Annotated in this window: 48 protein-coding genes and 1 riboswitch (2 of these 49 running past the window's edge); of the genes, 24 read left to right on the plus strand and 24 right to left on the minus strand. The window is 73.0% G+C overall.

The genetic code is table 11. The annotated features are described in order from the left end of the window. From ACIPXM_RS00560 to ACIPXM_RS00570, 3 genes are all read right to left on the minus strand, one after another. A protein-coding gene (locus ACIPXM_RS00560) for an FAD-dependent monooxygenase (protein WP_401650093.1) crosses the window boundary here: on the minus strand, positions 1-1,176 show its 5' portion. It extends 72 nt beyond the left edge of the window; only the first 1,176 of its 1,248 coding nucleotides appear in the window; it begins with the start codon at positions 1,174-1,176; its stop codon lies off the left edge, out of view. Positions 1,177-1,395: 219 nt separating this feature from the next. Further along, on the minus strand, positions 1,396-2,055 hold the full coding sequence (locus ACIPXM_RS00565; protein ID WP_401650096.1) for a response regulator: 660 nt from the start codon (positions 2,053-2,055) through the stop codon (positions 1,396-1,398). Beyond that, entirely contained in the window at positions 2,055-3,242 is a 1,188-nt protein-coding gene (locus ACIPXM_RS00570; protein ID WP_401650099.1) for a sensor histidine kinase, read from the minus strand. Before ACIPXM_RS00570 ends, ACIPXM_RS00565 begins: the two co-directional genes overlap by 1 nt. Positions 3,243-3,524: 282 nt before the next feature. Between ACIPXM_RS00570 and ACIPXM_RS00575 the strand changes: the two genes are divergently transcribed. After that, complete coding sequence (locus ACIPXM_RS00575) at positions 3,525-4,073, plus strand: heme-binding protein (RefSeq protein ID WP_401650102.1); 549 nt, start codon at positions 3,525-3,527, stop codon at positions 4,071-4,073. Between the two features lie 151 nt (positions 4,074-4,224). Beyond that, positions 4,225-5,631 carry a M1 family metallopeptidase gene (locus tag ACIPXM_RS00580; protein ID WP_401650105.1) on the plus strand — a complete coding sequence of 469 codons (1,407 nt, stop codon included), beginning with the start codon at positions 4,225-4,227 and terminating at the stop codon, positions 5,629-5,631. On the opposite strand, the gene ACIPXM_RS00585 is transcribed toward ACIPXM_RS00580, so the two are convergent. Then, positions 5,628-6,200, minus strand: coding sequence for a GNAT family N-acetyltransferase (locus ACIPXM_RS00585; RefSeq protein ID WP_401650108.1), 573 nt, complete (start codon positions 6,198-6,200; stop codon positions 5,628-5,630). The two genes, ACIPXM_RS00580 and ACIPXM_RS00585, sit on opposite strands and share 4 nt — an antisense overlap. A gap of 91 nt (positions 6,201-6,291) precedes the next feature. Then, entirely contained in the window at positions 6,292-6,867 is a 576-nt protein-coding gene (locus ACIPXM_RS00590; protein ID WP_401650111.1) for a TerD family protein, read from the minus strand. Between the two features lie 100 nt (positions 6,868-6,967). Between ACIPXM_RS00590 and arfB the strand changes: the two genes are divergently transcribed. Then, the gene (gene arfB / locus ACIPXM_RS00595; RefSeq protein WP_401650114.1) at positions 6,968-7,411 is read left to right on the plus strand and encodes an alternative ribosome rescue aminoacyl-tRNA hydrolase ArfB; all 444 of its coding nucleotides are present in this window, start codon (positions 6,968-6,970) and stop codon (positions 7,409-7,411) included. Between the two features lie 28 nt (positions 7,412-7,439). On the opposite strand, the gene ACIPXM_RS00600 is transcribed toward arfB, so the two are convergent. Continuing rightward, positions 7,440-8,009 (minus strand): flavin reductase family protein, encoded by a 570-nt coding sequence (locus tag ACIPXM_RS00600; RefSeq protein WP_401650117.1) that lies wholly within the window; start codon positions 8,007-8,009, stop codon positions 7,440-7,442. A gap of 281 nt (positions 8,010-8,290) precedes the next feature. Between ACIPXM_RS00600 and cdgB the strand changes: the two genes are divergently transcribed. Then, positions 8,291-9,970 carry a diguanylate cyclase CdgB gene (cdgB, locus tag ACIPXM_RS00605; protein WP_401650120.1) on the plus strand — a complete coding sequence of 560 codons (1,680 nt, stop codon included), beginning with the start codon at positions 8,291-8,293 and terminating at the stop codon, positions 9,968-9,970. A 143-nt stretch (positions 9,971-10,113) separates the two neighbouring features. Further along, positions 10,114-11,112 (plus strand): carbohydrate-binding protein, encoded by a 999-nt coding sequence (locus tag ACIPXM_RS00610; RefSeq protein ID WP_401650123.1) that lies wholly within the window; start codon positions 10,114-10,116, stop codon positions 11,110-11,112. A gap of 112 nt (positions 11,113-11,224) precedes the next feature. Here the strand turns inward: ACIPXM_RS00610 and ACIPXM_RS00615 are convergent, their stop codons facing one another. The 6 genes from ACIPXM_RS00615 to ACIPXM_RS00640 all read right to left on the minus strand — a co-directional run bounded on the left by ACIPXM_RS00615 (position 11,225) and on the right by ACIPXM_RS00640 (position 17,313). After that, entirely contained in the window at positions 11,225-11,644 is a 420-nt protein-coding gene (locus ACIPXM_RS00615; RefSeq protein WP_401650125.1) for a hypothetical protein, read from the minus strand. A 110-nt stretch (positions 11,645-11,754) separates the two neighbouring features. After that, complete coding sequence (locus ACIPXM_RS00620) at positions 11,755-12,597, minus strand: ketose-bisphosphate aldolase (protein WP_401650128.1); 843 nt, start codon at positions 12,595-12,597, stop codon at positions 11,755-11,757. A gap of 101 nt (positions 12,598-12,698) precedes the next feature. After that, positions 12,699-13,637 (minus strand): 1-phosphofructokinase family hexose kinase, encoded by a 939-nt coding sequence (locus tag ACIPXM_RS00625; protein ID WP_401650131.1) that lies wholly within the window; start codon positions 13,635-13,637, stop codon positions 12,699-12,701. Between the two features lie 163 nt (positions 13,638-13,800). Continuing rightward, a complete protein-coding gene (nagA, locus tag ACIPXM_RS00630; protein WP_401650134.1) occupies positions 13,801-14,946 on the minus strand; it encodes an N-acetylglucosamine-6-phosphate deacetylase in 1,146 nt (381 codons plus the stop codon). Continuing rightward, positions 14,946-16,010: an ROK family protein gene (locus tag ACIPXM_RS00635; RefSeq protein ID WP_401650137.1), complete on the minus strand. Its 1,065-nt coding sequence runs from the start codon at positions 16,008-16,010 to the stop codon at positions 14,946-14,948. The genes nagA and ACIPXM_RS00635 overlap by 1 nt, the downstream gene beginning before the upstream one ends. Positions 16,011-16,371: 361 nt before the next feature. Beyond that, positions 16,372-17,313: an SIS domain-containing protein gene (locus ACIPXM_RS00640; RefSeq protein ID WP_401650140.1), complete on the minus strand. Its 942-nt coding sequence runs from the start codon at positions 17,311-17,313 to the stop codon at positions 16,372-16,374. Between the two features lie 289 nt (positions 17,314-17,602). On the opposite strand from ACIPXM_RS00640, the gene ACIPXM_RS00645 reads away from it, so the two are divergent. From ACIPXM_RS00645 to otsB, 3 genes are all read left to right on the plus strand, one after another. Next, a complete protein-coding gene (locus ACIPXM_RS00645; RefSeq protein ID WP_401650142.1) occupies positions 17,603-18,826 on the plus strand; it encodes an ABC transporter substrate-binding protein in 1,224 nt (407 codons plus the stop codon). An 86-nt stretch (positions 18,827-18,912) separates the two neighbouring features. Then, complete coding sequence (locus tag ACIPXM_RS00650) at positions 18,913-19,161, plus strand: DUF3263 domain-containing protein (protein WP_401650145.1); 249 nt, start codon at positions 18,913-18,915, stop codon at positions 19,159-19,161. Positions 19,162-19,193: 32 nt separating this feature from the next. Further along, positions 19,194-20,084, plus strand: coding sequence for a trehalose-phosphatase (gene otsB, locus ACIPXM_RS00655; protein ID WP_401650147.1), 891 nt, complete (start codon positions 19,194-19,196; stop codon positions 20,082-20,084). On the opposite strand, the gene ACIPXM_RS00660 is transcribed toward otsB, so the two are convergent. The 4 genes from ACIPXM_RS00660 to ACIPXM_RS00675 form a co-directional block, all read right to left on the minus strand. After that, positions 20,072-23,530, minus strand: coding sequence for a FlgD immunoglobulin-like domain containing protein (locus ACIPXM_RS00660; protein ID WP_401650150.1), 3,459 nt, complete (start codon positions 23,528-23,530; stop codon positions 20,072-20,074). The genes otsB and ACIPXM_RS00660 overlap by 13 nt on opposite strands. Positions 23,531-23,645: 115 nt before the next feature. After that, on the minus strand, positions 23,646-25,058 hold the full coding sequence (locus tag ACIPXM_RS00665) for a trehalose-6-phosphate synthase (protein ID WP_401652409.1): 1,413 nt from the start codon (positions 25,056-25,058) through the stop codon (positions 23,646-23,648). A gap of 91 nt (positions 25,059-25,149) precedes the next feature. Beyond that, positions 25,150-26,994: an isopeptide-forming domain-containing fimbrial protein gene (locus tag ACIPXM_RS00670; RefSeq protein ID WP_401650153.1), complete on the minus strand. Its 1,845-nt coding sequence runs from the start codon at positions 26,992-26,994 to the stop codon at positions 25,150-25,152. A 130-nt stretch (positions 26,995-27,124) separates the two neighbouring features. Then, on the minus strand, positions 27,125-28,069 hold the full coding sequence (locus tag ACIPXM_RS00675; RefSeq protein WP_401652411.1) for a glucosyl-3-phosphoglycerate synthase: 945 nt from the start codon (positions 28,067-28,069) through the stop codon (positions 27,125-27,127). Positions 28,070-28,190: 121 nt separating this feature from the next. Next, a riboswitch (SAM riboswitch) is annotated at positions 28,191-28,340 on the plus strand. Here ACIPXM_RS00675 and thrC point away from each other — a divergent pair. The 4 genes from thrC (at position 28,334) to groL (ending at position 32,717) form a co-directional block, all read left to right on the plus strand. After that, positions 28,334-29,671: a threonine synthase gene (gene thrC / locus ACIPXM_RS00680; protein ID WP_401650156.1), complete on the plus strand. Its 1,338-nt coding sequence runs from the start codon at positions 28,334-28,336 to the stop codon at positions 29,669-29,671. Its footprint overlaps the riboswitch before it by 7 nt. A gap of 38 nt (positions 29,672-29,709) precedes the next feature. Further along, positions 29,710-29,988 carry a MoaD/ThiS family protein gene (locus ACIPXM_RS00685; protein WP_401650158.1) on the plus strand — a complete coding sequence of 93 codons (279 nt, stop codon included), beginning with the start codon at positions 29,710-29,712 and terminating at the stop codon, positions 29,986-29,988. 532 nt (positions 29,989-30,520) lie between these two features. Beyond that, positions 30,521-30,724: a cold-shock protein gene (locus tag ACIPXM_RS00690; protein WP_401650162.1), complete on the plus strand. Its 204-nt coding sequence runs from the start codon at positions 30,521-30,523 to the stop codon at positions 30,722-30,724. Between the two features lie 373 nt (positions 30,725-31,097). Then, entirely contained in the window at positions 31,098-32,717 is a 1,620-nt protein-coding gene (gene groL / locus ACIPXM_RS00695; protein WP_401650165.1) for a chaperonin GroEL, read from the plus strand. Between the two features lie 140 nt (positions 32,718-32,857). Here groL and ACIPXM_RS00700 read toward each other — a convergent pair whose 3' ends face one another. Beyond that, positions 32,858-34,519, minus strand: coding sequence for a hypothetical protein (locus ACIPXM_RS00700; protein WP_401650168.1), 1,662 nt, complete (start codon positions 34,517-34,519; stop codon positions 32,858-32,860). Further along, a complete protein-coding gene (locus ACIPXM_RS00705) occupies positions 34,509-36,134 on the minus strand; it encodes a hypothetical protein (RefSeq protein WP_401650170.1) in 1,626 nt (541 codons plus the stop codon). Before ACIPXM_RS00705 ends, ACIPXM_RS00700 begins: the two co-directional genes overlap by 11 nt. Positions 36,135-36,401: 267 nt before the next feature. On the opposite strand from ACIPXM_RS00705, the gene ACIPXM_RS00710 reads away from it, so the two are divergent. Continuing rightward, a complete protein-coding gene (locus tag ACIPXM_RS00710) occupies positions 36,402-36,884 on the plus strand; it encodes an SRPBCC domain-containing protein (protein WP_401650175.1) in 483 nt (160 codons plus the stop codon). A 44-nt stretch (positions 36,885-36,928) separates the two neighbouring features. Here ACIPXM_RS00710 and ACIPXM_RS00715 read toward each other — a convergent pair whose 3' ends face one another. Together ACIPXM_RS00715 and ACIPXM_RS00720 are read right to left on the minus strand one after the other, a co-directional pair. Continuing rightward, positions 36,929-37,696 (minus strand): class I SAM-dependent methyltransferase, encoded by a 768-nt coding sequence (locus tag ACIPXM_RS00715; protein ID WP_401652413.1) that lies wholly within the window; start codon positions 37,694-37,696, stop codon positions 36,929-36,931. A 309-nt stretch (positions 37,697-38,005) separates the two neighbouring features. After that, positions 38,006-38,752: a transporter substrate-binding domain-containing protein gene (locus ACIPXM_RS00720; protein ID WP_401650178.1), complete on the minus strand. Its 747-nt coding sequence runs from the start codon at positions 38,750-38,752 to the stop codon at positions 38,006-38,008. 98 nt (positions 38,753-38,850) lie between these two features. On the opposite strand from ACIPXM_RS00720, the gene ACIPXM_RS00725 reads away from it, so the two are divergent. The 3 genes from ACIPXM_RS00725 (at position 38,851) to ACIPXM_RS00735 (ending at position 44,822) form a co-directional block, all read left to right on the plus strand. Further along, positions 38,851-39,489: a hypothetical protein gene (locus ACIPXM_RS00725; RefSeq protein ID WP_401650181.1), complete on the plus strand. Its 639-nt coding sequence runs from the start codon at positions 38,851-38,853 to the stop codon at positions 39,487-39,489. Between the two features lie 131 nt (positions 39,490-39,620). Next, positions 39,621-41,123: an alpha/beta hydrolase gene (locus ACIPXM_RS00730; protein ID WP_401650184.1), complete on the plus strand. Its 1,503-nt coding sequence runs from the start codon at positions 39,621-39,623 to the stop codon at positions 41,121-41,123. Positions 41,124-41,282: 159 nt separating this feature from the next. Continuing rightward, positions 41,283-44,822 carry a FlgD immunoglobulin-like domain containing protein gene (locus ACIPXM_RS00735; protein WP_401650187.1) on the plus strand — a complete coding sequence of 1,180 codons (3,540 nt, stop codon included), beginning with the start codon at positions 41,283-41,285 and terminating at the stop codon, positions 44,820-44,822. A 119-nt stretch (positions 44,823-44,941) separates the two neighbouring features. Here ACIPXM_RS00735 and ACIPXM_RS00740 read toward each other — a convergent pair whose 3' ends face one another. From ACIPXM_RS00740 to ACIPXM_RS00755, 4 genes are all read right to left on the minus strand, one after another. Then, complete coding sequence (locus ACIPXM_RS00740; protein WP_401650190.1) at positions 44,942-46,576, minus strand: PTS transporter subunit EIIC; 1,635 nt, start codon at positions 46,574-46,576, stop codon at positions 44,942-44,944. Between the two features lie 46 nt (positions 46,577-46,622). Then, positions 46,623-47,603 carry an N-acetylmuramic acid 6-phosphate etherase gene (gene murQ / locus ACIPXM_RS00745; protein ID WP_401650193.1) on the minus strand — a complete coding sequence of 327 codons (981 nt, stop codon included), beginning with the start codon at positions 47,601-47,603 and terminating at the stop codon, positions 46,623-46,625. Positions 47,604-47,626: 23 nt separating this feature from the next. After that, complete coding sequence (locus ACIPXM_RS00750; RefSeq protein WP_401650196.1) at positions 47,627-48,556, minus strand: MurR/RpiR family transcriptional regulator; 930 nt, start codon at positions 48,554-48,556, stop codon at positions 47,627-47,629. Between the two features lie 144 nt (positions 48,557-48,700). Then, on the minus strand, positions 48,701-49,762 hold the full coding sequence (locus ACIPXM_RS00755) for a hypothetical protein (RefSeq protein WP_401650199.1): 1,062 nt from the start codon (positions 49,760-49,762) through the stop codon (positions 48,701-48,703). Positions 49,763-50,035: 273 nt separating this feature from the next. Here ACIPXM_RS00755 and ACIPXM_RS00760 point away from each other — a divergent pair, with 273 nt between their 5' ends. The 8 genes from ACIPXM_RS00760 to ACIPXM_RS00795 all read left to right on the plus strand — a co-directional run. Then, positions 50,036-50,284, plus strand: a complete 249-nt coding sequence (locus tag ACIPXM_RS00760; protein WP_401650202.1) for a hypothetical protein — start codon at positions 50,036-50,038, stop codon at positions 50,282-50,284. A 98-nt stretch (positions 50,285-50,382) separates the two neighbouring features. Continuing rightward, entirely contained in the window at positions 50,383-51,264 is an 882-nt protein-coding gene (locus ACIPXM_RS00765; protein WP_401650205.1) for a hypothetical protein, read from the plus strand. 274 nt (positions 51,265-51,538) lie between these two features. Then, positions 51,539-51,958 (plus strand): cobalamin B12-binding domain-containing protein, encoded by a 420-nt coding sequence (locus ACIPXM_RS00770; RefSeq protein WP_401650208.1) that lies wholly within the window; start codon positions 51,539-51,541, stop codon positions 51,956-51,958. Then, entirely contained in the window at positions 51,955-53,370 is a 1,416-nt protein-coding gene (locus ACIPXM_RS00775; RefSeq protein WP_401650210.1) for a methylaspartate mutase, read from the plus strand. Before ACIPXM_RS00770 ends, ACIPXM_RS00775 begins: the two co-directional genes overlap by 4 nt. Then, on the plus strand, positions 53,367-54,293 hold the full coding sequence (locus ACIPXM_RS00780; protein WP_401650211.1) for an amino acid ABC transporter substrate-binding protein: 927 nt from the start codon (positions 53,367-53,369) through the stop codon (positions 54,291-54,293). Before ACIPXM_RS00775 ends, ACIPXM_RS00780 begins: the two co-directional genes overlap by 4 nt. Before the next feature lie 99 nt (positions 54,294-54,392). Beyond that, positions 54,393-55,460: a DMT family transporter gene (locus ACIPXM_RS00785; protein ID WP_401650214.1), complete on the plus strand. Its 1,068-nt coding sequence runs from the start codon at positions 54,393-54,395 to the stop codon at positions 55,458-55,460. Then, positions 55,457-56,482 (plus strand): aspartate-semialdehyde dehydrogenase, encoded by a 1,026-nt coding sequence (locus tag ACIPXM_RS00790; RefSeq protein WP_401650217.1) that lies wholly within the window; start codon positions 55,457-55,459, stop codon positions 56,480-56,482. The genes ACIPXM_RS00785 and ACIPXM_RS00790 overlap by 4 nt, the downstream gene beginning before the upstream one ends. Then, positions 56,479-57,094, plus strand: partial view of an aspartate kinase gene (locus tag ACIPXM_RS00795; protein WP_401650220.1) — the 5' portion only. The gene runs 557 nt beyond the window's last position; only the first 616 of its 1,173 coding nucleotides appear in the window; it begins with the start codon at positions 56,479-56,481; its stop codon lies off the right edge, out of view. Before ACIPXM_RS00790 ends, ACIPXM_RS00795 begins: the two co-directional genes overlap by 4 nt.

The raw sequence follows: 57,094 nt of genomic DNA on the forward strand, positions 1-57,094 counted from the left end.
CTCGGCGGCCCGGTCCAGGCGGTAGTACAACTGCGGCGGGATGTGCGGCAGGAGCGGCGAGTGGCGCTGGCCGAGCAGCGCGAACATCTGGGCCGGGGCGAGCCGCATGTAGCGGGGCAGGTTCTCGTACCACTGGGCGCTGTAGCGGGCCGCGCTCTGCGCCGAGACCAGTTCGGCGCGGCGGCGCCGGCCGTACGCGGTGAGCGCCGCGTCCAGGTCCACGGCGGCCGAGGCAGGGGCTGAGGCAGGGGCCGGAGCGGCGGGCGCCCGGAGGGCCGCCGCCAGGGCGAGTGCGTCCTCCAGGGCGAGGGTCGTGCCCGCGCCGATCGAGTAGTGCGTGGTGTGCGCCGCGTCGCCGAGCAGCGCCACCTTGCCGTGGTGCCAGTTCCGGCAGCTCAGGGTGCGGAAGGTGAGCCACTGCGCCGGGGACGTGGTGTCGGCGTGCGCGCGGCCGATCAGCGGCTCGCCGTCGAGGAGGTCCGCGAACAGCTTCTCCAGGAGCCGCAGGCTGTCCGCCTCGCTGCTCCGGTCGAGCCCGAGGCCCGTCCACGTCTCCGGGCCGCACTCCACCACGCACGTCGACCGCTCGCCGCTGAACCCGTACGCGTAACACCAGATCCAGCCGTGCTCGGTCTCCTTGAACGCGAAGCTGAAGGAGTCGAAGACCTTCGTCGTGCCCAGCCACACATAGTGGTTGCGGCCGCTGGTGAACTCAGCGCCGAAGTGCTCCGGCGTCGCCTCGCGCAGCTGGCTGTGCACCCCGTCCGCGGCCACCACCAGATCCGCGTCGGCCAGCTCGGCGGCGTCCGGGCCGTCGACCGGATGCTCGTGCTCGACCCGTACGCCCAGCTCACGGGCCCGGTCGGCGAGCAGGTTCAGCATCCGGCGGCGGCCGATGCCGAAGCCCGCGTCGCCCCGGTGCACGGTCCGCTGGTCCCGCACGATCGCCACCCCGTCGGTCCACGTCACCGACGCCGCCGCGATCGCGTCCGCCGACTCCGGGTCGCCCGCCCGCAGCTTGTCGAGCAGCCCGGCCCAGTAGGTGACGCCCCAGCCGTACGTCGAACCCGCCTGGTTCCGCTCGTACACGGTGATCTCGTGGGCGGGGTCCTGGCGCTTCATCAGGATCGAGAAGTAGAGGCCGCCGGGCCCGCCGCCGACGATGGTGATCTTCACACGCGCTCCCAGGAGGACACGAAGCCGGAGTCCCATGACGCTGAGCGCCCGGACGGCAACGCACGGTAGCAGTGGGGAGGGTGGTGGGGGCGGGAACGCGAGGAGGGTCCGCCCGGGCGGGTGACGGCCGCTCGGGGGTGGAGGGGGGAGGGGCAGGGGGCCGGTGCGCGGCGCGGGCCGGTTCGGGCCGGTGCGGGCCGCGCACCGGCCCCCTCGCCGCTACGGCAGCAGGCGCTGCTCCTTTGCCACCGCCACCGCGCCCGCGCGCGTGTCCACGCCGAGCTTCGCGTAGATCCGGCCCAGATGCGTCTTCACCGTCGCCTCGCTGATGAACAGCGCCCTGGCGATCTCCCGGTTGCCCAGGCCGTGCGCCAGCTGCCCCAGGATGTCCCGCTCCCGGTCCGTCAGGGACGGGCCCGCCGCGCCCCGCATCCGGTCCATCACCCGGCTGGCGACCGGCGGCGACAGCGTCGTACGGCCCTGCGCCGCCGAGTGGATCGCCGCGAACAGCTCCTCCGGGCGCTCCGCCTTCAGCAGATAGCCCGTCGCACCCGCCTCGATCGCCCGCGTGATGTCCGCGTCCGTGTCGTACGTGGTGAGCACCAGGACGTGCACCCCGGTCGGCGCGATCCGGCGGGTCGCCTCCACGCCGTCGATGCCCGCGCCGAGCTGGAGGTCCATCAGGACCACGTCGGGCCGCAGATGCGCGGCCATCGCCACGGCCTCCTCGCCGCTGCCCGCCTCCCCGACCACCTCGATGTCCGGGGTGCTGCCGAGCAGCGCGAGCAGCCCGGCCCGGACCACGGCGTGGTCGTCGCAGAGCAGGATGCGCACCGGCGGCCGCCGGCCGCCCGGCGTCGACGGCATCTCGGCCGACATCACGGCTGTACCTCCAAGGGGATCGCGGCCGAGAGCACCGTGCCCTCGCCCGGAACGGACTCGATCGTCAGCGTGCCGCCCAGCTGCTCGGCGCGCACCCGCATCGCGGGCAGCCCGTGGCCCCGCACGCCCGTGTCGCCCCGGCCCGCCGCCGGGTCGAAGCCGCTGCCGTCGTCGGCGACGTCCAGGACCACCTGGTCGTCCAGATAGGTCAGGGTGAGGGCGGCCGAGGTGGCGCCCGCGTGCTCCCGGATGTTCGCGAGGGCGCCCTGCGCGATCCGCAGCAGCGCCGACTGCACCCGGTCCGGCAGCGGCACCGGCGCGCCGTCGACCAGGAACGCCGCCGACTCGCGGGCCGCGAGCCCGCGCAGCGCCTGTTCCAGGCCGCCGCCCTCGGCGAGGTCGGCGGGTGCCAGGTCGTGCACGAAGCGGCGGGCCTCCGCCAGGTTGCGTTCGGCGATCGACTCGGCCGTACGGACGTGCCTGCGGGCGGTCTCCGGGTCGCCGTCCCAGGTGCGGTCGGCGGCCTGGAGCAGCATCTGCTGGCTCGACAGGCCCTGCGCCAGGGTGTCGTGGATCTCCATCGAGAGCCGCTGCCGCTCGGCGAGCGTGCCCTCGCGGCGCTCGGTCGCGGCCAGCTCCCTGCGGGTCCTGATCAGGTCCTCGATGAGCGCCCGCTGCCGCTCCGCCTGCCGCTCGGAGTGCACGAACACGGCGGTCGCGATCGCCGCGACGGCGGGCGGCGCGATCACCAGATTCGGGTCGAAGCCGCCGTGCGACAGCTGCACCTGCGCCGTCACCACGAACACCGTGAGCAGCCCCACCAGGCCGATCGCCGCCCGCGGCGGCAGGGTGCGCAGCCCGGTGTAGAAGAGCGGCACCGCGCACCACGCGAAGCTCGGCGCCAGCACCACCAGGACCATCCAGACCGCCACCACCGTGCCGAGCCAGGCGATCCGGCGGGGCGTGGCGCGGGTGCCGAGCACCGGGCCGAGGAGGTAGAGCGCGGCGAGGGCGCCGGACAGGGCCACGATCCAGGGGCTGCGGGCCTCCCAGGGGTGGCGCAGCAGGAAACGGGCGAGGGACGCGCCGAGGAGGAGGAAGAAGGCGACGTGCATGACGGGGGCGAGCCAGCGGGTGTCGGGATCGCGGTCGCGGTCCGTGGGCCTGGGCCTGGGCCGGTCCATCGTCCGTGTCCACCTCTTCGTCGTACTCGCCCTGCCCCCACGGTCCGCTTCTGACCTGGGGATACGTATCCATCCTGACCCGAGGGGACCAGGCCGGCGTCAACCGATCGGCTGACCCCTCCGTCACCCATCATGCGCGCCGAGGACAGCCGGAACGCGGACCGAAAGACCCCGATTCCCGGCGGAGGATCGATACCAGAGCAAGAGAGCGAACGAGACCTCCTCCCTCCTTCCTCCTCGGTAAGCCCTCGGCATTCCCTTCTCGATCCTTTGGAGCCCGTCATGAAGAAGAAGTTCCTCCTCGGCACCACCGCCGCCGTCGTCCTCGCCGCCGGTACCTTCGGCGCCGTCTCCGCCAACGCCGACACCGCCCCGCAGGCCGCCCCGGCCGCCGCCGTCGCCAAGGCCGACGCGAAGAACAAGAACACCATGACCTCCACCCACCTCACGATCGCCGCCGCGACCAAGGCCGCCGAGGCGACCCTGAAGGCCGCCGAGCAGGAGAACCAGCGGGTCTCCGTCGCGGTCGTCGACCGCAACGGCAACACCATCGTGACCCTGCGCGGCGACGGCGCCGGCCCGCAGTCCTACGAGTCCGCCGTGAAGAAGGCGTTCACCTCCGTCTCCTGGAACGCCCCGACCTCGGAGCTCGCCAAGCGCCTCGCCACCGCCCCGAACCTGAAGGACATCCCCGGCACCCTCTTCCTCGCCGGTGGCGCCCCCGTCACCGCCAAGGGCGCCCCCATCGCGGGCATCGGTGTCGCCGGTGCGCCGTCCGGCGACCTCGACGAGAAGTTCGCCCAGGCGGGCGTCGCCGCCCTCAACAACTGACGCTCCGCGGCCGACACCGCCTGCGCGACGCCGATGGCGCCCGGACCCCCGCCGGGCGCCATCGGCGTACCCGTACGACCACGGGTACCGAACCCGCGTACCGAACCCGCGTACGGAACCCGCGTACCGAACGTCTGTTTAGGATCGGTTCGTGAACACTCGCAGCCGGGTCAGGACCGGTGCCCTGGCCGTCGCCCTCGCCCTGCTCGCCGCCGCCTGCACCAGCGGCGGCGTCGCCGGTGGCGTACGGGGCAAGCCCGGCGCGGCCGGGCTGCGCGACCCGTACTTCCCCAAGCTCGGCAACGGCGGCTACGACGTCACCCACTACGCGCTCACCCTGTCGTACGACCCCGCCGACGGCCGTCTCGACGGCCGTGCCGAGATCACCGCCAAGGCCACCCAGGACCTCAGCGCCTTCAACCTCGACCTCGCCGGGCTCACCGTGCGCCGCGCCACCGTCGACGGCGACACCGCCGCCGTCAACCGGGCCGGGAACGAGCTGACCCTGCGCCCGCGCGCGGAGATCGCCGACGGCCACGAGTTCCGTGCCGTCATCACGTACGACGGCGAACCGCAGACCATCACCGACGCCGACGGCTCCGAGGAGGGCTGGCTCAAGACCGCCGACGGCGCGCTCGCGCTCGGCGAGCCCACCGGCTCCATGGCCTGGTTCCCCGGCAACCACCACCCCTCCGACAAAGCCTCCTACGACATCACCGTCACCGTCCCCGCCGGACTCAAGGCGCTCTCCAACGGCGTGCTCACCGCCGAGAAGAAGGAGAAGGACGGCCGGGTCACCGCCACCTGGCACACCCCCGAACCCATGGCCAGCTACCTCGCCATGCTCGCCATCGGGAAGTACGACACCAGCACCGCCACCGTCTTCGGCAAGGTGCCCGTGCTCACCGCCGCCGACCCGAGGATCGCCACCGAGACCGCCGCGCTGCGCGCCAGGATCCCGGAGATCCTCGACTGGGAGAAGGAGAACTTCGGGCCCTACCCGTTCTCCGCCGCGGGCGCGATCGTCGAACCCGACGACGACGTCGGCTACGCCCTGGAGACCCAGACCCGGCCGGTCTTCCCGCTCGGCTCGTTCGACACCGGCACCGTCGTCCACGAACTCGCCCACCAGTGGTACGGCGACTCCGTCTCGCCCGCGTCCTGGAAGGACATGTGGCTCAACGAGAGCTTCGCGACGTACGCGGAATGGCTGTACGAAGAGGACTTCGAGCACACCCCCGCGCAGCGCAGCTTCGAGAAGGCGTTCGCCAACCAGGGCGCCTGGGCCTTCCCGCCCGCCGAACCGCCCACCCCGCAGGACCTCTTCGGCACGCCCGTCTACCAGCGCGGCGCGATGGTCCTGCACCGGATCCGGCAGACCGTCGGCGACGAAAAGTTCTTCGAGATCCTGGCCGGCTGGCCGGAGAAGTACCGTCACTCCACCGCCGACACCGAGGACTTCACCCGGTACGTGGAATCCGTCGCCGGGCGGGATCTGAGCGGGTTGTGGGACGTGTGGCTGTACGGGGACGGGAAGCCGGAGAAGATCACCGACTAGTACGGGTCGGTGGTGGGCGCCGGTGGGTGGGGCGTGGCCCCGGGGGCCCCGAGGGCCTTGCGGAGGACCACGCACGGGCGGCCCCGCGCCAGGTCCGGGCGGCGGTCCAGCTCCTCGTAGCCGAGGGACGTCCAGAAGGCCAGCGCCCTCGGGTTGTTCTCCAGGACCGCCAGTCGCAGTCCGGTACGGCCCCGGGCGCGGAAGCCCTCCGCCACGTACTCGGCGAGACGGCGGCCGTGGCCCGCGCGGTGCGCGTCGGCGTGCACCATCAGCAGGCCCAGCCACGGATCCGGGTCCGCCGGGTCCGGGTGCTGTCCGAGCGTGACCGCCACCGCCACCAGACGGCCCTCCGAACGGGCGAGCAGCACCTCCGCCGACGGCTCCGCCAGATCGTCGGCCAGCGCCGCCGCCACCTGCTCGGGCAGGACCCGGTCCGGGTCCGGGAAGTCACCGCTGAGCTGATGGAACGCGCGGTTCGACGCGTACAGCTCGGTGAGTTCGGTGAGCAGCGGGCCGGGCAGGTCCCGCGGGCCCGCCGGGTCCCGCGCGGGCAGGGATTCGACGATCACCCGGCCAGGGTAGAGCGGTGGGGGCGTGGTGCCGCACCCACCGCTCCGGTGCCTGTCCGGACCTTGTCGGGCCTTGCGGGCCTTGTCGGACCTAGAGGTTGACGCCGAAGTCGCGGGCGATGCCCTCAAGGCCCGACGCGTAACCCTGGCCCACCGCGCGGAACTTCCACTCCGCGCCGTTGCGGTACAGCTCGCCGAAGACCATCGCCGTCTCCACGGCCGCGTCCTCCGACAGGTCGTAACGCGCGATCTCGGCGCCGCCCGCCTGGTTCACGATCCGGATGTACGCGTTGCGGACCTGGCCGAAGTTCTGCGAGCGGTTCACCGCGTCGTAGATGGAGACCGGGAAGACGATCTTGTCGACCGTCGGGGCGAGGCCCGCCAGGTTGACGTTGATCTGCTCGTCGTCGCCGCCGCCCTCACCGGTGCGGTTGTCACCCGTGTGGACGATGGTCTGGTCCGGCGTCGCCTTGTTGTTGAAGAACACGAAGTACGTGTCGCCGACGACCCGGCCGCTCACGTCCACGCCGATCGCCGACGCGTCGAGGTCGAAGTCGGTGCCCGTCGTCGTACGGACGTCCCAGCCGAGGCCCACGGTGACGGCGGTGAGGCCGGGGGCCTCCTTGGTCAGGGAGACGTTGCCGCCCTTGGAGAGGCTTACAGCCATGGGAAGTCCCTTTCTGCACGGATGTAGTCGCTTCCTGTAACGCGTAGCGAACCGTGCTGGTTCCAAAAGCGGATGACGAGTGGGTGGCCGTGCGGGGACCATGGGAGACATGTCCGGTCCCTATGTCATCCGCGGCTCCGTCTCCCTGCCCGAGGCCGAGCTCGTCTGGCGTTTCTCCCGGTCCTCGGGACCGGGCGGCCAGCACGTCAACACCAGCGACTCCCAGGTCGAACTGCGCTTCGACCTCGCCGCGACCGAGGCCCTGCCCGAGGTCTGGAAGACCCGCGCCCTCGAACGGCTCGCGGAGCGCGGCCGGCTCGTCGGCGGCGTCGTGTCCGTACGCGCCTCCGAGCACCGCTCGCAGTGGCGCAACCGGGAGACGGCGGCGGTGCGGCTGGCGGCGCTGCTCGCGGAGGCGACGGCGCCGCCGCCGAAGCCGCGGCGGGCGACGAGGATTCCGCGCGGGATCAATGAGAGGCGGCTGCGGGTGAAGAAGCAGCGGTCGGAGACGAAGAAGGGGCGGCAGGGGCGCGACTGGGGGTAGGCGCGGGGCGCTGCGCGGGCGGTGCGGGTCAGGACAGGGCGCGGTATTTGCCGCGGAAGTAGGTCAGGGGGCCCGGGTCCGTCGTCGGGGGCAGGGTGGTGGCCAGGACCCGGGCGATGACCAGGGTGTGGTCGCCCGCGACGACACGGCTCTCCGTACGGCATTCGAGGGTCGCGAGCGCGCCGCCGATCAGCGGGGCGTCGCTGTGCTCGCCCCGTGTGTACGGCAGGTCCGCGAACAGCAGACGGTCGCTCACCCGGCCCTTCATCGCGAAGCGGCCCGCGATGTGCCGCTGGTTCTCCGCGAGCAGCGAGACCGCCCAGACCGGGACCTCGTCCAGGAGGTCGTCCATCCGGGAGCCGTTGCGCAGGCTGACCATCACCAGGGGCGGGTCGAGCGAGACCGACAGGAAGGCCGTGGCGGTCATGCCGACGTCCTCGCCGTGCGGGCCGTCGTCCGGGTCGTGGGCCGTCACCAGCACCACACCCGCCGCCAGGCGGGACATGGCGGCCTTGAACTCGTCGTCGCTCACCCCCTCAGCATGAGGGATGGCCAGGTCGACGGTGGTGGATCCCGTGGCGGGCGTCTTCTGCAGCACCCTCGCACGCTAGTCCGGGCCCGGCCCCCGCCACATCGGGCCCCGGGACCAGGCGGCCTTCCCCCGCCGGTCCTAGGACCCGGTCGGCCCGTACCCCGTGGCTGGTATACCGACGCACCCGAAATCGCCCTGAACGTCTGTGACTTGAGTCACAGAGAGCGGTATTTGTTGACCCTGTGTACCGGGTGCACAGCTCGCTGTGATTCAGTGGCAGGGACAGTGCAACACGAAGCCGATGAGAATCCTGGAGTCAGCTGTCGAGGTCTCGGGGAGAGCGAGCGATGGAGACCGAGTCGGAGCCGTACGTCCGTCTTGCGACCCTGCGGCAGCTGCATACGGTCGTGGCGGACCTCAACACCGCCCGTAGCCTTGCGGACACCCTGCAGGCAGTCGCCGACGGCATCGTCGCGGGGCTCAACTACGAGCTGGCCTGCGTCAATCTCGTGCGCCCCGACGGAGACCTGGTCGTCGCCGCCTTCGCCGGCAGCCCCGCCGCCGAGGCCCTGATCACCGGCCGGGTCGGCTCCCGCGCCTCCTGGGACCGGCGCCTCTCCATGGGCCAGACCTGGGGCGACGACCTGCGGTTCATCCCGCACACCGAGGGCTGGGTGCTGATCGAGGACGACGTCCCGCAGTGGCACACCGAGGGCCCCGCGCCGCGCTTCGAGGACGAGTGGCACCCGCACGACCGGCTCTACGCCCCCATGTACTCCCCGAGCGCCCGCGCCGCCCACCCCGGTGCCCCGCCGAACCCCGGCCGTGAGCTGCTCGGGGTCATCTCCGTCGACCGGCCGCGCAACGGCCGCCACCCCGGGCCCTGGGGCCGCGAGGCGCTCCAGATGTACGCCTCCCAGTCCGCGATCGCGATCAGCAACGCCCGGCTGCGCTCCAACATGCAGCGCGCCCTGGTGCGTCTTGAGCGGGAGCAGCAGGCGCTGCGGGCCAGCGAGGAGTCGTTCCGGCAGGCGTTCGAGTACGCGCCGTCCGGCATGGCCATCGCCGAGATGGGCGGTGACCAGCACGGCAGGCTGCTGCGCACGAACGACGCGCTGTGCCGGCTGCTCGGCCGTCCCGCGTCGGTGATGCGCCGCTACTCCTTCGCGGACCTGGTGCACCCGGAGGACATAGGCACCCTGTTGCGCACCTCGGCCGAGGGCGGCCGGGCCGAGCTGCGGCTCGGGCGCCGGGACGGCACGTACGTCTGGGTGTCGCTGCGCAACTCCGTCGTCGCGGACACCGCCGACGGGCCTCGGTTCCTGCTCACCCACGTCGAGGACATAGAGGAGCGGAAGCGGCACGAGCTGCAGCTCGCCCACCGCGCCTCGCACGACGCCCTCACCGGCCTCCCGAACAGCGCGGAGCTGCGGTCGAGGCTCTCCGCCCGGCTCTGCGAGCGCCCGTTCGCCGCGACGGCGGCGCCCGGTGCCGAGACCTACGAGCCGCCGTACGAGTACGACTACGAGCACGAGCACGGTTTCGGTTTCTCCCCGGCGGCCGGGGCGGCGGGCCCGTTCGACCACCATGTGCACACCGTCGCGCCGCGCACCGACGTCGACGACGGCGCCAAGGGGCTCGCGGTGCTCTTCTGCGACCTGGACGGCTTCAAGTCGATCAACGACCGGTTCGGGCACCACACGGGTGACGCGGTGCTGATCGAGGTGGCCCGGCGGCTGACGACGGGCGTGCGGGACGGGGACACGGTCGCGCGGCTCGGCGGTGACGAGTTCGTCGTCCTCGCCGACGGCCTGGGCGCGGCCGACGCCGCCGACCTCGCGGTGCGGCTGCGGAACGCGATCATCCCGCCCATCCGGGTGGACGGGCGGGCGGTCCGGGTCGGGGCGAGTTTCGGCATCGGCTGGGCCGAGTGCGGGATGACCGTGGAAGAGGTGCTGAACAGCGCCGACCAGCGGATGTACATCGAGAAGCGGTCCCGGTCGAAGGTGCATCGCCGGGCGGGCTAGGCCGTGCCAGGACCGCAGGTGGGGGCGGGGATCGTGGGCGCGTTCACCGGACGTACACGAAGCGCCGGATCGGTGGCAGGGCCGTTCGAGGTAGGCTCGCCCGGTCGGCGACGGCTGGCGCGCAGTGGATAGGAGTGACCCGGATGGCTGCCGGTAACGACGGCACGAACAAGCCCGAGGACGACGATCCGTTCGGCTATCTGTACGCCGACGGGCAGGCGGCGGGCGCCCAGCCACCGCAGGGCGGCGGCTACGGCTACCCGGGTCCGGCGGCCCAGCCGGGCGTGCCCCGTACCTCGTACAACCAGGTCCGCACGGTCGGTGAGCGTCAGTACGGCGGTCCGGGACCCGGCCACGGGCAGGTTCCGCAGCAGCAGCCGTACGGGCAGCAGCAGGGTTACGGGCACGGCCCGGGGCCCGGGCAGCCGAGCCCGCAGTACGCGGCGCCGGAGACCTACCCCGGCGGTGCCCAGCACCGGCCGGGCCCGCCGCAGCCCGCGCCGCGCGGCGGCGGTGGCCGTGGGCCGAACACGCGGGGTCTGCTGATCGGTGCCGTGGCGGTCGTCGTGGTGGTCGTGGCGGGCATCACGGCCGCGGTGATCAGCAACAGCGGTGACAAGAAGGACAAGGCGGGCACGAACGGCGGGACCACGTCGGGCCCGGCGGGCGAGGTGTCGCAGACGCCGTCGACGGCCCCGAGCCAGTCGTCGCAGCCGCCGGCGGCGCTGCCGCAGCAGGACGCGGCGACGCTGAAGCTGGGCGGGGCGGCGGCGCTCGCCACCGACGTCAAGGGCGCCAAGGGCGCCGACGGCGCCTATGTGAACTTCAACGGGGTCGGCGGCTCGGCGAGCTGGAGCGTGAACGTCCCCGAGAGCGGCGAGTACACGCTGTACATCACGTACAGCGTGCCGGGCAAGGACGCGAAGACGTCCCTGACGGTGAACTCGGACAAGGCCCGGTCGCTGAACATGTCCAACTTCGCCAAGGCGGCGGAGGGGGACTGGGCGAAGGGGTGGACCAACACCTACGCCTATGTGCAGCTCAACAAGGGCGACAACGACCTCAAGATCTCCTGCGAGCAGGGCGATCAGTGCGAGGCGATACTCGACCAGGTGTCGTTGAAGGCGGGCCACGCGCGCTGAGCGTGCTGAGCGACAGCGTGCTGAGCGACGGCGCGTTGAGCGACGGCGCGTTGAGAGGCCGTACCTGCGGACCGCCGCGATGCTCGCGGCGGTCCGCAGGTTCCGGAATCGGTCAGACCCACCGCGTGCAGAAGTTCCGAATGCTGCCGTCCTTGTTGGCGCGGGCCACTTCGATGCCGATGTCGAAGAGACCTCCCCGGTTCGAGGCGGTGGTCTGCCATTCGCTGGTGGAGAGGTAACCGCCGGAGTTGACGCGCCACGGGTAGGAGGTGACCGCTCCGTGGGTGTCCATCGAGATCATGCGGACGCGCACGCTGTTTCCGTCCGCTGCCGTGTCGGTCAGGGTGAAGTTGATGGTGACCGTGGCGTCAGGGCCGTGGTAGTTCGAGTACCGGTATTCGCCGTGCGCCCCCGACGTGTTGCAGCCCACGGTGCCGCTGGTCGTTTCTGCGTTGGCGGGTGTCGCCGTGGTGAGCGCGAGAGAGACGGCTCCCAGTGCGGCTGCGGTCGTGAGGGTGAGTTTTGTGCGCATGTCGCTTCCTTGTGCCGGCTGCCTGGACCCTGCTGATCGTTTCTCTCTCCAGAATCCGGAACCAGTAGACTTTCGGTCTACTGTTCGAATAGTCTGCCCAGGTTTATCCGCTACAGCAGGTTCAGGAACTCCGTCACCGTGGTCGTCATCGCCTCGCGCGCCCGCGTCAGGTACTTCCGCGGGTCGACCGTGTGCGGGTCGGTCGTGAGGAAGTCGCGGACGGCGCCGGTGAAGGCGGTGTTCAGGGCCGTGCCGACGTTGATCTTGGTCATGCCCGCGGTGACGGCCGCGCGTATCTCGGTGTCCGGGACGCCGGAGGAGCCGTGCAGGACCAGGGGGACCGGGACGGCGTCGCGGAGGGCGGCGATCAGGGTGTGGTCGAGGCTCGCGGTGCGTTCGGTCATCGCGTGCGAGGAGCCGACGGCGACCGCGAGGGCGTCGACAGACGTGTCGGCGACGTAGGCGGCGGCCTCGGCCGGGTCGGTGCGGACGCCCGGCGCGTGGGCGTCGAGCGGGGGTTCGCCGTCCTTGCCGCCGACCTTGCCCAGTTCCGCCTCGATCCAGATGCCGCGCTGCCGTCCCCAGCGGACCGCCTCGGCCGTGGCCTTCACGTTCTCGCCGTACTCCAGCTTGCTGGCGTCGAACATGACGCTGCCGAAGCCCTCGGTGTGCGCCAGGCGCAGCAGTTCGGCCGATTCGACGTGGTCGAGATGGAGGGCGAGCGGGGCTCGGGAGGCGCGGGCGACGGCGGCGGTGGCGGCGGCGATGGCGGTGAGGCCGCCGTGGAACTTCACCGCGTTCTCGGAGATCTGGAGCACCGCGGGACGGCCGGCGCGTTCGGCGCCCGCCGCGATGGCCTCGGCGTGTTCGAGGGTGATGACGTTGAAGGCGGCGAGTCCGGTGCCCTGGGCGCGGGCTTCGGTGACGAGGTCGCCGGTGCGGACGAGTGGCATGTGCGTTCCCCAATTCCCTGGCCCTAAGGGCCCGTTCGTACTGCGGTACGCGCCGGGCCCGGGGGCCCGGCAGGTCTGGGGCGGCGCCGGGGGGCCGTCGGCTAGGCCGCGGCGGCGTGCTCGCGCACGGTGACCCGGGGCAGCAGCGACGCGTAGGCGGCGGCGTCGAACTCGCCCGCCACCGGGGAGAGCACGGTCGCGGCCGAGAGGGCGACGGCGTGCGCGAGCCGGGTGGGCCAGTCGGTGCCGTCGACGAGGCCCGCGAGGAGGGCGGCGACGACGGAGTCGCCCGCGCCGGTGGGGTTGCCCTGGACGGGGGCGGGCGGGGTGGCCTGCCAGGCGCCGTCCGGGGTGGTGGCGAGCAGGCCGTCCCGGCCGAGCGAGGCGACGACGGCGTGCGCGCCGCGGCGGCGGGCGTCGCGGGTGGCGTCGTGCGGTTCGCGGGAGCCGGTGAGCTGGGCGAGTTCGGCGGCGTTGGGCTTGATCAGGTCGGGGCGGGCGGCGATGCCGCGGCGCAGGGGTTCACCGCTGGTGTCGAGCAGCACCGGGACGGCGGCGGCGCGGGCGAGCCGGACGAGTTCGGCGTACGCGCCGACGTGGATGCCCGGCGGCAGGCTGCCGCACAGCGCCACCGCCCGGGCCTCGCCGAGGAGTTCGGTGAAGCGGCGGGTGAACGCGGCCCATTCGCCGGGGCTGATGACCGGGCCCGGTTCGTTGAGCTGGGTGGTGTCGCCGGTGGCGGCGTCGACGACGGCGACGGTGCGGCGGGTGGCGCCGGAGACCGGGACCAGGGCGTCGGACACCGGGTGGCCGGCGGTGCTGCGGGCGAGCAGGTCGCGCACGGTGGCGCCGGTCGGGCCGCCCGCGAAGCCGGTGACGACGGTCCGGTGGCCGAGGGCGCCGAGCACCCGGGCGACGTTCAGGCCCTTGCCGCCGGGGCGTTCGATGACCTGGGTGACGCGGTGACTGGCGTGCGGGTGGAGGGCGGGGACGCGGTAGGTGAGGTCCAGGGCGGTGTTCAGGGTGACTGTGAGGATCATCAGGTCCCGCCCCCTTGCCCGTCCGTTCGCGTCGTGTCCCTGTTCGGCGCCCTGATCATGCCAAACGGAAGGCGGTTGGCCCAGACCCTGGGACCGACCGCCTTCCGTTCGTGCGGGGATTCGCGCCGGATTCGGCCGAGTTCGGGATCGGCCGAGTTCGGGATCAGCCGAGTTCGGGCTCCACGATCCAGGCGCCCTTGCGCATGACGCCCTTGAGCTCGAAGTCCGCGTCGAGGACGACGAGGTCGGCGTCCTTGCCCGGCTCCAGGGAGCCGACCTTGTCGTACACGCCGAGCAGCTTCGCCGGGTTGGCGGAGATGGCCTGGACGACGGATTCGACGGGCAGCTTGTCGATGGTCGCGGCGCGCTTGAAGGCGCGGTCGAGGGTGAGGGTGGAGCCGGCGATGGAGCCGCCCTCGACGAGCCGGGCCACGCTGTCCTTCACCTCGACGGCGAGCGGGCCGAGCATGTAGTTGCCGTCGCCGAAGCCGGCGGCGTCCATGGCGTCGGTGATGAAGGCGACGCGGTGCGGGCCCGCGTGGTGGAAGGCGAGTTCCAGGGCGGCCGGGTGGAGGTGGGTGCCGTCGTTGATGAGCTCGACGGTGATCCGCTCGTCCTCCAGGAGCGCGGCGATGGGTCCTGGCGCGCGGTGTCCGAGTGCGGGCATCGCGTTGTAGAGGTGGGTGGCGACGGTGGCGCCCGCGTCGATGGCGGCCTGGGTCTGCTCGTAGCTGGCGTCGGTGTGGCCGATGGCGGCGATCACGCCGTGCTCGGCGAGCAGCCGTACGGAGTCGATGCCGCCGGGCAGCTCGGTGGCGAGGGTGACCATCCGGGCGTGGCCGCGGCCCGCGTCGATGAGCTTGCGGACCTCGGCGGGGTCGGGGTCGCGCAGCAGGGTCTCGTCGTGGGCGCCCTTGCGGCAGGGGGAGATGAACGGGCCCTCGAAGTGGAGGCCCGCGAGGTCGCCCTGTTCGGCGAGCTCGGAGAGGAGCCCGGCGCGCTGGACGAGGAAGTCCATCTCGCCGGTCACGAAGGACGCGACGACGGTGGTGGTGCCGTGCAGCCGGTGGGTGTGGATGCCGGTGAGGACGTCGTCGACGGTGCCGGAGGTGAAGGACGCGCCGCCGCCGCCGTGGTTGTGCATGTCGACGAAGCCGGGCACCAGCCAGTGGCCGGAGAGGTCGAGGGCGGGGGTGTCGGCGGGTGCGCTGCCGGCGATCTTCCCGTTCTCGACGATCACCCGTCCGTTCTCGACGATCCCGGTCGGCAGCACCACACGGGCCCCGGCGAGAACTGTGGAAACGGCCATCAGGCGGATACCTCCGAGTCGGTGGGGCGGTCGGTGGGGGCGGTGGGGTGGTCGGTGTCGCTGTGGGTTTCGCTCTGGGTGTCGCTGGGGGTGCTGCTGTCGGTGCCGCCGTCGGTGGTCCGGGCCGTGGGGGGCTCGGGGGTGCCGGTGGCGAGCAGGTCCCAGGCGAGCAGGCCCGCGCCCAGGCACCCGGCGGTGTCCCCGAGGGCCGCCGGGACGATGGCGGGCAGTTTCTGGAACGTGACGCGCTCCTCCACCGCGGCCCGCAGGGGTGTGAACAAGGTTTCCCCGGCCTCGGCCAGTCCGCCACCGATGATGAGGGTGCGGGGGTCCAGCAGGGTGAGCGCGGTGACCAGGCCGTCGGCGAGGGCGTCGACGGCGGTCTGCCAGACGGCGACGGCGGCCGGGTCGCCGGATTCGACGGCCTTGGCGCAGTCGGCGGCGTCGGCCTCGGGGTCGCCGGAGGCGTCGGCCCATGCCTGGGAGACGGCGGAGGCGGAGGCGTAGCGCTCCAGGCAGCCGCGCTGGCCGCAGGCGCAGTCGACGCCGCCGGGGCGGACCACGATGTGGCCGATCTCGCCCGCGTAGCCGTGGGCGCCGGGTTCGATCGTGGAGCCGATGCCGATGGCTCCGGCGATGCCGGTGCCGAGCGGGACGAAGAGGAAGCGGTCGGCGCCGTGGCCCGCGCCGATCCGGCCTTCGGCGAGGCCGCCGGTGCGGACGTCGTGGCCGAGGGCGACGGGGAGGCCGCCGAGGCGTTCGCTGAGCAGGGCGCGCAGCGGGACGTCGCGCCAGCCGAGGTTGGCGGCGTAGACGGCGATGCCGTGTGCGGCGTCGATGATGCCGGGGACGGCGACTCCGGCGGCCGTGGCGGGCTCGCCGTACCGCTCCTGTCCGAGGGCGTGCAGCTCGGCGGCGAAGTCGAGGATGGTCCCGACGACCGCTTCGGCGCCGCGCTCGCGTCCGGTGGCCCGCCGCGCCTCGTGCAGCAGGGTGCCGTCCGCCCCGACGAGGGCGGCCTTCATGCCGGTGCCGCCCACATCGAGGGCGATGACGTGTCTCACGGGCACAGTCTCGCGCGAGATGACCCGAAAGGTCTAGTCCACTGCGGGGGATTGTTGCGCGCGGATACAAATTCGGGGAGGGGTGGGGCGGGGGAGAGGTGCGAGCGGTACGGCCGTACGGCGGACGCGCGGGGCCGGTACGGGGCCGGTACGGCGGCGGAATCCCGGTGCCGGGGCGGTCGTACGGGTTCTCGGGCGGTGGCGGTACGGGGCCGGGCCCGGGTGGGCCGGGCGCCGTGAGGGCGCCCGGCCGGGTGGCGAGGCTCACGCCCGCGGGCCCGCGCCCGAGGGCGTGGCCCGCGGGCTCAGGGCCTGCGGGAGCGTGCGGGACCCGCGCGGCACCCCGCCCCGCCCCCCTCGCTCACGCCTCCGGCGTCAGGATCACGCTCCGGTTCAGGTTGCGCGGGCGGTCCGGGTTCAGGCCGCGGGACTCGGCGACCGTGACCGCGAGGCGCTGGGCGCGGACCAGGGCGGCCAGCGGGTCGGAGTCCGGGTGGGTGACCAGGGCGCCGCCGACCCCGGCGACCTCGGCCGCCAGGCCCTCCGGCAGCTCGCCGAAGACCCAGGCGACCCGGCCGGGCGCGGTGATCGCGATCGGGCCGTGGCGGTACTCCATCACCGGGTACGCCTCGGTCCAGGCCCCGGCCGCCTCGCGCATCTTCAGGGCGGCCTCCTGGGCGAGCCCGTACGTCCAGCCGCGGCCGAGGAAGGTCCACTGCTCGGCGCCGAGCACGGCCTCCGGCAGCGGCTCGGTGAGCGCGAGCTCGGCGTCGTCGGCCGCCTCGGCGACCGGCTTCAGGCCGGGCAGCTCGCCGAGTCCGGCCCGCAGGAAGGCGAGCGCGGTGGTGGCGAAGCGGGTCTGGACGACCGACTCCTCGTCGGCCCAGTCGAGCACCGCGACGGTGTCGGCGAGCTCCATCACCGGCGTCTTCGGGTCGGCGGTGACCGCCACCGTCGGTATCCGGCCGCGCAGCGCGCGGAGCAGGTCGAGCACCTCGGTGGTGGTGCCGGAGCGGGTGATCGCGACGACCCGGTCGTACGGGCGGCCGACCGGGAACTCCGAGGAGGCGAAGGCGTCGGTCTCGCCGAGCCCGGCGGCCTCGCGCAGCGCCGCGTAGGCGATCGCCATGAACCAGGAGGTGCCGCAGCCGGTGACGGCGACGCGCTCACCGGGCCGGGGCAGCCCGTCGAAGTCGGCGGCGGCCTCGGCGGCGCGCCGCCAGAGGGCCGGCTGGGTGGCGATCTCGGCGGCGGTGAGGGATGCGGAAGCGAAGGGCTGCGCGGAGCTGGAGGTGCGGGACATGCTCGGCGACTCCTATGGGGTCGGATTGGTTCAGACCAACGGGGAATCCTGGCAGGGGTTTTCGGTCTCTCGCCAGGTGGCTGCCGGTCCCTGGCAGCTCGTGCATAGCAGGGCGGGGAGTCCCGGGTGCGAGGCGTTGCGGAAGCGATACGCAACTGGTGTAGACCTCCAGTGATCAACCGGGAGAAACTTACGGCCGAACGATGCCTCGACGACGAGCAAAGGGTGGGTTACGGCTGTGCAGCGGCGACGATTCATAGGACTGGCCGCGGCGGCCACCGCAGTCGGAATGACCGCCGGCCTCTCCGGCTGCGGCACCCTCGGCGGTGACAGCGGCGATGTCACCCTCAAGCTGGTGGCCGCCGACTACGACCTCACCGGCGGGGATTCGACCAAGAAGTACTGGGACGGCCTCGTCGCCGCCTTCACGGCGAAGAACCCCGGCATCAAGGTCCAGGTCCAGATCGAGTCCTGGAACGACGTCGACCGCAAGGTCGCCGAGCTGGTGAAGGCCGGTCAGGCCCCCGACATCGCCCAGATCGGCGCCTACGCCGACTACGCGGCGGCCGACCAGCTGTACTCCGCCGACGAACTGCTCTCCATCCCGGTGCAGGCCAACTTCCTGGCCCCGCTGGTCGACGCGGGCGAGTACAAGCGGACCCAGTACGGCCTGCCGTTCGTCGCCTCCACCCGGCTGCTCTTCTTCAACCAGGACCTGTTCGACAAGGCGGGCGTCGACGAAGCGCCCACCACCTGGGACGAACTGGCCGCCGCCGCCCAGAAGCTGGAGAAGAAGGGCGTCACCTACCCCTTCGCGCTGCCGCTCGGGCCCGAGGAGGCGCAGGCCGAGACGCTGATGTGGCTGCTCAGCGGTGGCGGCGGCTACCTCGACGGCACCGGCCACTACGACCTCGACTCCGAGGCCAACATCCGCACCTTCGACTGGCTGCGCAAGAACCTGGTCGCCAAGGGCCTCACCGGCCCGACCGCCCCCGGCAAGCTCAACCGCAAGGACGCGTTCGCCGCGTTCGCGCGCGGCGAGGTCGGCATGCTCAACGGCCACCCCTCGCTGATGCAGGAGGCCGCCAAGAAGGGCGTCAAGGTCGGCAAGATCGCGCTGCCCGGCACCGACGGCAAGGCGAAGGCCACCATGGGCGTCGCCGACTGGATCATGGGCTTCAAGCAGAACGGCCACCGCAAGGAGGTCGGCGCGTTCCTCGACTTCGTCTTCAGCGACGAGAACGTGCTCAAGTTCGCCGGCGACAACCAGCTGCTCCCCGCCACCATCTCGGCCTCCGCCACCATGCAGTCCGACCCCAAGTCGGCCGACCTGCGCGAGTTCCTGGAGGCGCTGCCGGACTCCCAGCTGCCGCCGGTCGGCAAGACCTCCTGGGCGCAGGTCAGCAGCAAGGTGAAGCAGGACATCGGCAAGGCGGTCGACCCGGCGGGCAAGCCGTCGGACGTGCTGACCAAGCTGGCCCGGCAGGCCGCGGCGGCCGAGAGCGCCGAGTAGCGCCGAGCAGCGCGGTACGGGCCCCGGGTGCGGGGCCGCGGCGGCCGGAGCGCCGACCGTCAGCGGCGCCGCATAAATTGGTCTGTATGACGACTGAACCCGGCGAGCCGGAGCCGCTCGGGGAACGGGAGCGGGCCGTTCTCGCCATGGAAGGGCGCTCCTGGCCCGGTCCCGGCGCCAAGGAGCGGGCCGTGCGCGAGCGCCTCGGCCTCTCCGCGACCCGCTACTACCAGCTGCTCAACGCGCTGCTCGACGATCCGCGGGCGCTGCGCCACGACCCGGTCACGGTGAACCGGCTGCGCCGGGTCCGCGCCGAGCGGCGTCGGCGCCGCTGACGCCGGGGGCGTACCTCGGTAGGGTCGTGAACATGGTCAGCAGCCTGCCGCACCCGACCACGGCCGCCGGTCGCGACGGTCTCGCCGCGCTCCTCGCGCGGCCGGAGAAGGCCGTCGTCGCCCTCGACTTCGACGGGACGCTCGCCGAGATCGTCCCCGACCCCGAGCGGGCCAGGGCGCATCCCGGCGCCGTGCCCGCGCTCGCCGCCCTCGCCCCCGAGGTGGCCTCCGTGGTGGTGGTCACCGGCCGCCCTGCCGGAGTGGCCGTACGGTACGGGGGCCTCGCCGGGGTCCCCGGCCTTGAGCACCTGGTGGTCCTCGGGCATTACGGCGCCGAGCGCTGGGACGCCGTCACCGGCACCGTGCGGGCCGCCGCCCCGCACCCCGGGGTCGCCTCGGTCCGCGCCGAGCTGCCCGGGTTCCTGGACCGGATCGGGGCCTGGCCCGGCACCTGGATCGAGGAGAAGGGCCGCGCGGTCGCCGTCCACACCCGGCGCGCCGCCGACCCGCAGGGCGCGTTCGAGGCCCTGAAGGGCCCGCTCGGCGACCTCGCCGCCCACCACGGCCTGGTCCTTGAGCCGGGCCGGATGGTCCTGGAGCTGCGCCCGCCGGGCATGGACAAGGGCGTCGCCCTGATCGACCACGTCCGGTCGGTCGGCGCGGGCGCGGTCCTCTACGCGGGCGACGACCTGGGCGACCTGCCCGCCTTCGCGGCCGTGGACCGGCTGCGCGCCGACGGCGTCCCCGGGCTGCTCGTCTGCTCGGCCTCCAGCACCGAGTCCGTCCCCGACCTCGCGGCCCGCGCCGACCTCACGGTGCCGGGCCCGGCGGGCGTGGTGGAGCTGCTCGCCGGGCTCGCGGCGGCGGTCGGTCGGGGTGCGGGCGGTCAGGGGGCGGGTCAGGGGGCCGGTCAGGGGGCGTAGAAGCCCTGGATGTCGGCGATGACGTCGACGCCGCCCGCGTGGTTGTAGAGGGTGACCTTGCCGTCCTTCACCGGCACGACGACGAGGTTGGACACGGTCTGTCCGGCCCGCACGTTGACGTTCGACGTCGTCGGCCGTGGTGTCCCGTACGGGTAGGCGCTGATGTATGTGCCGGTGCTCGCGCCGGTCGCTGTCACGTTCATGACGACGGCCGTCGCCCCGGTCGCGGGGACGCCGCCCCGCCCGGCGACGGTCAGCGTGACGGTCCGTCCGGCGCCGAGCTTGCCCTTGGGGGCGCCGGTGCCGGTGCGGGTGTCGAGGGAGCGGCTGGGCGCGAGGGGCTTGAAGAGCGCGCCGACCGGCTCGGAGGTGTAGTACCCGGCGAGGTCGACGATGACGTCGGCGGCGCCGGTGTGGTTCACGACGTTGACGACGTCGTCGTAGACGCCGGGCTTCACCACGGCGAGGTTGGACACGGTCTGCCCGGGGAGCAGGGTGAGCGTGCTGCCGTCCGCGCGGTCCCCGAACGCGGTCACGTACGTCGGCTTGGTCGCGCCGGTCGCCGTGACGTGCACGAGCACGGCCGTCACCCCGGTCTTCGGCAGGCCGCCGGTGCCCGAGGCCACGAACTCCGGCCAGTGGTAGTCGTCAGCCTTGTGTTTGGGGGCGCCCAGGCCGGTGCGGGTGTCGATGACACGGGTCGGCTTCAGCGGCTGGAAGCGGTCGCGCCCGGTGTCCGCGGTGAAGTATCCGGAGACGTCGGCGACCAGGTCGGCGGAGCCCGCGTGGTTGGCGAAGGTGACCTTGCCGTCCTTGACGGGGACGGTCACCAGGTTGGACACGGCCCGCCCGGCGGGCACGTTGACGTTGGACGCGTTGGGGCGGGCGGTGCCCGCCGGGTAGGCGGTGACGAAGGTGTTCGCGGTGGCGTTGACGACGGTCAGGTTCAGGGTCACGGCCGTCGCGTCGGACGGGACGGCCCCGCGTCCGGCGACCTGGAGGGTGACCGTGCCGTTGGCGCCGACCTTCCCCCGGCGCACGCCCGTCCCGTAGCGCGTGTCCAGGAAGCGGGTGGGCTCCATCACCTGGTACGTGTCCGAGGCCGCCGAGGCTCCGCCGATGAGGGCGACGTCACCGGACTGCCGGAGTTCCGGGCCGACGCCGTCGGCGGGGGTGGCGGTCAGGGTCCAGGTGTACCGGCCGTTCGGCATCAGCCGCCCGGACGCGTCGGTGCCGGGCCACGGGACCCGCACCGTGCCCCGGGCGTCCTTGCCCGTGCGCAGCTCGTGCACGGCGCCGGTGGCGAGGTGACGGACCGTCATGACCCAGCTGCCGACCGGCTTGCTGACGGCGACCGCCGTCAGATCGGCGTAGAAGTTCCTGGCGTCCACGACGGAGGGCCGTTCGGCGGTTCCCAGCGTGGTGAGCGGCTGGGAGGCGATGCCGGTCGGCACGACGTGGGTCCGTTCGGTGGCGTCGACGTAGGCCAGGTTGGCGCCGTTCCGGTCGACGGTCCAGCGGACGTGGCGCTGGTCGGCGCCCGTCGCCGGCAGCTCGCCCACCACCCGGTCGACCGGGTGTGCCGGGTCCGCGCCGGTGAGGACCAGCGTGCCCGCCGCCTTGTCGTGCGTGACGACGAAACCGTCCCCGAGCAGGCTCTCGCCCGCCGGTACCGGCCGCGAGACCTTCGCCGTACGGTCGTAGACCCCGGCCGGTCCCGCCGCGCCGCAGCTCCAGTAGAGCCAGCGGCCCGCCGCCTGGGTCTCCTTGACGACGCAGGGCGCCCCGGTGGCCACGGTCTCCACGGTCCTGCCGGTCGTGAGGTCCTTGGCGGTCAGGACTCCGTTCGTGGTGCCCGCCGTCCACAGGCGGCCGTTCCACAGCGCGGCCGCCCCCGGCACCCGTTCGTCCACGATCTGCCCGGCGGAGTAGGTGATCTGCCGGGCGGGCGAGCCCGCGGCGCCCGGCACGTACTGGACGGTTTCGTCGCCGTTGACGTCGACGATCCGGCTGCCCGTGGCGAGGTTCAGCGGCCGGCTCGACCGGTGGAGACCGGTTCCGAAGTACCCCTGGCGTTCGCTGGTCGAGTCGACCTCGGCGCGCCGCAGGTAGCGTCCGTCGCCGGTCGCCCGCAGCTGGGCGCACGCGAGGTCGGCGTCGCCCGAACAGACGGGGAGGCTCTCGGTGAGCCACTCGGAGGGTCCGTACGTCGGCGTTCCCGTGGCGCTGAGCTTCCGCTCCCTGAGGGAGGGCCGCACCGGGTCGCGGTCGTCGACGGTCGCCAGCTTGCCGTGGGTGAGGGTGATGCCCTGGACGTGCGCCGGCCGGTAGAACCGGGTCAGGGTGGTCACCACCGGCTTGCCCGACGCGTCAGCGGTGATCCGCTGCACTCCCCAGTCGACGTGCTCGTCCCCGCCGGCACCCGTGGTGCCGGTGGCGACGGCGGTGCCGCCGGGGCCGGAAGCCAGCCCTTCGGTGGCCTTGGTGAGCAGGGTGACGGCGGGGCCGCCCGCGATCGGGACCCCTTCGACGCCGCCGCGCGAGCGGTAGACCAGCCAGTCGCCGACCACGGCGAGGTGATGCAGCAGCCCGCGGGCCGTGGTGGTCACGGGTACCTCGGCCCAGGGGGCGGAGGGGGCGGTGCGCGAGCCGACGAGCACGGTGCGGACGGCCTCGTCGGAGCTGTACACGGCGATGTGCTCGGGCGAGAGCTTCACCCGCCCGTAGCCCATGGGCAGCGCCGGGGTGACGCCTTCGACCCGGCCGGTCCGCTGGGAGACGAGGACCAGGTGGCGGGTGCCGTCCTCGGCCGTCGATTCGAACATCAGGGAGGTGTCGTCGCCCCCCACGACCACGCCCAGCTTCGTGCCGCCGGGCAGGCCGGTGACGGTGAGCTCGCGGACCGTGCCGTCGGCGAGGAGCGACAGCGGGTGCGGCTCGTACGTGGTCGTCCCGTCCGGACGGGTGAGGACCCGGTACGCGAACACGGTGGAGCCGAAGATCTTCGGGGTCATGGCGGAGGCCGTGTAGCCGTCCGGGAGGGGGTAGACGCGCACGCCGCCGTACGGGTCGCGCAGCTCGATCTCGTTGTCGCGAGGGAAGGCCAGGGTGTCGGTGGCGGTGCCCTGCGTCAGGTACCGGGGATCGGCGGGCATCGGCACGGTCAGGGTCGTGCCGTCGGAGTACCGGGTCCACTGGACCAAGCCCTTGCCGCGCTCGTCGTAGCGGAAGACTCCTTCGCGGCCGACGCTGTCGGCCTGAGAAAGACGGGAGTACTCCGCCCTGACCGGCCAGCCGAACTTCGGCGCGTTGAAGTACGGCGGCGGCACCACTACTTCCTGCGGTGCCGGTGCCGGCTCCGCCGCCGCCGTTCCGGCGAGCGGCGTGAGGCCGCCCCCCACCGCCAGGGCGAACGCCGTCGCGGCGACCGCCGCGCTCCGCGTCAAGGTACGACGAAACACCAGGAATCCCTCCCCCGAGCCCTGCCGTGCCCCCCACCGCAGGTGGACGGGAGGCTAACAGCCGTCGCGGGGCGGTCCGGTGGGCGGGGTGACCGCTCGGCTAGCCGAGGGCGCGCAGGGCCGCGAGCTGGTCGAGGAACCAGCGGCGCGGGGGGTGGGCGGTCGCGGCGGCGGCCAGTCGTTTGGTGCGGTCGGCCCGGTCGGCCGGGGTCATCGTCAGGGCGCGGTGCAGGGCCTCGGCGGTCTCGGTGACGTCGAACGGGTTGACCGTGAGGGCGTCGGCGCGCAGCTCGTCGTACGCGCCGGCCTCCCGGGACAGGACGAGCGCGCAGCCCTGTTCGGAGACGACGGGGATCTCCTTGGCGACCAGGTTCATGCCGTCGCGGACCGGGTTGACCAGGGCCACGTCGGCGAGCCGGTAGGCGGCGAGGGAGCGGACGAAGTCGTCCTGGACGGAGACCAGGACGGGCTGCCAGTCGGGGGTGCCGAACTCGGCGTTGATCCGCTCGGCGAGGTCGCGGACGTCGGCGGTGTAGGCGCGGTAGACCGCCAGGTCCTGCCGGGAGGGGTAGGCGGAGGCGAGGTGGACGACCCGGCCGTGCCATTCGGGGCGGGTGGTGAGGAGTTCCCGGTAGGCGAGCAGGCCGCGCGGGATGTTCTTGGAGAGTTCGGTGCGGTCGACCCGGACGATGGTGCGGCGGCCGGGGCCGATCTCGGCGCGCAGCGCGGCGAGCCGGTCGTCGACGGCGGGCCGGTGGGCGAGGGCGAGCAGGTCGTCGGCGTCGACGCCGAGCGGGTGGACGGCGACCCGGGCGGCGGCGTCGGCGCGCCGCACAGAGGGGTCGGCGGTGAAGGCGTCGGCCCAGGCCCGGGTGTGGAAGCCGATGTGGTCGGCGCCGAGCATGCCGTCGGCCAGTTCCTGGTGGATGTCGTCGGGGAGCATCGCCAGATAGCCGGGGGAGGCCCACGGGGTGTGGGTGAAGTGCGCGATCCTGAGGTCGGGGCGGCGCGCCCGGAGCTGTCCGGGGACCAGGGCCAGGTGGTAGTCCTGCACGAGGACGGCGGCGCCGTGGGCGGCCGCGTCGGCGAGGGCGTCGGCGAACGCCTGGTTGTAGGCGCGGTAGGAGTCCCAGCGGCGGCGGAAGGCGGCGTCGAAGACGGGCTCGCGCGGGATGTCGTACAGGTGGTGGTGGAGGAACCACAGCACCGAGTTGGCGATGCCGTTGTAGGCGTCGGCGTACACCTCGGGCGGGATGTCGAGCATCCGGACGCCGGGTTCGGCGACGCCCCGGCGGACGGCCTCGCGGTCGCCGTCGCCGAGCGCGGCGCACACCCACAGGGTGTCGTCGGATCCGCCGGTCCCGCCGCCGGTCCCGTCGCCCGTGCCTTCGGCGGTGACGGCGGACAGGCCGGAGACGAGCCCGCCGCCACCGCGCCGGGTGTCGAGCGAGCCGTCGTCGCGGACGGTGTACGAGACCGGGCCGCGGTTGGACGCGACGAGGACGGTAGCCATACGAGCCATACGGCGTACCTAGCCCGGACCGTAAACGCTCAAACGTACGGAATCGGACACCCGGCGGGGTGCCCGATTCCGTACGCGGGGCTCAGTACTCCTGGCGGCGGCGGGACCGTACGGCCGCCCTGGCCACCAGGCCGGTCGCGACCAGGGCCGCGGCGAGCGCGCCGAGCAGCCAGAGCCGTTCGCCGTTCGAGCCGGTCTCGGCCATCTCGCCGCCGTCGCCGCCGTCCCCGCCGGGGTGGGAGCCGTCGCCGGGGCCGCCCGGGTGCGGTCCGGTGGACGGTGTGGGGTCGGACGGCGGGTCGGACGGCGTGCCGGGGTGCGAGGCGGACGGGCCGGGCGAGGACGGCGACGGGTCCGGCGAGGTCGGCGGGCTGGGGTGGGTCGGCGGGCTGAGCACCGGGGCGACGCCGCAGGCCGGGTCCTCGCTGGTGGGTCCGCAGTTGGAGCGCGGTGACTGGACCTCGACGCTGTTGGGCAGCTTGCCGTCGCCCTTCACCGGGTCGTCGATCTTCACCGAGTAGGTGATGGTGGCCTTCTTCCCGGCCGGGATGTCACCCGCGTAGGTGATCTTCGGGGAGGTCCAGGTGACCTTGCCGAGGTCGGTCTTGGCGTCGGCGAGGTACTTGCCGTCGTCGAGGTTGCCGGTCAGGTCGTCGCTGAAGCGCGCGCCCGGGTAGTCGAGGCCGCTGATGTTCTCGGCGGTGACGGTGTACGTGACGGTGTCGCCCGGCTTCACCTTCTGCGGGCTGGCCTTCTTGGTGACCACCAGGTCGGGCACGGGCACGGACAGCGCGAGCGCCGAGGGCACGTAGGTGTCGCCCTTGGTGGAGAAGGTCAGTTCGGCGGAGGTGGCGCCGACCGGGATCGCGGCGTCCGGGAGGTCGAACTCCTCGGCGTCGATCGACAGGTTGTTGACCAGGTCCGGGTCGACGGCGCCGTCGCTGGCGCTGATGAAGAAGTTCCTGGTGTTGCCGGTGTGCGGCTGGACGACGTTCTGGCCGTCGACGAGGAAGCGGTCGCCGGGGGTGTTCCAGTCGCCCTCGTACGCGGTGACACCGGCCCGCGGGATGCCCTGGGTGCGGTAGAAGCCGTCGACGGTGACGGTGGTCGCGGGCGAGGTGGAGCGCTGCAGCACGTGGCCGCCGTACACGTACACGTTGCGGCGCTCGGGCGCGTACGTGGCGTTCGGGCCGGGGAACCTGTAGACGACGGTCAGCGACCAGCCGGCCACGCAGCCCCGCCCGCTCGGCGCCCAGACGCCGCCGACGGCGACCGGGGTGTCGCCGCTCGCGGCGGCGAAGGCGGCGGTGACGTCGGACTCGCCGGTGTAGTAGTGCGGGCCGCCGGTGGTGGCCGGGTCGGTGACCATGTGGTCGATCGACACCGGGGTCACGGCGCCCGCGCCGACCTTGATCTTCGGGGCGGTGGTGGCGTGGTCGCCGGGGGACGGCGACACGTCGGCGCCGGAGATGTCGCAGCGGGCCAGCTGGGCACCGCTCGGCCCCCGGTAGGTGCCGTCGTTGCCGCCCCAGAACAGCCGCGCGTACACGACGGTCGCACCGGGCGGGATCTCGACCTTCCCGGTGCTCGACCCCAGGTCGCCGCCCATGCCCGCGGTGTCGATCCGCCGCATGTCGAAGGTGTTGTTGTTGTCCGAGCCCTGCCCCGAGCCGGCGGTCTTGCAGCGGGCCGCCATGTCGGCGGGGGCGGTGGGACAGCCGATGACCGTGTTGCCGATGGTGATGAAGTCGCCGTACAGCGACTCGTCGTAGCGCTTGCCGAACGGCTCGACGACATCGGCCGCCGCCGGGCCCGCTCCGGTGAGGGAGAGCGCCCCGGCGGCGAGGCCGAGCGTGGCCAGCAGGATTCCCGGAGTTCTGAACCGCGTGAAGGTGAACCGCTTGAAGGTGAACCGCATGAACCGCATGGAACGGAAATTTAGGCAGAAAGGCGCATTATTCGGTGTACGCCACGCCTGGCGTGTCCACGCTGTGCGTCGGCCGGGGCGCCCTGCCCTGCCGTACGACTCACGGCCGTACGACTCACGTCCGTACGTCTCACGCCACGCTGCGCCGCTCCTCGTACTCCGCGATCTCCGTCATCGGCGGCCGCTCCTCGGTGTCGACCGGGTGGGTGCGCGGCACGAAGCCGTCCGCGCCGCGCTCGAACTGGGTCAGCTCGGGCCGCACCAGATGGCCGCGGGACAGCCGTACCTGCGCCGTCCGGTAGATCGCCGCCGCCATCCGGCCGAGCGCCTGCCCGTCCTGGTGCCGGTGCTTGCGCACCCCGACGTCCACCTGGGCGAGCGCGTCGAGGCCCACCGTGTGCAGCGCGTCGACCAGCAGGCCCAGCTCCACTCCGTAACCGACGGGGAACGGCAGCCGTTCGAGCAGCGAGCGGCGCGCCGCGTACTCGCCGCCCAGCGGCTGGACGAAACCGGCGAGCGGCGGCCAGTGCAGATTGAGCAGCGGGCGGGCCACCAGCTCCGTCACCCGGCCGCCCTGACCTGGGGTGTCGCCGAGCGGGCGGTCGTACATGGCCTTCACGAAGGCCACGTCGGGGTCGGTGAGCAGCGGGCCGACGATGCCGGTCACGAAGTCGGCGGAGAAGTCCCTCAGGTCCGCGTCCACGAAGCAGACGATGTCCCCGCTGGTCACCAGGAGTGACCGCCACAGCACCTCGCCCTTGCCGGGCACGGCCGGTATCCGGGGCAGGATCGCGTCCCTGGCCACCACCCGCGCCCCGGCCGCCGCGGCGACCTCCGCCGTCCGGTCGGTGGAGCCCGAGTCGATCACCACCAGCTCGTCGACCAGCGGCACCGCCTCGGTCATCAGCTCGGCCCTGATCGCGGCGACGATCGTGCCGACCGTGGCCTCCTCGTCGAGCGCGGGCAGCACCACGCTGACCGTGGTGCCCCGTTTGGCGGCGAGGATCGCTTCCAGCGGACGGTCGGCCACGGACCAGGACCGCCGGTCCAGCCAGCGCTCCACTTCTTCCAGCAACGTGATCTCCATCTCGCGGTTCGGACGCGCGTCTCCACCATCGAAGGCTTCGGTTACAGTCTTGAACAACGCGGATGCCCGATGCATGTCGGGGTGCCGACCGCGTTCCACAATCGAATACCGCTCATCCAGAGGGGCAGAGGGAAACGGCCCGTTGAAGCCCCGGCAACCCTCCAGTCGGTCATCAGTCTCGTCATCCAGCGAGGTCCCACCGACTAGGGAAGGTGCCAAATCCGTCTCATGGCGAAGTGCGCCATGAGGAAGATGAGGAGAAAGGGCCTCGCCTCCATGGCTGTTCAGACCGTCGCACCCGGAACCACCGCCACCACCCCCGGTACCTCCGGCGCCGTCGACCTCGGTCCCGCTTCCGGACTCTCCTGCCGCGAGTGCGGGGAGACCTTCCCGCTCGGCCCGATCTTCGCCTGCGAGCTGTGTTTCGGCCCGCTCGAAGTGGCGTACGACCTGCCGACCGGTGACCCCGAGGCGCTGCGCAAGCGCATCGAGGCCGGTCCCGCCAACATCTGGCGCTACGCCCCGCTGCTGCCCGTACCGGCCGACGTCGCCGACAAGCCCAACCTGAACCCGGGCTGGACCCACCTGGTCAAGGCCGACAACCTGGCCCGCGAGCTCGGTGTCGAGCCCGGCAAGCTGTTCGTCAAGGACGACTCCGGCAACCCGACCCACTCCTTCAAGGACCGGGTCGTCGCCCAGGCCATCGAGGCCGCCCGCGCCTTCGGCTTCACCACCCTGTCCTGCTCCTCCACCGGCAACCTGGCCGGCGCGGTCGGCGCCGCCGCCGCCCGGGCCGGCTTCCGCTCCTGCGTGTTCATCCCGCACGACCTGGAGCAGGGCAAGGTCGTGATGGCCGCGGTGTACGGCGGCGACCTGGTCGCCATCGAGGGCAACTACGACGACGTCAACCGCTTCTGCTCGGAGCTCATCGGCGACCCGCTGGGCGAGGGCTGGGGCTTCGTCAACGTCAACCTGCGCCCGTACTACGGAGAGGGCTCCAAGACCCTCGCGTACGAGATCTGCGAGCAGCTCGGCTGGGTGATCCCGGACCAGCTGGTCATCCCGATCGCGTCAGGATCCCAGCTCACCAAGATCGACAAGGGTCTGCAGGAGCTCATCAAGCTGGGCCTGGTCGAGGACAAGCCGTACAAGATCTTCGGCGCCCAGGCCGAGGGCTGCTCCCCGGTGTCCGCCGCCTTCAAGGCCGGGCACGACGTGGTGCGCCCGCAGAAGCCGAACACCATCGCCAAGTCGCTGGCGATCGGCAACCCGGCCGACGGCCCGTACGTCCTCGACATCGCGCGCCGCACCGGCGGCGCCGTGGAGGACGTGAACGACGAGCAGGTCGTCGAGGCGATCCGGATCCTGGCCCGTACCGAGGGCATCTTCGCGGAGACCGCGGGCGGCGTGACCGTCGGCGTGACGAAGAAGCTCGTCGAGAACGGTCTCCTGGACCCCTCCCTCACCACCGTCGTCCTCAACACCGGCGACGGCCTCAAGACCCTGGACGCGGTGGCCGAGGGCGCGCAGGCGACCGCCACCATCCGCCCGAGCCTGGACGCGTTCCGCGACGCGGGCCTGGCCCACTGAACCGCCGTACCTCCGAAGCTCCGAAAGGCGCGAGACCCATGGCCGTGAACGTCCGCATCCCCACCATCCTCCGCACCTACACCGGCGGTCAGGCCGAGGTCGCCGCCGAGGGCGGCACCCTCGCCGAGGTCATCGCCGACCTGGAGAAGAACCACACGGGCATCGCCGCCCGCGTCCTGGACGACCAGGGCAAGCTGCGCCGCTTCGTGAACGTGTACGTGAACGACGACGACGTGCGCTTCGAGCAGGGCCTGGAGACGGCCACGCCGGACGGCGCGGGCATCTCGATCATCCCGGCGGTCGCGGGCGGCTGCTGAGCCCCGTCGGTCTGTCGGCCCGTCGGTCCCTCGGCCTGTCTGTTCGGTCTGTCGGTCTGCCCGTCTGTCCGTCTGCCTGTCGGGACCGTCCGACATACCCGTATTGCCACCCGTATTGCCACTGACGTACTCGTCAGTACCCGGAGTATCTGAATTGCCCCTTCCGCGCTAAGAAGCGGAGGGGGCAATTCTGCATGGTTGAGCGCGGTAGAGTTGGGGAAGTCGCCTCCGTCGCGCATGCCAGACGCATATGAGAATGCGTCCGAGCACGACAAGAAGTAGCCAAAGTGCCTTGGTCCCCCCGTGTCTTCTGCGCCTTCTGCGCGTTTTGTCGGGCCCGACTTGCCCCGTGATCCTGGGGATTCTCCCTAATTCCGCTTTCCGGCGTGCCCAGAATTCTCGTCCGATTGACCTGTTGCAGAGGGCAGTTGGACAGATACATTCAGCCGCGGTCGACGCGTTCCGGCGCAGGGTCTGACCCGGGTCCGCGAAGTGCGGATCCGCGCAAGGGCCAGTAATAGGGGAGTTAGGCATGGCTCAGGGCACCGTCAAGTGGTTCAACGCGGAGAAGGGCTACGGCTTCATCGCGGTCGACGGTGGTGCGGATGTTTTCGTCCACTACAGCGCGATCCAGATGGACGGCTACCGCTCCCTCGAAGAGGGTCAGCGGGTGGAGTTCGAGATCTCGCAGGGTCAGAAGGGCCCGCAGGCGGACATGGTCAAGATCGCCGTCTGAGCACGGCGCGATCGGCCGACCGACGCACTTCCAGGCGAAGGGCTCGCTTCCCGAGAGGGGGCGGGCCCTTCGTCCGTGTCCGGGGGTGCGGGGCCCTGGGCCGCGGAGGCTTGTGAGGGGTGGCCCGTGGGGTGGCCCGTGGGGTGGCCGGTGGGGTGGCCCGAGGGGTGCGGATCCTCCTGAGTCGCTTGCACTCTCCTAGGTCGAGTGCTAATCATTGGCGTTAGCACTCTGAAGGTGAGAGTGCTACGAGGATCGGCTGACGAGGTCGCTCACCGAGTGGGGAAGGAACCGCTCGGCGCGTACCGTCCGTCGCGGGCGTCGGCGCGGTCCAGGAGCGTTATCCACCCCATGTCCGGGAGGACCACTTCACATGGCCAAGATCATCGCGTTCGACGAGGAGGCCCGGCGCGGTCTCGAGCGCGGCATGAACCAGCTCGCTGACGCCGTCAAGGTCACCCTCGGCCCGAAGGGTCGCAACGTCGTCCTCGAGAAGAAGTGGGGCGCCCCCACGATCACCAACGATGGTGTCTCCATCGCCAAGGAGATCGAGCTCGAGGACCCGTACGAGAAGATCGGCGCCGAGCTGGTCAAGGAAGTCGCCAAGAAGACGGACGACGTCGCCGGCGACGGTACGACCACCGCCACCGTGCTCGCCCAGGCGCTCGTCCGCGAGGGCCTGCGCAACGTGGCCGCCGGTGCCAACCCGATGGCCCTCAAGCGCGGCATCGAGAAGGCCGTCGAGGCCGTCTCCGGTGCGCTGCTCGACCAGGCCAAGGAGGTCGAGACCAAGGAGCAGATCGCCTCCACCGCCTCCATCTCCGCCGCCGACACCCAGATCGGCGAGCTCATCGCCGAGGCGATGGACAAGGTCGGCAAGGAAGGCGTCATCACCGTCGAGGAGTCGCAGACCTTCGGGCTCGAGCTCGAGCTCACCGAGGGCATGCGCTTCGACAAGGGCTACATCTCGGCGTACTTCGCCACCGACATGGAGCGCATGGAGGCGGCCCTCGAGGACCCGTACCTCCTGATCGTCAACTCCAAGATCTCCTCCGTGAAGGACCTGCTCCCGCTCCTGGAGAAGGTCATGCAGTCGGGCAAGCCGCTGCTGATCATCGCCGAGGACGTCGAGGGCGAGGCCCTGTCGACCCTGGTCGTCAACAAGATCCGTGGCACCTTCAAGTCCGTCGCCGTCAAGGCCCCGGGCTTCGGTGACCGTCGTAAGGCCATGCTGAACGACATCGCCATCCTCACCGGCGGCACGGTCATCTCCGAGGAGGTCGGCCTCAAGCTGGAGAACGCCGGTCTCGACCTCCTGGGCCGCGCCCGCAAGGTCGTCATCACCAAGGACGAGACCACCATCGTCGACGGTGCCGGTGACAGCGAGCAGGTCGCCGGTCGCGTGAACCAGATCCGCGCCGAGATCGAGAACTCGGACTCGGACTACGACCGCGAGAAGCTCCAGGAGCGCCTGGCGAAGCTCGCCGGTGGCGTCGCCGTCATCAAGGCCGGTGCCGCGACCGAGGTCGAGCTCAAGGAGCGCAAGCACCGCATCGAGGACGCCGTGCGCAACGCGAAGGCGGCCGTCGAGGAGGGCATCGTCGCCGGTGGCGGCGTGGCCCTGCTGCAGGCTTCCTCGGTCTTCGAGAAGCTGGAGCTGGACGGCGACGAGGCCACCGGTGCCGCGATCGTCAAGCTGGCCCTGGAGGCCCCGCTCAAGCAGATCGCCGTCAACGGTGGTCTCGAGGGTGGCGTCGTCGTGGAGAAGGTGCGCAACCTGGCCGTCGGCCACGGTCTGAACGCCGCCACGGGCGAGTACGTCGACATGATCGCCGAGGGCATCATCGACCCGGCGAAGGTGACGCGTTCCGCGCTGCAGAACGCGGCCTCCATCGCCGCGCTGTTCCTCACCACCGAGGCCGTCATCGCCGACAAGCCGGAGAAGGCCGCGGCCCCGGCCGGCGGCATGCCGGGCGGTGACATGGACTTCTGATCCTGACGGATCGGAGTTCATGAGCGGTTGAGCAGTTGAGCAGTTGAGCTGACGCGGAAGGGCGGCACCCCTGAGGGGGTGCCGCCCTTCTGTCGTTACGGGGTCCCGAGCACAGGACCGGCGTCATGACATGAGACGGGTCAGCGGACGTCGACCCAGTCCTGGCCGCTCGTCGCCTGGAAGTGGCTGCCGTCACCGTAGTAGCGGATCTGGTACCAGCCGTCGGCGCTCGCCTTGGTCTTCACCGCGACGGAGCCGTTCGCCGCGGACTTGCCGGTGGCGACCTGCTTCCAGGTGGTCTTGCCCCAGGGCTTGAACCACACGCTCACCGACTGCGAGCCGAGGCCGCGCCAGGCGCCGTTCGTGAGGTGCTGGAGCGAGCCGGTCACGGTGACCGTGGCGCCCTTGCGGACCGGGTCCGGCGACGCCTTCAGGCTCTGCACCCGGCTGTCGGTGCGGACCACGTGGAACGGCTTGCCGACCGACTCCGCGTAGGTGTCGTTGAGCACGTGCCGGACCCGGAACCAGCCGCCCTTGTTCCAGGCGGAGACGGAGAACGGGGTGCGGACACCGTTGTTGTAGAAGTCGGTGGAGGCGATCCGCTTCCAGCCGGTCTTCCCGTCCGGGGACTGCTCCAGGACCACCTGCTGCATCGACGAGTACGGCGCCCAGCGCTCGAACGGGGAGCGGAGCTCGCCGGTCACGGTCAGGCGGGCGTCGGTGGCCAGCTTGTACCCGGTCACCGTGGTCGTGGAGTCCAGCGGCAGGGCGATCCGGCCGGAGGTGCTGAACCACTGGTACGGGTCGGCGGACTCGACCTGCCAGGACTCCGAGGTGCCGTTGTTCGGGTCGGAGACGGGGGCGGCGATGAGCGCCGCGGTGAACCGGCCGTCGGCGTCGGTGCCGACGGTCTTGGCGAGCCCGCCGCCGAGGCGCACCTTCACCGGCTGGTCGGCGACGGGGGCGCTGTTGTCCCGGTCGGTGACCCGGCCGGTGACCGTGACGGTCTCGCCGCGGACCGCGCGGGTCTTGTCGGCGCGGGCGGTGACGGACAGCGACCTGGTCTGCGCGTTCGAGCTGGCGGTCCAGGTGGTCCGGCCGTGCACCTCGGTGCTGTTCTCGGTGTACGAGGCGGTGTACCAGGCGTAGACGCCCGCGGCCGGGATCGGCTGGCCCTCGAAGGCGCCGGTCTCGTCGGTCGCGGCGCTACCGGGCGCACCCTCGTAGTACGAGGAGTCGAACGACACGGTCCGCCCGGTGAGCGGCACCTCGTCGTTCGAGCCGGGCTGGACGCCGACCAGCGTGCCCTTCGGGTGCACGTTGCGGTCGGACCAGCTCGGGGTGCCGAGGCTGAAGGAGCGCAGCTGCGGCTTCAGGGTGAAGTCGAGCGTGCCCGCGTCGGTACGGGTGACCGTGTTGCCCGCCGAGTCGGTGGCGGTGACGTCGATCGCGTACGTGCCGAGGGCCGGGATGGTGCCGCCGTCCTCGGTGAGCTTCAGGGTGGACTCGACGGGGAGCGCGAACGTGCCCCGGCGTGCGGTGTCCTCCGGCAGCGAGTCGATCTCGGCGAGGACGGTGCCGCCCTGCCGGACCTTGGCCGACACGGCGGTGACCTTCGCCTGCGGGGCGTCGGTCCAGGCGGTCACCTGGAAGGTGCCGCGCTGGGCGTCGTTGGTGACGGCACGGCCGATGCCCAGGGGGTTCGCGGGCTCGTCGGCGGCGAAGGCCGGGCCGACCGCGACGCCGAGGGTGAGGGCGGTGACGAGGGAGACGGCGGAGAGCCGTCGGAGATCAGCGTGCATCGACATAGAGCGCCCTCGACTGGCTGTAGAAGTAACCGTTCTTCTCCTGGAGGAAAAGGCCCCAGCTGCCGTCGCCCCAGTTGGTGGTCCGGAAACTGACGGTGCCCGACGAGCTGGTGGCGATGTCCTTCTTGTTCAGGTACCAGGGGCCCTCGTTCGGCTTGGAACCCTTGGGCAGGAACACGAAGGTCACGCGCGCGCCCGGCATGGCCTTCCAGACGCCGTTGACCTTCTGCTGCACCAGGCCCTTGACGGTCATGCTGCCGCCGGTGGTCGGGCGGGAAGGGGTGACCGACAGGTTGACGATCCGGGTGGGGATCCGGGAGAGGCGGACGGGGTTGCTCGTCTTGGTGACGAAGCGGTCCGTCTCGGGGTGGTAGACGCGGTAGAGCGCGTTCTCGTAGCCCCAGATCTTGAACTCGTAGCCGCACCAGTCGTTGACGGGCAGCGCCTTGACCTGGCCCCAGGTGCGCCCGTTGTCGAAGGACACCTGGAGGGCGACCCAGTCGCGCTTCGTGTAGCAGGTGCTGCTCGCGCCGAGGGTGCCGCGGACGGTCACCGCGCCGAACTGGTCCATCGTGTGCGCGGTGTTGACGAAGTTGAACTGCTGCGGCACGGCGAGGGGGACCTCGTCGTACGGGCGGTTGTTGCCGTTGCCGTAGTACACGGACGGGCGCAGCCCGGTGTAGGCGCCGGTGGTCGTCGTCTGCGCGCGCGCCTGGTAGGAGAAGGAGCCGTCGGCACGGGTGCTGCCGCCGCCGATCTGGTTGCGGACGGACGACTCGTAGGAGACCGGGGCGGTGCCGGTGGTGATCACCGGGGCGCCCTCGCCGAACGGCTTCCAGCCGTCCTCGGTCAGCCGCTCGACGCGGCCGGTCACCGTCACGTCGGTGCCCGCGTTGACGCGGAACCGGCTGGTGTCGGAGGTGATCCGGTACGTCAGCTTCTCGACGCCCACGGCGGGCAGCGGGCGGGCGTCGTCCGGGTCGACGTCGGCGCTGCCGACGACCTCGGCGGTGCCGCTGAGGATCTCGGCGTCCGGGGTGACGGGGAGCGTGAACGCGCCGTCCGCCTCGGTGGTCGCCGTGACGGCCTGGGTGCGCTCCAGCCCGAAGGCGTCCTTGACCTTGAGCGAGACCTTCACCGAGGTGCCCGGGGCGGCGTCGGTGCGCTCGCCGGTGGCCGGGTTCCAGGTGGTGGCGCGGCCGGAGAGGACGACGGTCCGTGCGTCGTAGCTGGTGGTCTTGCGGTCGAAGGCGACCGACGAGAGACCGGTGTGCAGCTTGTAGCCGTACGCGCCGATGGTCTGGGTGGTGACGAGACCACCGGGCAGGCGGTACTGGACGCGGACCGGGTAGTCGCCGAGCGTGGTGCCCTCGGGCAGCTTGATCGGCGCGTCGGTGGTCCAGGCGGAGGCGCCGGACAGCGAGAACGCGTCGGTCGCGGCGAGCACGTCGGCGCCTTCGGCGCCGGAGGCGAGGACGCTGACCTTCACCCAGAGGGCGTTGGTCGGCAGGCCCACGACGGCGAGCCGACCGTCGTCCTGGGTGACCACGTTGGTCACGGAGTTCGCCGCGTAGGCGGCGGGGGCCGCGATGGCGGCGGGCAGGGCCACGCCTGCCGAAAGGGCGAATACGGTTGCCGCACGCACGAGGGCATGCGGCAGCGTGCGCGTTGAGCGCATCTGATGGACCCCCCACAGGTCGGTAAAAGGCGGCGCGTAGAAATCGCGTTCCGCGTGGGAGCACGATAGCGCCTGATCGTTGAACGCGTTCACCCGATTCCCGGGTGGCGTTCTGCTCGCCCTCACCGGGGGGCGGGTCCATGCTGGGAGGAGAGCCCCGGCGGGCCGGCCCGGAGGGCGAACCGGAGGGAGAATCCGATGGTCACGCTGCTCACCACCCCGGCGGATCGCGAGCTGGTCGTCACCCGGACCTTCGACGCGCCGGTCGGGCGGGTCTGGGAGGCGTGGACGCGGCCCGGGCAGGTGCGGGAGTGGTACGGCGTGTCGGAGCTGGTGACGTTCGTGACCGAGGTGGATCTGCGGGTGGGCGGCGCGTGGCGCTGGGGCCAGCGCGGGCCCGGGGGTCAGGAGATCGTTTTCTCGGGCCGGTACGAGGAGGTCGTCGCGCCGGAGCGCCTCGTCTACACGGAACGCTTCGAGCAGATGCCGGACGCGGAGCCGGTCCGCGTGATCCTCACCTTCGACCCCACCCCGCTCGGCGGCACGGCCCTGACCAGCACCTCCTTCTGGCCGACGACGGAGAGCCGGGACCAGGCGCTGGCGGCGGGGATGGAGGCGGGGGTGCGGGAGCAGTACGACCGGCTCGCGGGGTTTCTGGGGCGGTCGGGCGGTCCCCCTTAGGTGATGGGGGCCGCCTTTGCCGTGGCAGGAGCCGGGACGTTGCTCTACGCGGTGGTGTGAGGGCGCGGCTCGGCCGGTTGGGCGGGCGCGGCGGACGGGCGGCGGAAGAGGGCCGTCCAGAGGAAGGACTCGCCGAAGTGCGGGGACGTGGCGGGCTGTTCGCGCATGCGGCGGAGGTCGCGTTCCTCGTACCCGGTGAAGAGGGTGCGCAGCGACTCGGCGGTGTAGGCGAGGCCGCCGTGCAGGGAGCGGTCGCGGTAGAAGGCCGGGTCCGGGAGCTCGGAGCCCATGCCGCCGGGGCCCGCCGCGAAGCAGGTGAGGGCGAAGTGGCCGCCGGGGGCGAGGTGGTGGTCGAGGAAGGCGAGGTAGCTCGCGCGGCGGTGCGGCGGCAGGTGGTGGAAGCAGCCGGAGTCGTAGATCAGGTCGTACGTGCCGAGCGCGGCCGACAGTTCGCCGCTGAACGCGTCGCCCCGGTGGAACCTGACCCGGGTCGCCGGGCCCGCCGCCCCGGCCCGTTCCCGCGCCCAGGCCAGCGCGCCCGCCGACAGGTCCACGCCGTCCACCTCGAAGCCGCGCCCCGCCAGATGCAGGGCGTTGCGGCCGGGCCCGCAGCCCAGGTCGAGGGCGCGGCCGCCGGGCGGCAGCAGGCCGGAGCCGAGGTGCGCGACCAGGTTCTCGTCGGGCTTGTCGACGAAGAACGGCACCGGCCGGGTCCGGTCGTCGTAGAAGCCCCGCCACTTGTCGGCGTCCTCGGCGAACAGGCCGTCGAGCAGCCTCAGGACGTCCTCGGTGGTGCGGGTCGAACGGTCGATGCCGGTGACGGCCTCGGTGCGGTCGGCGCGGTGCATGCGGATCCCCCTCCGTGTCGTGTTCACGCTACGGGAGATAGGGGTGAAAGCCCAGGTCAGATAGGGTGGGTGGAGTCGCCGGGAGGGCTCGGGAGCGGCGTTCGCGGCGAGGGTGGAGCCGCCGGTCGCCGGGCGGCTCCAGGGCCTCGGGCGGGGGCCTCAGGGGCCGGTACGGGCCCGTTCCGGGCCACCGCCGGGACGGTTTCGGTACGGGTTTCCCGGCTTCCGTACGGGTTTCCCGGCGCCCCCCGGCAGAGTGCGGAGTCCGGCCCCTCACACCGCCGGCGGCGCCACCAGCTCCGGGTCCTGGCCCGCCCGCCGCAGCGCATCCCGCACGAAGCCGTTCGCCTTCAGCTCCTCCACCGTCGCCCGCAGGAACGCCACCGTCTCCGGCGCGCGCCCCAGTGTCGTCCCCACCGCCTGCCGGATCTCCATGAACCGCTCCTCCACCAGCCGCACTTCGGGGTGCGCGGCCGCGTACGCCGTCAGCGGCTGGCGGATGCCCGCGCCCGCCTCCAGGCCCTCCGCCGCGAAGGTGTCCACGCCCTCCGCGCCCCGCACCACCGTCGCGTGCCGCAGCGCCCGCCCCAGGTGCAGGTCGTACGCCGAGCCCGCCTTCACCCCGATCCGTACGCCGGGCGCGTCCACGTCCTGCGGGGTGCGCAGCGGGGAATCGCGCGGGACCACGTACACGCCCTCGATCAGGACGTACGGCGCGGTGAACGCCACCTCCGCCTCGCGCGCCGGGTCCACCGCCAGGAAGCAGAGGTCCGCGCGGCCGGTCGCCATCGCCTCGTACGACTTGCGCGCCGCGTCGAAGCACAGCAGCTCGACGGGCACTCCGAGGCGCGCCCCGAACTCGCGGGCGAGGTCCACGGTGATGCCGGTGGGCGCGGCGGGGGTGCCCTGGGCGAGGACGGGGTTGCCGAGGTTGATCGAGGCGCGCAGGGTGCCGGTCGGGGCGAGGTCCGCGACGACAGCGGGGTCGGGGTCCGGGCGGTGGGTGTCGGTGGCGGTCATGGGCGGAGTCTAGGCACCGCCCCCCGCCGGGACGGCAGGGACGGCCCGTACGCTGCGTCGGAGCATCGTCGGAGGGGGCCGGGGAGTTGGCGGGGAACATGGGGAGTACGGGGAACGGGGCGGCGGCCGTGCGGGCCGCGCGATGGCTCGGGGCTGCGGCCGTGCTGCTCGGGCATGTGGCGGTGCTGCTGCTGTGGTGGCGTCCGGACGAGGTGGGGCAGTTGCGGGCGCTGGTCGTCGGCGGGGTGGCGCTCGGCTGCGGGGTGCTGTGGGTGGTGGCCGTCGCGCGGGCGGCCGGGTCGCGGCCGGGTCGCCGCGGCGTGGGGGTGTCGGCGTGGTGGGACTGGGCGCGGCTGCTGCATCTGGTGTCGCTGTGCGTGCCGTTGGGCGCGCTGGTCGCCGCGTTCGCGAGCGCGGCGGGGGAGGAGGCGGGGGTGCCCGCGGTGGCGGTCTGGATCGCGACCGGCTGCGCGCTGCTGCTGACCGGCATCATGGGCGGCATCATCGGCGGTCTGGCGTTCGGCCTGGTGGACCCGGTCGAGGAGTGCTGGACGGTGCGCGGGGCGCTCCGGCGGCTGCGCCGGTACGCCGTGCCGTTCCTGCTGGTGGCGCCGTGGCTGGCCGGGATGCACGCGGTGTGGTCGGCGGTGGCGCTCGGCGCGGCGCTGCTGTGGCTGCTGATCGCGCCGGTGAACGCGGTGGCGGCGCACATTCCGAGTGTGGGGTCGTCGGACTGACCCGGTACGGACCGACCCGGTACGGGCGGGGCCGGGTGGGCGGGCCGTCGCGCGGGGCGGGGGCTGGCCCCACCCCGTACCCGCGTGCCTGCCGGATGGGGAGCTGATGGCTGATCAACAAGGCTGTGCGCATGACGACTTACCCGCTCGCACGGACCGCCGCGGCCCTCGCGCTCGCCCTCTCCGCCACCGTCTCCGCCACCACCGCCGCCGTCGCCCTTCCGGCCGCCGCCACGGGCTCCGCCCCTGGGTCCGCCGCCCTCGACTGGACGGCCTGCGGGCCCGCCGGGCTCGGCCAGCAGTGCGCCACCCTGAAGGTGCCGCTCGACTACGCGGACCCCGACGGCCGCCAGGTGGATCTGGCCGTCTCCCGGATCCGTTCGACCGACCCGGCGGCCCGGCGCGGCGCCCTGCTCGTCGTGCCCGGCGGCCCCGGCAACTCCGGGGTGCAGCGGCTCACCGCGAAGGGCCCGGCGCTGCGGGACGCGCTGGGCGGCGCGTACGACCTGGTGGCGTTCGACCCGCGCGGGGTCGGCGGCAGCATGAAGGCGTACTGCGGGCTCGACGAGGGCGACCGCCATCTCACCACGCTGCGCTCGTGGCCCGGCGCCGACGGCTCCATCGACGAGAACGTGACCCGCTCCCGTCGGGTCGCCGAGGCGTGCGCCCGCAACGGCGGACCCGAACTGCGCAGTCTCACCACCGCCAACGAGGTCCGTGACATGGACCGGCTGCGCGGGGCGCTCGGCGAGCGGAAGCTGTCGGCGTGGGGGAACTCGTACGGCACCTACGTCACCGCCCAGTACGCGCAGAAGTTCCCCCGGCACACCGACCGGATCGTGCTCGACAGCAGCGCCGACCCCGATCCGCGCAAGGTCGCGCAGGGCTGGCTCGCCGGGATGGCGCGCGGCGCGGACGACCGGTTCCCCGACTTCGCGGCCTGGGCCGCCGACCCGGCCCGCCCGGCCGCGCTGCGGATCGCCGAACGCCCCGAGGACGTCCGCCCGTTCTTCCTCGACCTGGCCGCCCGCCTCGACCGCACGCCCAAGCCGTCGACGACGCCGGGCGTCCCGCTCACCGGCAACCTGCTCCGCCAGACGCTGCAGAACGCCCTCTACGGCGACGCCCAGTTCGAGCCGCTGGCCCGGCTGATCAAGGAGGCCGCCACCGAGGGCGCGACCCCGGCGCTCCCGCCGCAGCTCACGGCGGCGATGCCGGACGCGGACGCGGCCGTCACCATCGGCGTGATCTGCAACGACGTCCGCTGGCGCGGCACGGTCGGCCGGATCGCCCGGGCGGTCGCCGCCGACCGGGCCGCGCACCCGCTGACCGCCGGGATGCCGGTCAACGTCACCCCGTGCCACTTCTGGAAGGACGCCCCGGCCGAGCGCCCGACCCGGCTCACCGACGAGGGCCCGTCCAACATCCTCATGATCCAGAGCCTGCGCGACCCCTCGACCCCGCACTCGGCGGGCCTGCGGATGCGCGCGGCGCTCGGCGACCGGGCCCGGCTCGTCTCCGTCGACCAGGGCGGCCACGGCATGTACCTGAACGGCGGGAACGCGTGCGGCGACCGGACGGTCACCCGTTTCCTGCTGACGGGTGAGCGTCCGGCCGCCGATGTGACCTGCTGAGACGCGCGACGAGGGGCCCGGCGGCGGGCTCCGGCGGCCGGCCCCGGAGCGGCGCCGCGACTGCTGCTAAGGTCGCCGAAGTTGCCGAGGGAGCGGGGCCGGGGGGCCCGTGCGACATGAGCCCTCCCTCGTGCGCGATCTCCTGGGGAGGGGCCTTCGTTGGCGCGTCGTCCTGTTCATCCGGTACGTCCTGGTCGTGCCGGATCCTTCGGCGGACCGGCGGTCCGCAACGCCGTGGTGTTCGGCCTGGCCACCGTGCTCGGCGGCCTCGCGCTGCTGGGCGGCGGACCGGCCACCGCGGCGGAGCCACCGGGGCCCGAGGTCCCCGGAGCGGCCCAACCGCTGGTCGTCGGGGAGACCACGATCCCCGCGGCACCCCACGACACGCCCCGCGATGTCACCCTGGACGGGGCGGGCACGGGCGTCAGCTGGCGGTCCGGCGGATCCCAGGGGCGGCTCGACCGGCGCTGGTGGAACCCCGCCACCGGGATCTCCGAGGCCGTCGGCGGCTGCGACGGCCCGGTCAACGCTGACACCGTCTTCTGCGGCACGTTGCCGGAGGCCGCGACCTTCCGGGTCCGCGATCTCGCGGACGGCGGGCCGGAACATCCGGCGGAGCGGGTACGGGACCGGCCCGAGGGCCACCGCTGGACGGGCGCCCACACCGCCGACCAGGCGCTCAGCTGGGCCCCGGGCGGCGACGGCGCGGGCGCCCTGCATCTGCTCGGCCTGGCCGTCGAACCCGGCGGGCAGGCCCCCGCCGACGTGCGGATCGACCTGCCGGAGACGGTCCGGATGACCTCGTCGCCCACCCTCCTGGGCCAGGACGGGCGCGGCGCCTTTCTCTCGTACGTGAGCGACGGGAAGATCGACTACGGCCTGGTCGACTTCGCCTCGGCGACCTTCCGTCCGGTGCCCGCGGGCTTCCCGGACGTGTGGGGGCCGGGCTACGCGCTCACCCAGGACTGGCTGGTCCAGTTCGAAGATCCGGACCACTGGAGCGACCCGGTCGTGCGGCTGGTCTCCCGCGCGGACGGTGTGACGTCCCGCGAGGTGCGGGTCCCGACGCCCGAGGGGCTCGGGGCGGTACGGACCCTCGGGGACTGGGTGCTCGCGACCGACCGGAACAGCGGGGGGCCGCTGCGCGCGGTGCACCTGACGAACGGCACGGCGCTCACCGTGCTGCCCAAGGCCGCCACGTCGCTGGTGGCGGGGGCGGACGGGACGCTGTACGCGGCCGGCGGCACCGACGCCACGCACTGGGGCCTGCGGCGGATCGCCCTCGACGCGGCGGGCGCCCCCGCCGCGGAGCTGATCGAGACGGTCCCGGCCGTCGCCGCGAAGCGGAGCTCGGTGCGGGTCGGACAGGGGCGGTTGACGTATGTGGAGGACCGGGGCATCCGGACCGTGCGGACCCATGAGGTCGGGTGGGCGGCCGAGCCGCCGGTCCCGGGCCTCGACCCGGTCCGCACCTGCCGGGCCCTCGACGGCGAGGACTGGTGCGAGGAAGCGCCCCTCACCATGGAGGACGGCCGCCAGGTCCTGCTGGGGACCGAGGACAACGGTCCGTGCCGCGGGTGCACGACGGTCGTGCGGGTCCGGGAAGGAGCGGACGCACCGGCCGCGCAGGACAAGGTGTGGCGCTTCACCGACCCGGCGACCCGGCCGCGGACGCTCGTCAGCGGCTCCGGCCGCCATGTGCTCGGCCGGACCGCCAAGGGCGTGCGGATCGTCCTGGACCTCGACACCGGCCGGATCGTGTGGACCGGCACCGACCCGGCCGTCGCCGGGGCCGCCCTGTCCGGCGGCACCCTGTGGATGCTGAAGGGCCGGGCCGTCAGCGGTCTCGACCTGGCCACCGGAACCGCCACCGCACCGCTGGCCACGGGCAGCACCTGCACGCTCAAGTCGTTCCAGGTGACCGGTGACTGGGCGCTGCTCGCCTGCGCGTACGACTCCACGGGCAGTGTGGTGGTCGATCTGGCGACCGGGCGGCGGATCTCCGGTGGAGGGCTGATCGGCGCCGGCGCCGTGGAGACACTGCTCGGCCACGGCTATGTGGTCGTCGCAGGGCCCACCGCCGACCTGTACGTCGACGAACTGACCGTGGTCGACGTCCGGTCCGGCACCGCCGCCGTGGCGTGGCGGAGCACCGCGCTCGACGCCCGGGCCTTCGCGGCCTGGGACCTGGACCCGAACACCGGCCTCCTCGCGTTCGCCGACACCGAGCGGAACCTCCGTACGGTGTCCCTGAGCAGGGCCGCCACACCGCTGCGCGTCACCGACCGGCGCGCCGACGCGACCTGGAACCGGCAGTCGCCCACGTCCTGGGCGTGGTGGCTGAACCGGCCCGCGAGCGCGTGGCGGGTGACCGTGACCGACACGGTGACGGGGACGGTCGTCCGTACCTATGACGGTGGCGCCGTACGCAGCCGGATCGCCGTCGCCTGGGACGGCAGGAACGCCGCGGGGAAGGGCGTGCCGAACGGCTCGTACACATGGACGGCGACCGCCCGGCCGACGGACGGCGGCGCGGAGGCCCGGGCCGTCGGCGCTTTCACGGTGACCGGCGCCGCGGGCGGCTACCGGCCGCTGGCACCGGCCCGGCTGATGGACACCGGCGCCGGGCTCGGTGTGGCGAAGCGGCCGGTCGGCGCGGGGGCCACGGTCACCCTCGACGTCGCGGGCAAGGGCGGGGTGCCGAGGTCCGGGGTGTCCGCGGTGGTCCTGAACGTGACCGCCGCCGACGCGTCGGCGGCGACCTTCGTCTCGGTGCATCCGGCGGCGTCGGCCCGTACCAGCGCCTCGAACCTCAACGTGGTGCCCGGGCGTCCGGTGTCGAACCTGGTGGTCGTCCCGTTCGGCACGGGCAAGGTGAGCTTCTACAACCGCGCGGGCCGGGTCCGGCTGCTCGCGGACGTGGCGGGCTACTACACGAACGACGGCGAGGGCGCCCGCTTCAGGCCACTGGCGGCGACCCGGGTGCTGGACACCCGGTCCGGGGTCGGGGTGCGCAAGGGCAAGGTCGGCCGCGCCGGCACGGTCACGCTGCCGGTCGCCGGCCGGGGCGGGGTGCCCGCGACGGGCGTCACGGCGGTCGTGATGAACGTGACCGCGACCGGTACGAGCGCGTCGACGTTCGTCTCCGTGTACCCGTCGGGCCGTCCCCGCCCGGCCACGTCCAGCGTGAACGCCCTGGCGCGGACGACGGTGGCGAACCAGGTCGTGGTGCCGGTCGTCGACGGCAAGGTGGTGTTCTACAACCACGCGGGGACGACGGATCTGCTGGCGGACGTGGCGGGTTACTACACGGGCACCGGATCCGGGGCGCTGTTCCAGGCGCTGACACCGAGCAGGCTGTACGACAGCCGGGCCGGTCTGCCGGGCGCCCCGCCGGCCAAGCTGGGCCCCGGCAAGAAGGTCGCCCTGTACCCGGTGGGCTGGGGCGGGGTGCCGAAGTCAGGGGTGTCGGCCGTGGTGATGAACGTGACGACGACGAACGCGAGCGGCGCCACCTATGTGTCGGTGTACGCCGAGGACAAGCCCCGGCCGGACCTGGCAGGGGTGCACCTGGCGGCCGGGCAGACGATGCCGAACCTGATGACGTCGCCGGTGAGCCCGATCGGCGGGGTGACGGTGTACAACCGGGCGGGGACGGTGGACGTGATCGTCGACGTGGCCGGGTACTTCATCGGCTGACGGCTGACGGCTGACGGCTGACGGCTGACGGCGGACGCCGCGGGACGGCGGCGGCACGACAAGAGAGGGCTCCCGGTACTGGCCGTACCGGGAGCCCTCTCTTGTCGTGGTGTGCCGGGTCAGACCTTCGCGGGCGCCGGGGCCGGGGAAGGGTCCTGGCCCGGGGTCGCGGCTCCGGGGGTCGCGGCTCCGGGGGTCCCCGGGGTCTCCGTGCCGGGGGTGGTCGCCGTCGGAGCCTCGTTGGTCTCCGACTCCGACTCCGACTCCGACTCCGCCGCCGCTTCCGCCTCCGCGTCCACGTTGAACTCCTCGATCAGCTCCTTGCTGAAGCCGAAGAAGTAGGTGGCCGCGAAGCCCACCGCGTAGCCGACGAGCAGGCCGCCCGCGTAGATCGCGATGGTGCCGCCGAGGCCCTTGTTGCCGTCGAGCAGCGGGAAGAGCGCCCAGCCGGACGGGCCGATCGCGGTGGAGCCGACCTTGTCGCCCAGCATGTTGAAGAAGCCGACGAAGCCGCCGCCGAACGCGCCGCCGACGCAGGCGGTGATGAACGGGCGGCCCAGCGGCAGCGAGACGCCGTAGATCAGGGGCTCGCCGACGCCCAGGAAACCGGCCGGGAGGGCGGACTTGATGGTGCGGCGGATGGAGCCGTTGCGGGGCAGCTTCAGGTAGACCGCCATGGCCGCGCCGACCTGGCCCGCGCCCGCCATCGCCAGGATCGGGAGCAGTACGGTGTAGCCCTGCTGCTCGATCAGGGTGGTGTGGATCGGGATCAGGGCCTGGTGCAGGCCGAGCATCACCAGCGGCAGGAACAGGCCGCCGAGCAGCAGACCGGCGCCCGCGCCCGCGTTGGCGAGCAGCCAGTTGGCGAAGTCGCCGATGCCCTGGGAGATCTCACCGGCCAGGAACATCAGGCCGAAGATGGTGACGAGGCCGGAGATCAGCACGGTGAGGGTCGGGGTGACCAGGACGTCCAGGGACTCCGGCACCCAGCGGCGGCACCACTTCTCGACGTACACCGCGAGCACCGCCGCGCCGAGCGCGCCGAGGACGCCGCCCTGGCCGGGGGAGAGTTGCTGGCCGAAGACCTCGATCTTCGCGACGCCCGCGAAGACGATGATGGAGGCGACCGCGCCGCCGAGGATCGCCGTGCCGCCGAACTCCTTGGCGGTGTTGTAGCCGACGAACACGGCGATCAGGGCCATGAAGCCGCTGGCGATGGCGGCGAGCGCCGGGGTGACGCCGGGCAGCCAGCCGAGGTTGATCAGCAGGCCGTTGAGTCCGGCGATGATGCCGCAGCCGATCAGCGCCGGGATCAGCGGGACGAAGATGTTCGCGATCTTGCGCAGGAAGAGCTTGAACGGGGTGGCGTTCTTCGCCTTCTGCTGCGCCTTCAACGCGGCGCCCTGCGCGGCGAGTTCGTCGGCGCTGTGACCGGACTGGCCGGGCTGACCGGGCTGACCGGCCTGGCCGGGGGCGGCCGGGGCGGTGGCGGGGGCCTCGGCGATCAGGGCCTCGAACTCGGGGGTGACCCGGGCGACGGTGCCCGGACCGAGGACGATCTGGTACGTGTCGTCCTCCACCACACCCATCACGGACGGCAGGGCCTTCAGGGCCTGGTCCTGGACGAGCGAGCGGTCCCGCAGGCCCAGCCGCAGGCGGGTCATGCAGTGGGCGACGGAGCTGATGTTCTCGGGGCCGCCGACGAGGGGGAGGATCGCGGCGGCAATGGCGCGGTTCTTGTCGTCTTTGCTCATGGTGCGGTGGTGCTTTCGGTGCGGGGGGAAGGGGGTCGGGGTGGGGCTACGGGGCCGGGTCGGCCGCGGCGGTGGCGTCCGCCGGGTCGGTCGCGTGCAGCGCCGCACGCAGGTGGCCCCGGGAATCGGTCAGGCGGCGCTCGGCGGTGGGGGCGTCGAGGTCGGCGAGGATCATCAGGATCGCGGTCTTCACCTCCCCGTCGGCGGCGGCGAGCGCGGTCTCGATCTGCTCGTCGGGGGCGCCGGTCGCGAGCGCGACGATGCGGCGCGAGCGGGCCTGGAGCTTCTCGTTGGAGGCGCGGACGTCGACCATCAGGTTCCCGTAGGTCTTGCCGAGCCGGATCATGGTGATCGTCGAGATCATGTTGAGCACCAGCTTCTGCGCGGTGCCCGCCTTCAACCGGGTGGAGCCGGTGAGGAGTTCGGGTCCCGCGACCACCTCGATGCCGTGCTCGGCGGCGGCCGCGAGCGCGCTGTCCGCGTTGCAGGACAGGCCGATGGTGAGCGCGCCGATCCGGCGGCCGTGCTCGACGGCGCCGATCGCGTACGGGGTGCGGCCGGAGGCGGAGATGCCGACGACGGTGTCGGCCTCGGTGACGCCGAGCGCGTCGAGGTCGGCGGCGGCCAGCTCGGCCGAGTCCTCCGCGCCCTCGACGGCCTTGACCATGGCGGACGGGCCGCCCGCGATCAGGCCGACGACCTCGGAGGGGTCGGTGTTGAAGGTGGGCGGGCACTCGCTGGCGTCGAGGACGCCGAGCCGTCCCGCCGTACCGGCACCCAGGTAGATCAGCCGTCCGCCGCGCGCCATCCGCTCGGCGGTGGCGTCGATGGCGGCGGCGATGGCCGGCAGCTGCCGGGCGACGGCGGCGGGCACGGTCTGGTCCTCGCCGTTCATCAGCCGGGCGAGGTCCAGCGTCGGCAGCTGGTCGATCTCGGCCAGCTCAGGGCGGAACGCCTCGGTGGTGAGGGTGGCGAGCTGGGCGCGCAGTGCGGAGTACGTCGTCGTTGACGTGGGGGTGCTGGACATGGGGCGGCTCTCTCGTGCTTGCTTCAGCGGTTGCGGGGGGAGTGGCGGTGGGCGAGGGCTTCGTACGAAGCGGCGAGGGCAGGGGCCGCCGTCTCGTACGTGCGCTGCGTGACGCAGGTGAACAGACAGTCCACGACCAGGAGTTGGCTGGTGCGGGACGACATGGCCGCGGGGCGCAGTTCGCTCTCGCGGGCGGTGGAGGTGGTCAGCACGTGGTCGGCGTACTGGGCCACCGGGCCGTCGGGCCGGCCGGTGACGGCGACCGTGGTGGCGCCGTGGTCGAAGGCGACCCGCAGCGGTTCTATGACGTCGCCGGTCGAGCCCGAGTGGGTGATGGCGATGGCGACGTCGCCGGAGCGGAGCTGGACGGCGTTGGTGACCGCGAGGTGCGGGTCGCTGTGGGCGTGCGCGATCAGGCCGATGCGCAGCAGCTTCTGGCCGAGGTCCTGGGCGACGAGGCCGGAGGCGCCGACGCCGTAGATGTCGATGCGGCGGGCGGCGGCGACGGCGGCGACGGCGGCACCGAGCTGGATGGTGTCGAGTCCGGCGGCGGTGTCGGCGAGGGTCTGCTGCTCGTCGTGGGCGAGCTTGGCGACCACGTCGGCGACCGGGTCGTCGACGGCGATGTCGGCGGTGACGGCGGGCGCCCGGCCGGACTGCTGCTGGGCGGCGAGCCCGGCGAGCGCGAGCCGCAGGTCGCGGTAGCCCGGGTAGCCGAGCAGCCGGGCGGTGCGGACGACGGTCGCCTCGCTGGTGCCGGTGAGTTCGGCGAGCCCGGTGACCGTGAGGGCGGCGCAGCCGGCCGGGTCCCCGGCGACGGCTTCGGCGACCCGCTGCATGGAGCGGGTCATGGAGGGGCCGAGGGTGCGCACCTTGGCCGCGAGCGCGGCGGGCGCGGGCGGCGCCGCGGGCGGCTGCGCGGCCCCGAAACTTTCCTTCACTTCACTGGTCACACTTGAAAGATATTTTCAGGCAAGGGGAGCGTCAAGACCCCGTTGGGCCCGGATAAGGGCGGGCCGTTGGTCCCGTGACGGGGTGCGGGAGGGCTGAGGAAGAGGGGAAAGGGGAGGGGTAAGGGGGAGGGGAAAAGGGAGGGCTCAGGCCGTGTGCTCGGCGGTCCCGGCGTCCGGGGCGTCCTCGCGCAGCAGGCCCGAACGGACCGCGAGCACCCCCGCCTGGAAACGGCTCTCCGCCTTCAGCTCGCCCACGAGCGCGGCGATGTGGCGGCGCGCGCTGCGCACCGAGACGCCGAGCCTGCGGGCCACCGCCTCGTCCTTGAGGCCCTGGGCGAGCAGCTCGGCGACCGCCTTGCCCATCTCCTCGCCCGCCTTGCCGTACCCGCTCTCGCCGGGCAGCAGCGGCGTGCCGTCCTGCCACAGGATCTCGAACATGCCGCAGAGGTGCGCGATCACCGTCGAGTCCCGCACCACCAGGGCGCTCGGCACGGTCTCCGTCGGCTGTCCCTCGGCGGCGGACGCCTCGGGCGAGGCGAGGAACGCCGTCTTGCGGTCGAAGACGATCATCCGCGCGTACACCTCGGGCACCGTGCGGATCTCCGCGCCCGCCGGGTGCACGCGGTTCACGTACGCGCGCAGCGCCAGGTTGGCCCGGGCCGAGTGGTGGTAGAGGAAGCGGTGCCGGACGCCGCGGGCGAGCGCCGCGATGTCCCGGGGCGCCGCGTCCTCCAGGGCGGCCTGCCGGTGCACGCTGCCCGGCTGGATCGCCAGGACCTCCTCGCGGCACTCGTACGCGGCGGCGGTCAGCGCCGCCCGTACGGTCTCCGCCCCGGACAGTAGGTCGAGCCCGCTGGCGGGCGCCGAGCCGCGGCGGCTCTCGTAGTACAGCGGCCCCAGGTCGGCGAGCGATCTGCGCAGCCCGCGCGCCTCCTCCAGCTGCTGCTCCAGGGCGTGCTGCCGGGCCCGCAGCCGACCCTCCACCGGGTCGAGCAGTTCGGCCGCGGCGGCGTCGGGGCTGATCGCGCACCAGTGCTCGCCGTCCGCCGACGTCGCGAGCCTGAGCTCGGTGAGATCGGCGAGGAGGGCCCGTACGGACGTGGCGGGCAGCCCGCAGTCCTGGGCCAGCTCGTCCGGGGTGCGCTGGGCGCGGGCGAGCAGCGCCGCGTACACGCGCACGGTGTCCTGGTCGAGACTGGGCAGCATTCGGTTCCCCCTCCCCACGCCGCGGCCTGCCGGGTCAAGAGCAGTTTCGCGCCATAGCGAGCCCCGTGCAAAGCAGGTGTTCAAGGAGCGAGACGGCTTGGCGCCCTGAGGGTCAGGATAAACCCGCTGGTCAGAGGGTTGCGGCCACTGTCCGGTTGTTGCCTGCCGTTTCGTGACAGCCGTGGGGCATCGCGCCGTACGGGTGCGAGGAGACAGAGTCATGGCAACGGCCCGCCGGGGGGGTGGGCCGAGCTGGAACCCTGGGGAGGGACCATGTCCGTTCGTCTGCGTGTCCGCGAGCTGGTGTGCGCGGCGTTCATCGGGGCCATGACGCTGACGGTCGCCGTCGTCGTCGACGGTTCGACGGCCACCGTGACCGGCGCCGACCACACCGGCTGGGACACCCCGCCGGTCACCGGCGGGACGGTCGTCAGCGCCGCCGGTCCCACCACCGAGGTGCCGCCGCCGGTCACCAAGGAGCACACCGGCTGGGACGTCACCCCGACGGGTGGTGCGGTCTGAACGCGCGGCCCGGCCGGACCGCACGGCCCGAGCGGCGCGCACGGACCGAGCGGACCGCGCTGAGCACCACCGCCCAGGCGCTCGCCGAGTGCCGGTTCATGGTCTCGCCGCTCCTGGAGACCGTGGCCGCGGCCCGCGCCCTGCGCACCCCGGACCCGGCCCTGGCCGGCTGGCGGCGCGCGGTGCTCGGCGGCGGGACACCGGGCAGTACGGGTGGGCCTGCCGGGACGGTCGGGGCGGCGGGCGGGGGGCCGGTCGGGGGACCGGGCGGTACGGGCGGGGACGCGGCCCGGTACGCGAAGGCGGCGACGGAGCTGGTGGCGGACCGAGGAGGGGAGTTCGCCGCCGCCGCCGTCCTGCGCCTCTCGGGGCACCGCACCAACTGGCTGGAGGACGAACTGCGCGAGCTGGGGCCCGCCGCCCCGGTGCTGCGCGGCTTCCACCGGTACGCGCTCACCGCGCACTGGGCCGTGCTCCGGGCCGCGCTCCACGGCGATCTGGCCCTGCGCGCCCACGAGTTGGCGGTCTTCGGGGCGCAGCGCGCGGTGGCCGGGCTGCCCGGGCTCGACGTCACGGAGACGGACCGGCCGGACGGCGCGGCCCGGCGCCTGGTCCTGGCGCCGTCGGCGTTCCGTACCGACACCGCCGTGTACGCCACCGCCGAAGGCACCGTCGTGGTCTATCCGATGACCGGCCGGGCCCGGCTGTGGGCGGGCCCGGGGGAGGCCGAACCGGCCGCGGGCCTCGGCGCGCTGCTCGGCCGCGGCCGGGCGGCGGCGCTGCGCAACATCGGCTCCGGCTGCGGCACCGCCGAGCTGGCCCAGCGGCTCCAGGTCAGCTCCGGCACGGCCTCCGTGCATGTGGCGGCGCTGCGCGAGGGGGGTCTGGTGACCACCCACCGGGTCGGCAAGGGAGTACGGCATGTGCTCACCCCGGTCGGCTCGATGCTCGTCTCCGGCCGCACCGGCCCGTACGGCTGATCCGGCCCGTACGGCTGATCCGGCCGGGCCCGGACCCGGGCCCAGCACCACCTTTTGACCAGGCATCAAACAGATCGAAGACGCGGAAGGGAGGGATCTACGGTGATGGCACCGGCGCGAGCGGTACGGGAAGCGACGCCCCACAGGGCACTCCGCATCCACCGCTCCACAGCAGCCTCGGCACCCACCGCCGCCCGCGCGGCCCGTGCCGCCTTCTCCCTCTTCTTCTCCTTCCTTTTCTTCTCCTTCTCCCGGACGAGAGCGTCGACCGATCATGAGAGTCCTGATATCCAGCGTGTCCTCGGACTCGCACACCTGGAACCTTGTCTATCTGCAACTCCTCCTGGAGGAGCGCGGACACCACGCCGTGAATCTCGGCTCCTGCGTGCCCAAGGAGCTGCTCGTGGAGGCGGCGCTCACCGAGCGCCCCGATCTGATCGTGATCAGCAGTGTCAACGGCCACGGCCATCAGCAGGGCGGCGCGTGCGTCCGGGCGCTGCGGCAGTTCCCGCAGCTGCGCGAGGTGCCGGTGGTGATCGGCGGCAAGCTGGGCACCCTCGGCGCGGACAACTCCCGTTTCGTGGCGGGTCTGTTGGCGGAGGGCTTCGCCGGGGTGTTCACCGGCGACGACGCCATCCCGGAGTTCCTGGCCTATCTGGAGCGGCTCGCGGCGACCACGGAGCTGGTCGCGTGACCGGCGCCCCGTCCTCGTCCGACGTCCCGCGGCCGCCCGACGCCCCGTCCCCGTCCAACACCGTGCCCCCGTCCAACTCCGCGCCCCCGTCCGGCACTCCGCTCTCCTTCCCGGCCCGGGTCGCCGAACTCGCCGGGCAGGGACGGCTCGTGGTCCAGCCGCGCATGGGCTTCGGCACCCTCGACGCCATGGGCGCGGGCCTGCGCGCCGTCGCCGGGGCGCGGGCGGACGTCGTCGGCACGCTGACCCTGGACAGCTACACCCGGGTCGGCGACCACACCGCCGCCGACCTCGCGCTGCGCGACGGCCACGACCTCAACGGCTTCCCGATCGTCGTGCACGGCCCCGGCGACACCCGCGCCATGATCGACACGGCCGTCGCCGGGCGGATCCCGGTGCAGGTCAGGCATGGTTCGGCCGAGCCGCTGAAGATCTTCGAGGCGCTGCTCGACGCCGGGCTCGACGCCACCGAGGGCGGCCCCGTCTCGTACTGCCTGCCCTACAGCCGGGTGCCGCTGGCCGCCGCCGTCGACGCCTGGGCCGAGTGCTGCGAACTGCTCGCCCGGGGGCCGGGCGACGGCCGCCCGGGACACCTGGAGAGCTTCGCCGGCTGCATGCTCGGCCAGCTCTGCCCGCCGTCGCTGCTGGTCGCGCTGAACATCCTGGAAGGGCTGTTCTTCCGGCAGTACGGCATCCGCAGCATGTCGCTGAGCTACGCCCAGCAGATCCATCCGGGCCAGGACCGGGAGGCGATCCTCGCGCTGCGCAGGCTCGCCGCCGAACTGCTCACCGGCATGGACACCCATGTCGTCGTCTACACCTTCATGGGCCTGTTCCCGGCGACCGCCGAGGGCGCCGCCGCGATCTCCCGCGACAGCGTGGAGCTGGCGGTACGGTCCGGGGCCGAGCGGCTGATCGTGAAGACGGCGGTCGAGGCGCACCGCATCCCGACCGTCGCGGAGAACGTGGCCGCCCTGGAACTGGCCGCCGGACACGCGGCGGCGACGGCGGCGCGGACCGGCCCTTCGGACCTCTACCCGGTCCCGGCCCCCGCCCCGGTCCCGTACGACCTCGACAGCGAGACGTACACGGAGGCGCGGCTGCTGATCGACGCCGTCCGCTCGCTCGACGGCGACATCGGCCGGGCGCTCGTGCGGGCCTTCCGCACCGGGCTGCTCGACGTCCCCTACTGCCTCCACCCGGACAACGCGGGCCTCACCCGCACCACCATCAGCCCCGAGGGCCGCCTCGCCTGGGCGCGCACCGGCCATCTGCCGCTGCCGCAGCCGCCCGGCGCGCAGGACGCCGACGCGGGCGGCTCGGCGCAGCTGCTGCGGATGCTCTCCCACAACCAGCGCCGTTACGACGCCGCCCCGACCGACCCCGTACGAAAGGCACTTGTCACCGCATGAGCACCCACACCGTCCCGAACAGCCCGACCCTGCGGGCGATCCGCGAGCGCGGCAAGCTCGTCGCCGGGGTCTCCACCGGCATCCGCGGCCTGTCGTGGACCGATGACGAGGGCGTGCGCCGCGGTCTCGACGTGGACACCGCCCGCGCGGTCGCCGCCGCCGTCCTCGGCGACGCCGACGCCGTCGAGTACGTCGAACTCGCCCCGCAGCAGCGGATGGACGCCCTCGCCGAGGGCCGGATCGACTTCCTGTCCTGCAACACCACCTGGACGCTCAGCCGTGAGTGCGACGGCGGCGCGGTGTTCCTGCCGACCACCTGCTACGACGGCGGCGCGTTCATGGTCCGCCGGTCCAGCGGGATCACCCGCGCCGAGGACCTGGCCGGCCGCAAGGTCGCCGTCCTCGCCGGGACCAGCAGCGCCGCCAGCCTCGACGCCTGGTACGCGCCGAAGGGCCTGTCGGTGGAGGCGATCGGCTACCCGACCCCCGCCGAGGCGCTCCAGGCGTACGCCGACGGCACCGTCGACGGCTATGTGTGCGACGCGATCGTCCTGTTCGGCGAGCGGACCCGCTTCGACGACCCGGCGGAGCACGTCGTGCTGCCGGAGCTGATCTCCAACGAGCCGATGGGCCCGGCCGTCCGCGACGACGACCCGGTGTGGCTGCGCGCCACCCGCTGGATCCTCTTCGCGCTGATCGCCGCCGAGGCCGACGGTCACGAGGGCCTGATCGCCGCGCAGGAGCGGCTCGCCGCCACCGCCGGACTGCCCGCGACCTGGATCTCCGACGCGCTCGGCCAGGTCGGCGACTACGGCGCGATCTACGACCGCAGCCTCGGCGAGAGCTCCGGCCTGGCCATCCCGCGCGGCCGCAACGACCTGTGGACCCGCGGCGGCCTGATGTACGCCCCGCCGCTGGCCTGACCCACCGGCCCCGGCCCCGGCCCCGGCCCCGGCCCCGGCCCCGGCCCCGGCCCCGGCCCCGGCCCCGGCCCCGACATCCCCCGACACGAAGGCGCCCCGATGACCCCGAGCACCCAGCAACCGGCCACCTCCCGCTCCGCGTTGATCCGGCTGATCATCGCGATGGCGGGCTGGGGCACCATCGGCGTCTTCGTCCTGGAGAGCGGCCAGAGCGCGTTCAACGTGGTCTTCGTCCGCTGCCTGCTCGGGGCCGCCGCGCTCGGCACGCTCGGTCTCGCGCGCGGTCTCTTCCGGAACACCGGGCTCGACCGGCGCAACCTGCTGCTGATCCTCGGCGGCGGCGCCTGCCTGGTAGGCAACTGGGTGTTCCTGTTCTCCGCGTTCCAGCTCACCAGCATCACGCTGGCCACCGTCGTCTACCACACCCAGCCGTTCTTCGTCGTGATCATGGGCGCGGTGCTCTTCAAGGAGAAGCTGACCGGTTCGACCCTCGGCTGGATCCTGATCGCCTTCGCCGGGCTGCTCTGCATCACCGAACTGTGGCGCGCCGCCTCCGAGGAGGGCCTCGGCCGCAACTACCTGCTCGGCATCGGCTGCGCGGCGTCCGCCGCCGTCCTGTACGGCATCGCCACCATCACCGCCAAGCAGGTCCGCGGGGTCAAGCCCGAACTGACCGCGCTGCTGCAGTTCCTGCTCGGCCTGCCGCTGCTCGTGCCGTTCGTCGACTTCGGCGGCCTCGCCGACGCCGGCACCTCCGGCTGGGCCTGGCTGGTGCCGGTCGGCCTGTTCCACACGGCCCTGCTCTACATCCTGCTGTACGGGGCGGTGCCCAGGGCGACCCACGCGGTCATCGCGGTCGTCTCCTTCCTCAACCCGGCCGTCGCGATCGTCGTCGACTTCTTCGTCTACGGCCACCGGGTCTCCCCGGTGCAGGGCCTCGGCATCCTCATGATCGTCGCCGCGAGCCTCGCCGTGACCTTCGGCTGGAAGCTGCGCCGCGGCCCCGCCGCCCGGGCCGTGCCCGACCCGGTCCGGGCCGTGCCCGAGCCGGCCCCGGCCGTGCCCGAGCCGGTCCCGGCCGTGGAAGCCCCCGCCCCCGCGTCCCCCGCCCCCGCGTTCTCCGAACGCCCCGAAACCGTTCCCGCACCTCAGAGGAGTCACGCGTGACCCGCCCCCGCCCCCGTCCACCCCGCATCGCCGTCGTCGGCGGCACCGGCGCCGTCGGCCGGACCCTGCTCGGCCTGATCGAGGAGCGCGGCTTCGCGTACGAGTCGGTACGGCTCATCGCCTCCGAGCGCTCCGCCGGCCGCACCGTGCACGCCCTCGGCCAGGACATCGTCGTCGAGGACCTGCGCCACGCCGACTTCTCCACCGTCGACATCGCCTTCTTCTCCGCCGGTACGCCGGTCAGCGCCGAGTGGGCGCCGAAGGCCGCGGGCGAGGGCGCCCTGGTCATCGACAACACCAACGCGTTCCGGATGGACCCGGCCTCGCCGCTCGTCGTCCCGCAGGTCAACGGCGACCTGCTCGCCGAGCGCCCGGTGTCCGGCATCGTCGCCAACCCGAACTGCTCGACCATCCCGCTGGTCCGCCTGCTCCGCCCGATGGACGAGGCGTACGGGCTGCGCTCGGTCGTCGTCTCCACCTACCAGGCGGCGTCCGGCGGCGGCCAGAGCGGCATCGACGAGCTCTACGAGGGAGCGCGCAGCATCCTCGGCGGCGCGGCGGCCACGGCCGACCGGTTCCCCGAGGCGCTCGCCTTCAACGTGGTGCCCGCCATCGACAAGCTCCAGGACGACGGCTTCACCCTCGAAGAGCACAAGATGCGCCAGGAGTCCCGCCGCATCCTCGGCCTGCCGGAGCTCGACCTGGTCGCCACCTGCGTCCGGGTCCCCGTCGAGAACGGCCACAGCGAGACCGCGGTCGTCGAGTGCGAGCGGCCCGTCGACCCGGCGGGCCTGACCCGGCTGCTCGACGCGCAGGACGAGGTGACCGTCTGGACCGAGGGCCTGCCCACGCCCCGTACCGTCACCGACCGCCCCGACCTGGTCCACGTGGGCCGGGTCCGCACCGACCCCGAGCGGCCGCACCGCGCCCTGCTGTGGCTGGTCGCGGACAACCTGCGGATCGGCGCCGCGCTGAACGCGATCCAGATCGCCGAGCGCGCGGTTGCGGAGGGCATCGCATGAGCCTCCACAGCGACAGCGACCGCGACACCCGTGCCCGTACCGGCGCCGGAGCCGACGCCCGTACCCCTACGCGTACCCGTACCTCCGTCGTGAAGTTCGGCGGATCGAGCTTCGCCTCGCCCGAGCACTACCGCCGGGTCGCCGCCCACCTCGCCGCGCGGGTCGCCGCCGGTGAGCGGATCGTGGCCGTCGTCAGCGGCATGCCCGGTGCCACCGAGCAGCTGCGGGGCCTCGCCCTCGGCATCGACGAGCGGCCGTCCGTCGCCGCCCTGCACGGCGTGCTCCCGCTGGCCGACACCATCGGCGCCGGACTGCTGCGCGTCGCCCTCGAACAGCGGGGCGTCGCCACCGAGCTGCTGCACGGTCAGCACACCGGCCTGCGCTCCGACGGCACCCGGGACCGGGCCGCGCGGCTCACCGGCTTCGACCCGGCGCCGTTCGAGGCGGCCTGGCGGCGGGCGTCCGTCGTGGTCATGCCCGGCGGGCAGGCGTCCGACGGCGGCGGCAGCCCCGCCTGGCTCGGCAAGAACAGCTCCGACCTCAGCGCCACCGCGCTCGCCGCCGGACTCGGCCTCGACACCTGCGAGATCTACTCCGACGTCGACGGCGTGT

The organism is Streptomyces sp. NPDC090025 (assembly GCF_044748125.1).
Classification (GTDB): domain Bacteria; phylum Actinomycetota; class Actinomycetes; order Streptomycetales; family Streptomycetaceae; genus Streptomyces.

Coding starts and splice junctions, on each gene's coding strand:
- ACIPXM_RS00565 (WP_401650096.1), bottom strand. CDS start 2,055: ATGTCGGCCGAGATGCCGTCGACGCCGGGCGGCCGGCGGCCGCCGGTG.
- ACIPXM_RS00570 (WP_401650099.1), bottom strand. CDS start 3,242: ATGGACCGGCCCAGGCCCAGGCCCACGGACCGCGACCGCGATCCCGAC.
- ACIPXM_RS00575 (WP_401650102.1), top strand. CDS start 3,525: ATGAAGAAGAAGTTCCTCCTCGGCACCACCGCCGCCGTCGTCCTCGCC.
- ACIPXM_RS00590 (WP_401650111.1), bottom strand. CDS start 6,867: ATGGCTGTAAGCCTCTCCAAGGGCGGCAACGTCTCCCTGACCAAGGAG.
- arfB (WP_401650114.1), top strand. CDS start 6,968: ATGGGAGACATGTCCGGTCCCTATGTCATCCGCGGCTCCGTCTCCCTG.
- cdgB (WP_401650120.1), top strand. CDS start 8,291: ATGGAGACCGAGTCGGAGCCGTACGTCCGTCTTGCGACCCTGCGGCAG.
- ACIPXM_RS00610 (WP_401650123.1), top strand. CDS start 10,114: ATGGCTGCCGGTAACGACGGCACGAACAAGCCCGAGGACGACGATCCG.
- ACIPXM_RS00615 (WP_401650125.1), bottom strand. CDS start 11,644: ATGCGCACAAAACTCACCCTCACGACCGCAGCCGCACTGGGAGCCGTC.
- ACIPXM_RS00620 (WP_401650128.1), bottom strand. CDS start 12,597: ATGCCACTCGTCCGCACCGGCGACCTCGTCACCGAAGCCCGCGCCCAG.
- ACIPXM_RS00625 (WP_401650131.1), bottom strand. CDS start 13,637: ATGATCCTCACAGTCACCCTGAACACCGCCCTGGACCTCACCTACCGC.
- nagA (WP_401650134.1), bottom strand. CDS start 14,946: ATGGCCGTTTCCACAGTTCTCGCCGGGGCCCGTGTGGTGCTGCCGACC.
- ACIPXM_RS00640 (WP_401650140.1), bottom strand. CDS start 17,313: ATGTCCCGCACCTCCAGCTCCGCGCAGCCCTTCGCTTCCGCATCCCTC.
- ACIPXM_RS00645 (WP_401650142.1), top strand. CDS start 17,603: ATGACCGCCGGCCTCTCCGGCTGCGGCACCCTCGGCGGTGACAGCGGC.
- ACIPXM_RS00650 (WP_401650145.1), top strand. CDS start 18,913: ATGACGACTGAACCCGGCGAGCCGGAGCCGCTCGGGGAACGGGAGCGG.
- otsB (WP_401650147.1), top strand. CDS start 19,194: ATGGTCAGCAGCCTGCCGCACCCGACCACGGCCGCCGGTCGCGACGGT.
- ACIPXM_RS00665 (WP_401652409.1), bottom strand. CDS start 25,058: ATGGCTACCGTCCTCGTCGCGTCCAACCGCGGCCCGGTCTCGTACACC.
- ACIPXM_RS00670 (WP_401650153.1), bottom strand. CDS start 26,994: ATGCGGTTCATGCGGTTCACCTTCAAGCGGTTCACCTTCACGCGGTTC.
- thrC (WP_401650156.1), top strand. CDS start 28,334: ATGAGGAGAAAGGGCCTCGCCTCCATGGCTGTTCAGACCGTCGCACCC.
- ACIPXM_RS00685 (WP_401650158.1), top strand. CDS start 29,710: ATGGCCGTGAACGTCCGCATCCCCACCATCCTCCGCACCTACACCGGC.
- ACIPXM_RS00690 (WP_401650162.1), top strand. CDS start 30,521: ATGGCTCAGGGCACCGTCAAGTGGTTCAACGCGGAGAAGGGCTACGGC.
- groL (WP_401650165.1), top strand. CDS start 31,098: ATGGCCAAGATCATCGCGTTCGACGAGGAGGCCCGGCGCGGTCTCGAG.
- ACIPXM_RS00700 (WP_401650168.1), bottom strand. CDS start 34,519: ATGCACGCTGATCTCCGACGGCTCTCCGCCGTCTCCCTCGTCACCGCC.
- ACIPXM_RS00710 (WP_401650175.1), top strand. CDS start 36,402: ATGGTCACGCTGCTCACCACCCCGGCGGATCGCGAGCTGGTCGTCACC.
- ACIPXM_RS00720 (WP_401650178.1), bottom strand. CDS start 38,752: ATGACCGCCACCGACACCCACCGCCCGGACCCCGACCCCGCTGTCGTC.
- ACIPXM_RS00725 (WP_401650181.1), top strand. CDS start 38,851: ATGGGGAGTACGGGGAACGGGGCGGCGGCCGTGCGGGCCGCGCGATGG.
- ACIPXM_RS00730 (WP_401650184.1), top strand. CDS start 39,621: ATGACGACTTACCCGCTCGCACGGACCGCCGCGGCCCTCGCGCTCGCC.
- ACIPXM_RS00740 (WP_401650190.1), bottom strand. CDS start 46,576: ATGAGCAAAGACGACAAGAACCGCGCCATTGCCGCCGCGATCCTCCCC.
- murQ (WP_401650193.1), bottom strand. CDS start 47,603: ATGTCCAGCACCCCCACGTCAACGACGACGTACTCCGCACTGCGCGCC.
- ACIPXM_RS00755 (WP_401650199.1), bottom strand. CDS start 49,762: ATGCTGCCCAGTCTCGACCAGGACACCGTGCGCGTGTACGCGGCGCTG.
- ACIPXM_RS00760 (WP_401650202.1), top strand. CDS start 50,036: ATGTCCGTTCGTCTGCGTGTCCGCGAGCTGGTGTGCGCGGCGTTCATC.
- ACIPXM_RS00765 (WP_401650205.1), top strand. CDS start 50,383: ATGGTCTCGCCGCTCCTGGAGACCGTGGCCGCGGCCCGCGCCCTGCGC.
- ACIPXM_RS00770 (WP_401650208.1), top strand. CDS start 51,539: ATGAGAGTCCTGATATCCAGCGTGTCCTCGGACTCGCACACCTGGAAC.
- ACIPXM_RS00780 (WP_401650211.1), top strand. CDS start 53,367: ATGAGCACCCACACCGTCCCGAACAGCCCGACCCTGCGGGCGATCCGC.
- ACIPXM_RS00785 (WP_401650214.1), top strand. CDS start 54,393: ATGACCCCGAGCACCCAGCAACCGGCCACCTCCCGCTCCGCGTTGATC.